The organism is Stenotrophomonas sp. 78350_Sma (assembly GCF_056482105.1).
The window spans coordinates 3968409-4024428 of sequence record NZ_CM151182.1; the positions used below are offsets into that span (position 1 = coordinate 3968409).

General features: G+C 66.8%; 52 protein-coding genes (2 of these 52 only partly in view). 13 read left to right on the forward strand and 39 right to left on the reverse strand.

Features of this window, described 5'->3' with window-relative positions:
• Nucleotides 1-93: the 3' portion of a pteridine reductase gene (locus ACZK4H_RS18280; RefSeq protein ID WP_088479658.1), read on the forward strand. 645 nt of this gene lie to the left of the window's left edge; 93 of the gene's 738 nt are visible here — the last part of the coding sequence; the start codon falls outside the window, past its left edge; it ends in the stop codon at nt 91-93.
• Nucleotides 94-124: 31 nt separating this feature from the next.
• On the opposite strand, the gene folK is transcribed toward ACZK4H_RS18280, so the two are convergent.
• Nucleotides 125-610, reverse strand: a complete 486-nt coding sequence (gene folK / locus ACZK4H_RS18285; protein ID WP_099551105.1) for a 2-amino-4-hydroxy-6-hydroxymethyldihydropteridine diphosphokinase — start codon at nt 608-610, stop codon at nt 125-127.
• Nucleotides 611-699: 89 nt separating this feature from the next.
• Here folK and ACZK4H_RS18290 point away from each other — a divergent pair, with 89 nt between their 5' ends.
• Nucleotides 700-1443 carry a proteasome-type protease gene (locus tag ACZK4H_RS18290; protein ID WP_099551104.1) on the forward strand — a complete coding sequence of 248 codons (744 nt, stop codon included), beginning with the start codon at nt 700-702 and terminating at the stop codon, nt 1441-1443.
• A 75-nt stretch (nt 1444-1518) separates the two neighbouring features.
• Here ACZK4H_RS18290 and ACZK4H_RS18295 read toward each other — a convergent pair whose 3' ends face one another.
• The 4 genes from ACZK4H_RS18295 to ACZK4H_RS18310 all read right to left on the reverse strand — a co-directional run bounded on the left by ACZK4H_RS18295 (nt 1519) and on the right by ACZK4H_RS18310 (nt 5906).
• Entirely contained in the window at nt 1519-3030 is a 1512-nt protein-coding gene (locus ACZK4H_RS18295) for a hybrid sensor histidine kinase/response regulator (RefSeq protein WP_099551103.1), read from the reverse strand.
• 4 nt (nt 3031-3034) lie between these two features.
• Nucleotides 3035-3475 carry a response regulator gene (locus ACZK4H_RS18300; RefSeq protein ID WP_005411057.1) on the reverse strand — a complete coding sequence of 147 codons (441 nt, stop codon included), beginning with the start codon at nt 3473-3475 and terminating at the stop codon, nt 3035-3037.
• Nucleotides 3472-5289 (reverse strand): sensor histidine kinase, encoded by a 1818-nt coding sequence (locus ACZK4H_RS18305; RefSeq protein WP_099551102.1) that lies wholly within the window; start codon nt 5287-5289, stop codon nt 3472-3474. The genes ACZK4H_RS18300 and ACZK4H_RS18305 overlap by 4 nt, the downstream gene beginning before the upstream one ends.
• Before the next feature lie 233 nt (nt 5290-5522).
• On the reverse strand, nt 5523-5906 hold the full coding sequence (locus tag ACZK4H_RS18310; protein ID WP_049429380.1) for a BON domain-containing protein: 384 nt from the start codon (nt 5904-5906) through the stop codon (nt 5523-5525).
• A gap of 170 nt (nt 5907-6076) precedes the next feature.
• On the opposite strand from ACZK4H_RS18310, the gene ACZK4H_RS18315 reads away from it, so the two are divergent.
• Nucleotides 6077-7120: an oxidoreductase gene (locus tag ACZK4H_RS18315; protein WP_099551101.1), complete on the forward strand. Its 1044-nt coding sequence runs from the start codon at nt 6077-6079 to the stop codon at nt 7118-7120.
• A 155-nt stretch (nt 7121-7275) separates the two neighbouring features.
• Here the strand turns inward: ACZK4H_RS18315 and gnd are convergent, their stop codons facing one another.
• From gnd to ACZK4H_RS18350, 7 genes are all read right to left on the reverse strand, one after another.
• A complete protein-coding gene (gene gnd / locus ACZK4H_RS18320; RefSeq protein ID WP_014648435.1) occupies nt 7276-8181 on the reverse strand; it encodes a phosphogluconate dehydrogenase (NAD(+)-dependent, decarboxylating) in 906 nt (301 codons plus the stop codon).
• Between the two features lie 10 nt (nt 8182-8191).
• Entirely contained in the window at nt 8192-9427 is a 1236-nt protein-coding gene (locus ACZK4H_RS18325) for a hypothetical protein (protein ID WP_099551100.1), read from the reverse strand.
• Nucleotides 9428-9444: 17 nt separating this feature from the next.
• Complete coding sequence (locus tag ACZK4H_RS18330) at nt 9445-10035, reverse strand: DUF2242 domain-containing protein (RefSeq protein ID WP_099551099.1); 591 nt, start codon at nt 10033-10035, stop codon at nt 9445-9447.
• 241 nt (nt 10036-10276) lie between these two features.
• Nucleotides 10277-12454 (reverse strand): carboxy terminal-processing peptidase, encoded by a 2178-nt coding sequence (locus tag ACZK4H_RS18335; RefSeq protein ID WP_099551098.1) that lies wholly within the window; start codon nt 12452-12454, stop codon nt 10277-10279.
• Between the two features lie 234 nt (nt 12455-12688).
• Complete coding sequence (gene lipA, locus ACZK4H_RS18340) at nt 12689-13699, reverse strand: lipoyl synthase (RefSeq protein ID WP_478473000.1); 1011 nt, start codon at nt 13697-13699, stop codon at nt 12689-12691.
• Nucleotides 13700-13717: 18 nt separating this feature from the next.
• Nucleotides 13718-14428, reverse strand: a complete 711-nt coding sequence (gene lipB / locus ACZK4H_RS18345) for a lipoyl(octanoyl) transferase LipB (RefSeq protein ID WP_099551096.1) — start codon at nt 14426-14428, stop codon at nt 13718-13720.
• A complete protein-coding gene (locus ACZK4H_RS18350) occupies nt 14416-14694 on the reverse strand; it encodes a YbeD family protein (RefSeq protein ID WP_005411067.1) in 279 nt (92 codons plus the stop codon). Before ACZK4H_RS18350 ends, lipB begins: the two co-directional genes overlap by 13 nt.
• A 262-nt stretch (nt 14695-14956) precedes the next feature.
• Between ACZK4H_RS18350 and ACZK4H_RS18355 the strand changes: the two genes are divergently transcribed.
• Nucleotides 14957-16030 (forward strand): lipid A deacylase LpxR family protein, encoded by a 1074-nt coding sequence (locus ACZK4H_RS18355; RefSeq protein ID WP_099551095.1) that lies wholly within the window; start codon nt 14957-14959, stop codon nt 16028-16030.
• A gap of 171 nt (nt 16031-16201) precedes the next feature.
• Here the strand turns inward: ACZK4H_RS18355 and ACZK4H_RS18360 are convergent, their stop codons facing one another.
• The 9 genes from ACZK4H_RS18360 to ACZK4H_RS18400 all read right to left on the reverse strand — a co-directional run bounded on the left by ACZK4H_RS18360 (nt 16202) and on the right by ACZK4H_RS18400 (nt 28243).
• Nucleotides 16202-17422 (reverse strand): D-alanyl-D-alanine carboxypeptidase family protein, encoded by a 1221-nt coding sequence (locus ACZK4H_RS18360; protein ID WP_099551094.1) that lies wholly within the window; start codon nt 17420-17422, stop codon nt 16202-16204.
• A 100-nt stretch (nt 17423-17522) separates the two neighbouring features.
• Entirely contained in the window at nt 17523-18800 is a 1278-nt protein-coding gene (locus ACZK4H_RS18365) for a septal ring lytic transglycosylase RlpA family protein (RefSeq protein ID WP_099551093.1), read from the reverse strand.
• Nucleotides 18797-19942, reverse strand: coding sequence for a lytic murein transglycosylase B (gene mltB / locus ACZK4H_RS18370; RefSeq protein WP_099551092.1), 1146 nt, complete (start codon nt 19940-19942; stop codon nt 18797-18799). The genes ACZK4H_RS18365 and mltB overlap by 4 nt, the downstream gene beginning before the upstream one ends.
• 1139 nt (nt 19943-21081) lie before the next feature.
• Nucleotides 21082-22161, reverse strand: coding sequence for a rod shape-determining protein RodA (gene rodA, locus ACZK4H_RS18375; RefSeq protein WP_185959222.1), 1080 nt, complete (start codon nt 22159-22161; stop codon nt 21082-21084).
• A gap of 137 nt (nt 22162-22298) precedes the next feature.
• Nucleotides 22299-23411 (reverse strand): rod shape-determining protein RodA, encoded by a 1113-nt coding sequence (gene rodA, locus ACZK4H_RS18380; RefSeq protein ID WP_099551168.1) that lies wholly within the window; start codon nt 23409-23411, stop codon nt 22299-22301.
• Nucleotides 23408-25489, reverse strand: coding sequence for a penicillin-binding protein 2 (gene mrdA, locus ACZK4H_RS18385; RefSeq protein ID WP_099551167.1), 2082 nt, complete (start codon nt 25487-25489; stop codon nt 23408-23410). Before mrdA ends, rodA (ACZK4H_RS18380) begins: the two co-directional genes overlap by 4 nt.
• A gap of 3 nt (nt 25490-25492) precedes the next feature.
• Nucleotides 25493-25978, reverse strand: a complete 486-nt coding sequence (gene mreD, locus ACZK4H_RS18390; protein ID WP_099551166.1) for a rod shape-determining protein MreD — start codon at nt 25976-25978, stop codon at nt 25493-25495.
• Nucleotides 25975-27075, reverse strand: a complete 1101-nt coding sequence (mreC, locus tag ACZK4H_RS18395; protein ID WP_197577834.1) for a rod shape-determining protein MreC — start codon at nt 27073-27075, stop codon at nt 25975-25977. Before mreC ends, mreD begins: the two co-directional genes overlap by 4 nt.
• 121 nt (nt 27076-27196) lie before the next feature.
• Nucleotides 27197-28243 (reverse strand): rod shape-determining protein, encoded by a 1047-nt coding sequence (locus ACZK4H_RS18400; RefSeq protein ID WP_005419402.1) that lies wholly within the window; start codon nt 28241-28243, stop codon nt 27197-27199.
• 284 nt (nt 28244-28527) lie between these two features.
• Between ACZK4H_RS18400 and ACZK4H_RS18405 the strand changes: the two genes are divergently transcribed.
• The gene (locus ACZK4H_RS18405; protein WP_005411078.1) at nt 28528-29466 is read left to right on the forward strand and encodes a carbohydrate kinase family protein; all 939 of its coding nucleotides are present in this window, start codon (nt 28528-28530) and stop codon (nt 29464-29466) included.
• A gap of 144 nt (nt 29467-29610) precedes the next feature.
• On the opposite strand, the gene ACZK4H_RS18410 is transcribed toward ACZK4H_RS18405, so the two are convergent.
• The 4 genes from ACZK4H_RS18410 to ubiE all read right to left on the reverse strand — a co-directional run bounded on the left by ACZK4H_RS18410 (nt 29611) and on the right by ubiE (nt 34030).
• Nucleotides 29611-30234, reverse strand: a complete 624-nt coding sequence (locus ACZK4H_RS18410; protein WP_099551171.1) for an HAD family hydrolase — start codon at nt 30232-30234, stop codon at nt 29611-29613.
• Entirely contained in the window at nt 30234-30965 is a 732-nt protein-coding gene (locus ACZK4H_RS18415) for a hypothetical protein (RefSeq protein ID WP_099551164.1), read from the reverse strand. Before ACZK4H_RS18415 ends, ACZK4H_RS18410 begins: the two co-directional genes overlap by 1 nt.
• A gap of 126 nt (nt 30966-31091) precedes the next feature.
• Nucleotides 31092-33020, reverse strand: coding sequence for a M1 family metallopeptidase (locus ACZK4H_RS18420; RefSeq protein WP_099551163.1), 1929 nt, complete (start codon nt 33018-33020; stop codon nt 31092-31094).
• Nucleotides 33021-33268: 248 nt separating this feature from the next.
• Nucleotides 33269-34030: a bifunctional demethylmenaquinone methyltransferase/2-methoxy-6-polyprenyl-1,4-benzoquinol methylase UbiE gene (ubiE, locus tag ACZK4H_RS18425; protein WP_006471026.1), complete on the reverse strand. Its 762-nt coding sequence runs from the start codon at nt 34028-34030 to the stop codon at nt 33269-33271.
• Between the two features lie 80 nt (nt 34031-34110).
• On the opposite strand from ubiE, the gene ACZK4H_RS18430 reads away from it, so the two are divergent.
• The 4 genes from ACZK4H_RS18430 to ACZK4H_RS18445 all read left to right on the forward strand — a co-directional run bounded on the left by ACZK4H_RS18430 (nt 34111) and on the right by ACZK4H_RS18445 (nt 35911).
• Nucleotides 34111-34563 (forward strand): nucleoside deaminase, encoded by a 453-nt coding sequence (locus ACZK4H_RS18430; RefSeq protein WP_093818037.1) that lies wholly within the window; start codon nt 34111-34113, stop codon nt 34561-34563.
• Nucleotides 34564-34761: 198 nt separating this feature from the next.
• Entirely contained in the window at nt 34762-35022 is a 261-nt protein-coding gene (locus ACZK4H_RS18435; protein ID WP_099551162.1) for a hypothetical protein, read from the forward strand.
• Nucleotides 35023-35097: 75 nt separating this feature from the next.
• Nucleotides 35098-35424 carry a hypothetical protein gene (locus tag ACZK4H_RS18440; RefSeq protein ID WP_014038526.1) on the forward strand — a complete coding sequence of 109 codons (327 nt, stop codon included), beginning with the start codon at nt 35098-35100 and terminating at the stop codon, nt 35422-35424.
• A 64-nt stretch (nt 35425-35488) separates the two neighbouring features.
• Nucleotides 35489-35911 (forward strand): low affinity iron permease family protein, encoded by a 423-nt coding sequence (locus ACZK4H_RS18445; RefSeq protein ID WP_032129005.1) that lies wholly within the window; start codon nt 35489-35491, stop codon nt 35909-35911.
• A gap of 83 nt (nt 35912-35994) precedes the next feature.
• Here the strand turns inward: ACZK4H_RS18445 and smeF are convergent, their stop codons facing one another.
• From smeF to smeD, 3 genes are read right to left on the reverse strand one after another with little or no spacing between them, the layout of a single operon-like run.
• Nucleotides 35995-37395, reverse strand: coding sequence for a multidrug efflux RND transporter outer membrane subunit SmeF (smeF, locus tag ACZK4H_RS18450; protein ID WP_143567560.1), 1401 nt, complete (start codon nt 37393-37395; stop codon nt 35995-35997).
• Between the two features lie 57 nt (nt 37396-37452).
• Nucleotides 37453-40575 carry a multidrug efflux RND transporter permease subunit SmeE gene (gene smeE / locus ACZK4H_RS18455; protein WP_099551160.1) on the reverse strand — a complete coding sequence of 1041 codons (3123 nt, stop codon included), beginning with the start codon at nt 40573-40575 and terminating at the stop codon, nt 37453-37455.
• A gap of 12 nt (nt 40576-40587) precedes the next feature.
• Nucleotides 40588-41772, reverse strand: coding sequence for a multidrug efflux RND transporter periplasmic adaptor subunit SmeD (gene smeD / locus ACZK4H_RS18460; RefSeq protein ID WP_099551159.1), 1185 nt, complete (start codon nt 41770-41772; stop codon nt 40588-40590).
• A gap of 226 nt (nt 41773-41998) precedes the next feature.
• On the opposite strand from smeD, the gene smeT reads away from it, so the two are divergent.
• Both smeT and ACZK4H_RS18470 read left to right on the forward strand, forming a co-directional pair.
• The gene (gene smeT, locus ACZK4H_RS18465; protein ID WP_005411090.1) at nt 41999-42658 is read left to right on the forward strand and encodes an efflux transporter SmeDEF transcriptional repressor SmeT; all 660 of its coding nucleotides are present in this window, start codon (nt 41999-42001) and stop codon (nt 42656-42658) included.
• Nucleotides 42659-42703: 45 nt separating this feature from the next.
• Entirely contained in the window at nt 42704-43696 is a 993-nt protein-coding gene (locus ACZK4H_RS18470) for a Gfo/Idh/MocA family protein (protein ID WP_099551158.1), read from the forward strand.
• Nucleotides 43697-43748: 52 nt separating this feature from the next.
• On the opposite strand, the gene hslU is transcribed toward ACZK4H_RS18470, so the two are convergent.
• From hslU to ACZK4H_RS18515, 9 genes are all read right to left on the reverse strand, one after another.
• Nucleotides 43749-45122, reverse strand: a complete 1374-nt coding sequence (gene hslU, locus ACZK4H_RS18475) for an ATP-dependent protease ATPase subunit HslU (protein ID WP_071305873.1) — start codon at nt 45120-45122, stop codon at nt 43749-43751.
• Between the two features lie 103 nt (nt 45123-45225).
• Nucleotides 45226-45777, reverse strand: a complete 552-nt coding sequence (gene hslV, locus ACZK4H_RS18480) for an ATP-dependent protease subunit HslV (RefSeq protein ID WP_005411093.1) — start codon at nt 45775-45777, stop codon at nt 45226-45228.
• Between the two features lie 74 nt (nt 45778-45851).
• The gene (locus ACZK4H_RS18485) at nt 45852-46052 is read right to left on the reverse strand and encodes a DUF3079 domain-containing protein (RefSeq protein WP_049456730.1); all 201 of its coding nucleotides are present in this window, start codon (nt 46050-46052) and stop codon (nt 45852-45854) included.
• A gap of 77 nt (nt 46053-46129) precedes the next feature.
• Nucleotides 46130-47020 carry a tyrosine recombinase XerC gene (gene xerC, locus ACZK4H_RS18490; RefSeq protein ID WP_099551157.1) on the reverse strand — a complete coding sequence of 297 codons (891 nt, stop codon included), beginning with the start codon at nt 47018-47020 and terminating at the stop codon, nt 46130-46132.
• 16 nt (nt 47021-47036) lie between these two features.
• Nucleotides 47037-47711, reverse strand: coding sequence for a DUF484 family protein (locus tag ACZK4H_RS18495; protein ID WP_099551156.1), 675 nt, complete (start codon nt 47709-47711; stop codon nt 47037-47039).
• Entirely contained in the window at nt 47708-48559 is an 852-nt protein-coding gene (gene dapF / locus ACZK4H_RS18500; RefSeq protein WP_099551155.1) for a diaminopimelate epimerase, read from the reverse strand. The genes ACZK4H_RS18495 and dapF overlap by 4 nt, the downstream gene beginning before the upstream one ends.
• Nucleotides 48552-48824, reverse strand: coding sequence for an LPS translocon maturation chaperone LptM (gene lptM / locus ACZK4H_RS18505; RefSeq protein ID WP_099551154.1), 273 nt, complete (start codon nt 48822-48824; stop codon nt 48552-48554). The genes dapF and lptM overlap by 8 nt, the downstream gene beginning before the upstream one ends.
• An 82-nt stretch (nt 48825-48906) precedes the next feature.
• Complete coding sequence (locus ACZK4H_RS18510; RefSeq protein ID WP_099551153.1) at nt 48907-49332, reverse strand: YbaN family protein; 426 nt, start codon at nt 49330-49332, stop codon at nt 48907-48909.
• A gap of 54 nt (nt 49333-49386) precedes the next feature.
• Complete coding sequence (locus tag ACZK4H_RS18515; RefSeq protein WP_099551152.1) at nt 49387-51498, reverse strand: S9 family peptidase; 2112 nt, start codon at nt 51496-51498, stop codon at nt 49387-49389.
• Between the two features lie 168 nt (nt 51499-51666).
• On the opposite strand from ACZK4H_RS18515, the gene ACZK4H_RS18520 reads away from it, so the two are divergent.
• Nucleotides 51667-52860, forward strand: a complete 1194-nt coding sequence (locus tag ACZK4H_RS18520) for a pyridoxal phosphate-dependent aminotransferase (RefSeq protein ID WP_099551151.1) — start codon at nt 51667-51669, stop codon at nt 52858-52860.
• 118 nt (nt 52861-52978) lie between these two features.
• Here ACZK4H_RS18520 and ACZK4H_RS18525 read toward each other — a convergent pair whose 3' ends face one another.
• Both ACZK4H_RS18525 and ACZK4H_RS18530 read right to left on the reverse strand, forming a co-directional pair.
• Nucleotides 52979-55075 carry a prolyl oligopeptidase family serine peptidase gene (locus tag ACZK4H_RS18525; RefSeq protein WP_099603833.1) on the reverse strand — a complete coding sequence of 699 codons (2097 nt, stop codon included), beginning with the start codon at nt 55073-55075 and terminating at the stop codon, nt 52979-52981.
• 69 nt (nt 55076-55144) lie between these two features.
• Nucleotides 55145-55471: a hypothetical protein gene (locus ACZK4H_RS18530; protein ID WP_099551149.1), complete on the reverse strand. Its 327-nt coding sequence runs from the start codon at nt 55469-55471 to the stop codon at nt 55145-55147.
• A 127-nt stretch (nt 55472-55598) separates the two neighbouring features.
• Here ACZK4H_RS18530 and ACZK4H_RS18535 point away from each other — a divergent pair, with 127 nt between their 5' ends.
• Nucleotides 55599-56020, forward strand: the 5' portion of a protein-coding gene (locus tag ACZK4H_RS18535; protein ID WP_099551148.1) for a lipocalin family protein. The gene runs 181 nt beyond the window's last position; only the first 422 of its 603 coding nucleotides appear in the window; its start codon is at nt 55599-55601; its stop codon lies beyond the right edge, outside the window.

The window sequence follows — 56020 nt, forward strand, 5'->3', positions numbered from 1 at the left end:
GAAATCGCCGAAGCGGTGTATTGGCTGGTGGCCGAGGCCAGCTTCGTCACCGGCCACACATTGCGCGTGGATGGTGGACGCACGGTAAGTTGAGGTAGTGCCGGCCGCTGGCCGGCAACCTCCCTCATGCCAGGTCCACCACCTCGAACGCCTCGCCAAACTGCTTGTGCGCGCGCCACAGCGTGGCCAGGTCCTGCCCACTGACCGGGTCGATGAAGTCCGGCGCGATGTCGGCCAGCGGCTTCAGCACGAAGGCATGCTTCAGTTCCGGGCGCGGGATGCGCAGGTGGCCGGGACCTTCCACCACCAGGTCGCCGTAGAACACCACGTCGATGTCCAGGGTCCGGTCGGAAAAGCGCGGCCCGCTGCGGTCGCGGCCGTGCGCGTCTTCCAGCGCATGCAGCCAGTCGTCCAGCTCCTGCAGCGGCAGGTCGGTCTCGATCGCTACCGCATTGTTGAGGAAGGCCGGGCCATCGAAGCCGACCGCGGCGGTACGGTAGGCGGGCGACACCTGCAGCGCGCCGAAGCGCTCGCGCAGGGCCGTCACCGCGGCGTGGAGGTAGCGGCGGGGCTGGACATTGCTGCCCAGGCTCAGGAGCACGGTCGTCATGCGGTTCAGGTGGCAGCGATGGGGGCGTGGACATGCCGTCGTCACGGCGGCCTGCCTACAATCCGGGACGCACATGATAGGGCACCGACATGACCTATTGCGTTGGAATCGAGGTGGACGAAGGCCTGGTCTTCGCTGCCGACACCCGGACCAATGCCTCGCTGGACGATGTGCGCGTGCACCGCAAGCTGCACGTGTTCGAGTACCCCGGCCAGGCAGCCTACGTGCTGATGGCGGCCGGCAACCTGGCCACCACCCAGCTGCTGGTGTCACGCCTGGGGCGCGACGCCGGTGAACGGCGCACGCCCAACCTGCGCGACATGACCCACCTGTTCGAGGCCGCCGAGTATGTCGGCCAGCTGCTGGTGGACAGCCAGGTGCACAGCAGCCACAGCGAGCACGGCCATGACGGGGTCAACACCCAGGCCACGCTGATCTTCGGCGGGCAGATCGCCGGCGAGCGGCCGGGTCTGTACATGGTCTATCCACTCGGCAACGCCATCGCTGCTTCGCCGGAGACGCCCTATCTGCAGATCGGTGAGTCCAAGTACGGCAAGCCGATCCTCGACCGCATCCTCAGCCCGGCCACACGCCTGGAGGACGCGGCGCGGACGGCAATCGTGTCGCTGGATTCGACCATCCGCTCCAACCTGTCGGTAGGCCTGCCGATCGACCTGGCGCTGCTGCGCGATGGTGAACTGCGCATCGGCCAGCAGCTGCGGCTGGGTGCGGATTCAGCGCTGTATGCCGACATCCACCAGAACTGGTCGCGGCGGCTGGAACAGGCGGTGGACGCCCTGCCGCGGTTCCCCTGGGAAACCTTGGACCGGTAGTGCCGGCCGCTGGCCGGCAACCGCGTTGATTCCACCACACATGAATGCCGGCCAGCGGCCGGCACTACCGGAACGTCAGCCCAGCGCTTCGGCCACCGCACGGAACACCTGCTGCATCTGCAGTGGCTTGTGCAGCACATGCACCTCCACGCCGTCCGGGAATGCATCGGCCGCAACCGGCACTGCCGGATCCTCCAGCACCAGTGCCGGGCCGCGATAGCCCAGCGTGGCCATCTCGCCCAGCAGCTGGCTGGCCGGCAGCAGCTTGGAGCCTGCATCGGCGATCACCAGCGCAGGCATCGCCTCCTGCTGCATCCAGCGCAGCGCGGCCGGGCCGTCGGACGCCAGCTGCAGCTGGTAGCCCTGGCTGGACAGCGCATTGCCCAGCAGCGACAGGCGCGTGGCTTCGCCATCGACCACCAGGATCGACTGGCCGCTGCCCAAGGCCACCAGCTGTTCGATCGGCTCGCTGCCATCGATGGCGTCGTGCATCGGCAGGCGCAGTTCGAAGCAGGTGCCCTGCCCCGGCTGGCTGCTGACGTGGATGCTGCCGCCGGCGCCTTCAACGATGCGCTTGCAGGAAATCAGCCCCAGGCCAGTGCCATCTGCCTTGGTGGTGAAGAACGGATTGAACAGATGCGACAACGTATCCGCATCCATGCCGATGCCTTCGTCGGCCACGCGGATATGCATCCAGTCCACGCCATCGCGCTGGCCGGCATGGCTGGCGGTGAGGCTCAAGCGGCCGCCATTGGGCATCGCCTGGATCGCATTGAGCGCCAGGTTCAGCATCACCTGCTGGAGTTCGGTGTAGTTGGCATCGACCACCAGGCCTTCGTCCTGCACCTGCAGTTCCAGGCGCACGGCGTCGGGCACGTTGCTGCGCAACAGCAGCGCCACGGCATCGAACAGGCCATCGATCTCGATGCGCTCGCTCGGCTTGCGCGAACCGCGCACGAACGACAGCATCGATTCGGCCATCTCATGGCCACGGCGGCCGCACTCGGCGATGACATCGGCCAGATGATGCAGCTGCGGATCGTCGGTGCGCGCCTTCAGCAGGTCCGGCATGATCAGCAGCGGCTGCAGGATGTTGCGCAGGTCGTGGCTGAGGCCGGCAGCGAGCAGCGACAGGCTTTCCAGGCGCTGCGCGCGCATCAGTTCGGTTTCCACCCGTGCGCGCTCGATCGCGCTGCGTGCATCGCGGATCGCACGTGCCACCGCCGACGGCAGGCGCGCCGGCAGGTGCTTGATGATGTAATCGTTGGCGCCCTTCTGCAGCGCCGCCACCGCGTTCTCCTCACCCATGGTGCCGGAGACGAAGATGAAGGGCACCTCCGGTGAGGTCTCACGCACGATGCGCAGCGCGTCGTCACCGGAGAATCCCGGCATGCTCAGGTCGGACAGCACGATGTCCGGCTGGAACGCGACCAGTGCCTGGCGCAGTTCGGCCTCGCTTTCGACGCGCTCGAAACGGGCCTCCAGGCCCGCATCGAGCATCTGTTCGGACATCAGCTCGGCATCTTCCGGTGAGTCCTCCACCAGCAGGATGCGCAGCGCCCCCAGGGCGGGACCGGTCAGGGGCATGGGCTCACTCGAGTTCCGGTGCCTGGTTGATCAACGCCCAGAACTTGCCCAGGGTCTGCACCGCGCCGAAGAACTGGTCCACGTCCACCGGCTTGACCACATAGGCGTTCACGCCCATGTCCCAGCTGCGGGCCAGGTCGCTTTCCTCCCGCGAGGACGACAGGATCACCACCGGCAGGCGCTTGAGCTCTTCGTGCTCGCGGATCTGCCGCAGTACTTCCAGGCCATCCATGCGCGGCATCTTGATGTCCAGCAGCAGCACGGCCGGCAGGCCTTCCTCGCGGTTGGCGAAGGCACCACGGCGCAACAGGTAGTCCATCACTTCCACGCCATCCTCGACGTGCACGATGGGGTTGGCCAGACGCGCCTCTTCCAGGGCGTCGATCGCCATTTCGGCATCCGCCGGGCTGTCTTCGGCGAGAAGAATGGTGCGCAGAGTGGTCATGCAGAAGGCCCTTGTTTGTCCGCATCGATCGCGGGAGGCAGGTAGAAGTGGAAGGTGGCGCCAACGTCCGGTTCGGCCTCGGCCCAGATACGGCCGCCATGGCGGGTCAGCACGCGGCGCACGCTGGCCAGGCCGATGCCGGTCCCCGGGTAGTCGCTGGCCTTGTGCAGGCGCTGGAACACACCGAACAGCTTGCCGGCGTAGGCCATGTCAAAGCCTGCACCATTGTCGCTGACCGTGAACTGATGACCGCCGTCAGGCTGTGGCTGGTAGTCCACGCGGATCTTCGCCGGCTCGCGGTTGCCCGAATACTTCACCGCATTGCCGAGCAGGTTCAGCCAGACCTGGCGGATCATGTTCTCGTCGCCGACCACGATCGGCAGCGGGGCGATGTTCCACTCCACCTGGTGCAGATGGCCGCTGTTCTCGGCCTCGGCCTGCAGGTTGGAATCGAGCATGGCGCGGGTATCAGCCACAAGTGACTGCATGTCCACCGCCTGCTGGCGCATCGCCACCCGGCCCAGCCGCGAGTAGACCAGCAGGTCGTCGATCAATGCCGCCATGCGCCGCGCTGAGCTGGAGATCACCTCCAGGTAATGGCGGCTCTTGTCATCGGCGGCGTCGCCCAGATGGCGCGACAGCTTGTCGGAGAATCCGGCCACGTGGCGCAGCGGCGCGCGCAGATCATGCGAGACCGAATAGCTGAAGGCTTCCAGTTCCCTGTTGACCTCGGATACCTGCGCGACCTTGCCCTCCAACTGGCGGTTCAGCTCTTCCACGCGCATCTGCACGGCACGCTGCACCGTGACATCGCTGATGGTCAGAAGCACGACTTCGTCATCGGTATCCGGCAACGGCATGCGCCGCGCATTGAGCAGCATGTAACGCGCCATGCCATCGGCGGTGCGCTGTTCGTGCTCGAAATCCCACAGCTCGCGGCCACGCAGCAGCACGTCGGACAGGCGCTGGCGCACTACGGCGTCGTTCCAGGCGCCGTCGCCGACTGTTTCCAGCAGCAGGCCATCGGCACGTTCGTCCTGCAGCCCGTACAGCTCGGCGAAGGCCGGGTTGTGCAGCTGCACGCGCAGGTCGCGGTCGAGCAGCACGATGGGCTCGCGCACGGTCTGCAGCACCGAGGCCGCACGTGCGGCCGAACGCAGCGATTGTCGTTCGGCATGCAGGCGGCGGCCGATCTGTCGCTGCAGCAGCCACAGCACCAGGCCAAGCAGCGCCAGCTGCACCACCAGCGAACTCCACGACACCAGCTCGGTCTGCCTGCGCTGGCGCGCAGCCTGGTCGGCTCGCAATGTCAGCAGTTTCTGCTCGCTGGCCTGCAGTTCTTCCACCAGGCCACGGATCGGATAGCGCGTGCTCAGATCCTGCACCAGCTCGCGCTGATCACTGTTGGGCTCGGATTTCGCGAGCTCACGGGCAAGTGCCATGCGGCCTTCCAGCATCGACTCGATACGACCGATGCGGATCAGCTGGTCAGGATTGTCGCGGGTCATCCGGCCCAGTTCGGCCAGGCGTCCAGGGATGTCGTTGGCCTTGGCCATGCGCTCGCGCAGCCCCGGCGCATCCACACCCTTGGACAGCGTCAGCGCCGCCGACTCGACATCGCGTACGTCGGCCTGCAGCTGTTGCAGGGCCACACCCACGGCCTGGGTATGGTTGACCCAGGCCATCGCCTGTTCGTTGTCCTGCTGCAGTTTGCGCAGAGTCAACCACGGCACCACGATGATCGCGGCAGCGGCCAGCGCCAGGGCCGGCAACCGCCAACGGTCCCAGATGTCGTCACTGAAAACCAGCGCCATAGTTCCTCGTCAGCACGGCCGCGTAGCGTTGTCCGGGACGAGCCCGGCTGCGGCGGAACCGGCAATATAGCGCAGGCGGTCACAAGTCTGGGGTTTCCAGACTGGTTGGCTGAACGGGTTACGGAAACCCCACTGCAGAGCCGAGCCCACGCTCGGCTGTTACCCAAAGTCAGCCGAGCATGCGCTCGGCTCTACACGGCAGCGGGCGCCCCATGCCGGGGCGCCCACCGGGTTCAGCGCTTGGCCGCAGCGCTGACCTTCAATGCGGCAGCATCGACGCGGGTCACGCCCTTGATGCCCTTGGCGGTGGTGACCGCCTTGTCCTTCTCGGCCTGGGTGGCCACGGCACCGCTCAGGCTGACCACGCCGTTCACGGTTTCCACCTTGATCTCGGTACCCGGAACGTTGCTGCTGGCGAGCAGGTCGGCCTTCACCTTGGTGGTGATCCAGGTATCGGTCACCGGCTCGTTGGAATCGTGGCGATCAGCATGGGTCGCCGGATGCGCACTCGTCGGCGGGCTCTTTGCAGCCGGATCCTTGGCGAATGCGGCCGAGGAGGACAGCGCCAGGCCCAGCGTGAGGGCGGAGGCAATCAGCGTGCGGGTCGTATTGCTCATCGTGTCGTACTCCTTCGGAATGTGCTGCCAGTCTGGACAGACCGACGTAGAGCAGGCGTGGCGTTGCGGTCATGCCGCTGTGAATCGGGGCATCTGCAACGACAACCGTTCAGCTTTGGCTCGTGACCCCGCGTCGTTTACCCTGCCCTTCCCACTGCCGGAGCTCTGTCATGCGCCCCGACCTGCAACTGGCCCTGATCGGCTACGGCCTCGCCGGCCGTGTCTTCCACGCACCGCTGATCCAGCACACACCCGGCCTGGCGCTGCACAGCATCGTCAGTTCGCAGCGCGACACGTTGCTGCGCGCGTTCAGCGACGTGCACGCGCGTGCCACGCCGCAGGAGGTGTTCGACGATCCGGCCGTGGATGCCGTAGTAATCGCCACGCCGAATGAACAGCATGCGCCGCTGGCAATCGCGGCACTGGCTGCGGGCAAGCATGTGCTGGTCGACAAGCCGTTCGCGCTGGACGTGGCCGAAGCGGAAACGGTATTGGCTGCGGCACGCGATGCCGGACGCATCGCCACCGTGTTCCAGAACCGGCGCTTCGATGCCGACTTCCTTACACTGCAGGCGCTGCTTGCGGACGCGACGCTGGGCGACATTGCCGAGTGCCATGCGCACTTCGATCGCTACCGTCCACAGGTGCGCGACCGCTGGCGCGAACAGGACGGTCCCGGCAGTGGCCTGTGGTACGACCTCGGCCCGCACCTGCTGGACCAGATGCTGGTGCTGTTCGGCTGGCCCGAGGCGATCGATGCCGATCTGGCCGTGCAGCGCGATGGCGGCAGCGGCATCGACTACTTCCACGCCGTGCTGCACTACCCACGGCATCGCGCGATCGTGCATTCCGGTTCCCTGGTGGCAGCGCCCACACCGCACTTCAGCGTGCATGGCAGCAAGGCCAGCTGGATCAAACATGGCCTGGATGTGCAGGAAGCGCAGCTGCGCCGTGGTGCTGCACCCGGTGCGCCCGGCTGGGGCATCGACCCGCGGCATGGCGAGCTGGTGCGCTGTGATGCCGAGGACAACGTGCAGCGCAGCACCGTCGACAATCTGCCCGGTGACTACCGGCGGTTGTATGCGCAGTTCGCAGCGGCCATGCATGGCGACGGCGAAGCCACGGTCAGTCCGGTGCAGGCATTGCAGCTGATGCGGCTGCTGCAGGCAGGCATGGACAGTGCCCGCGAGGGGCGGCGAGTGCAGTTGGGTTGACCGGCAGGGCTGCGCCCTGCCCCCCGGTAGTGCCGGCCGCTGGCCGGCAACAGCAACAGCCGGCTATCCGCGGGATGGCAGAGTGGGTCCTGGTGGGTGTCGACCTTGGTCGACACGTAGATCCACGCCATGCGTGGATCTACGCCAATCGGTGCTTACGACTTCTTGATCGCGTGGCCGCCGAACTCGTTGCGCATCGCCGACAGCAGGCGGTCGGTGAACGAATTCGATTCGCGCGAACGCAGGCGTTCCAGCAGCGACAGGGTGATCACCGGCGCCGGTACGTCCAGTGCGATCGCTTCGGCCACGGTCCAGCGGCCTTCGCCGGAATCCTCCACGTACGGGGCGATGCCATCCAGCGACGGATTGCGCTTGAGCGCTTCGGTGCTCAGGTCCAGCAGCCACGAACGCACCACACTGCCGTGGCGCCAGACTTCGGCCACCTGGGCCAGGTCCAGTTCCATTTCCTGCTTGCGCTCCATCAGCGCGAAGCCTTCGGCGTAGGCCTGCATCATTCCGTACTCGATGCCGTTGTGGACCATCTTGGTGAAGTGGCCAGCGCCGGACGGGCCGACACGCCCCCAGCCACGGTCTTCGGCCGGTGCCAGCGTGCGCAGCAGCGGTGCGATCTGCTCCACCACCGATGCTTCGCCACCGACCATCAGGCTGTAGCCTTCCTGCAGGCCCCACACGCCACCGCTGGTGCCGCAGTCGACGTAGCCCAGGTCATCCTCGGCCAGCGCCTTGGCGCGGCGGATCGAATCCTGGTAGTTGGAGTTGCCGCCGTCGATGACGATGTCACCTTCGGCCAGGTGCGGGGTCAGCTGGCCCAGGGTCTGGTCGACGGTTTCGCCGGCCGGCACCATCAGCCACACCACGCGCGGCACCGGCAGCGCGGCAACTGCGGCGGCCAGCGAATCCACCACCTCCAGGCCGGCCTCGGCGGCGCGCTGGCGGGCACCTTCGCCCGGGTCGTAGCCGACCACGCGGTGGCCACCGCGATGCAGGCGCTGGGCCATGTTGGCGCCCATGCGGCCGAGGCCGATCATTGCAATATCCATTGTTTCACCTTCAGTTGGGGTCTAGGGTCAGGCTGCCTGGCCTGCCGGTAGCCGCGCAGTGGCGCAGCTGCGCCTCGCGCCAACGCCGGTAGAGCGTGGTATGCAGATTGTGCACTGCCAGGTCGATCGAAAACGGGGTTCGCGGGTTGCGGTCGAGCAGGCGGGCGATGTGGTAGCCGATGGGACGTATACCGCGCGGGTGCACATAGATCACGAACTGCTGGTAGAACGGATCGTCCAGCAGCTGGTCCATGCGTGCCAGCGTGGCGTGGTAGCGCGGTTCCAGCCGCGCGCGCAGGTACGGGTCGCGTTCGAACAGCAGGCGCTCGAAGTAGCGCTGGCCAACACGCGGGATGTCCCGCGCAAGTTTCCACAACTCGGCATTGCGCTGGTCATACCAGGCCAGGCCGCCGTGCAGCGCCAGGGCCTGCGCAGCGTCTCCGCCCACTGAAACCACGACGAAGTTCTCGGCCTGGTTGCTCAGATCATCCAGCGTGCTCTTGTCATACACGTGCTCGATGAAGCCGGGCGCGCCGACGAAGGCCTGGCGCCCCATCGCCGACGTGCGCACTGCCTTGCCATCGGCAAGGAAATCACCTGCATGCGCGCCGAGCAGGATGCTGTCGGTAACGTGCAACGCAAGGAAGGTGCCGATCGACAGTTCGCCTGCGGCAAATTCAGCATCGAATGCCGTGTCGCCATACAGTTCGCGCTGGGTGGCCAATTGAGCGACCTGACGACCGACTCCGCATTCGGCGCGCACATTGCCGCTGTAGAACGCCTGCAGCGCCTGGCTGTTGCCCGCAGTGGGCACGAAACCGCGGCCGAAGCTTCGCGTGCGCTGCCAGCCTTGCGCCTGTGCGCCGTGCAGGCCGAAGCCGATCCAACCGAGCTGCAGGCCAGAGAAACGGAATCCTGGGTTGCCCTGCAGTGCAGTAGCGGCACGTTGCGTGGCTGCACCCAGCTCGAAGGCGTAGGCGCAGACGGTTGCCGGATCGTCCAGCACCTGCTGCAGCAACGCCTTGCGCGCTGCAGCCGGCATGTCCGCTGGCCATTGCACGCGCAGATCGCCCGCCGCGTGCGCCCCGGCCAGCGACGCGCGCGTGCATACCGGGCCACCGTGCACCTGCGGTGCACCCATCGCACGCACTTCGAAGCGCCATCCCAACCGCTGCAGCAGGCCTTCCGTACAGTCCAGCGGCGCGGCAGTCACGCCCAGCGCGGGCAGCAGCAGGGCCACGCCCATCCATCTGCCGCGCACGATCAACCCTGGTCCGTGCTGGCCGGTGCCGGCTCCGGGGGTGTGGCCGCGGGCGGCACGTGCTTGCCTGCCTCCGCCGGAAGGTACTGTTGCAGGCGCTGGAAGAAGCGACGATAGAACTCGGCATCGGTGACCGTGCTGCTGGCCACCTTCACCAGCGAGTCGTCATTGCTGCCGAACGGCAGCGATACAGATCCGAGCGCGCCGACACCGACACTGGCCGAGGTCGGACTCTTTTTCAACGCATAGCGATCCTGCACGGCACTGACGAACACCAGTGTCTGGTTCCCCCGCGGTGCGCAGGAAATACGCAGCACCAGCTGCTCGTGATCGTCTTCACGCGGCTGGAAATTCTTGCTGCCTTCCACCTGCGCCGCGTCGGAACGGGCGATGGCATAGCCCTGGCTGAGCAGGGTGCGCCGCGCAGCCTCGCACGCATCCCCCGGGCGACCATCGACGGTGCGCGAGAAGGTATCGCCGGAATCGAAGGATTCGCGCAGCAGGGTACTGTCGGCGGCACGGCCACCACAGGCCGACAGGATCAGGGCGCCGGAGAGCGCCACGGCAACGCTGGAAAGACGGGAGGCCCGCATGGGTACTCCTGCGAGGACGGTACCGGCAAGGGTAGTCCCGCAATCGTGTGCGGCAGGTCGAAACCGGCATGACCGGGCCACCCCGTTGCTGCCGGTTCATGCACGTAAAAGGGGACGGAGGGGATTAAGTCGTTTGTGGCACTTCGCTCGCCGGGCATGGCCCGGCGCTACCGTGAACGAGGTCCCCAAACAGAAAGGGGCCGGCAATGCCGGCCCCTCCATTGCACATGCGCTTGCCGGCTCAGTCCGCCCAGCGACCGGCGCCGGTCGACTGCGGCAGCACCTGCGCCGACAGCGGGCGGTCATTGGCCAGCAGGTTCACCGCATCGGCCAGGATCGAGGCCGACTCGCGCAGCAGCGGGTCAGGACGCTTCTCGGCAGCCTTCTCGCGGGCGGCATCCTTGACGATGTCGCGCTCGTTGCCGGTCAGGCCGTCGTCGTTGCTGTCATCGGCCAGCGGGTCCAGGGCCAGGCCAAGTTCCTTGCGCATCGCCTGGCGCTCCTTGCGCTGGGTGTCCTGGCGCTCACGCTCGGCGCGGCGGGTGGCCTCGTTCAGCGAGATGTACTTCTTCGCGGCCTCGGTGCGGAACTGCTCCACGTCCTCGTTCCACCACTGGAATTCCTTGTCGGCGGCAATGCGCGCGTCATGGCGGGTTTCCAGCTTCGGCAGCAGCGGCGCGAAGTTGCCGTACTGGGTGTGCGGTACGGCGGCGATGCGGGTCCACGGCAGTGCGTTGTCGTAGGTGCTTTCACCGAATTCGGTGGCATCGACGCTGGCCGGGAAGGCCAGGTCCGGCACCACGCCCTTGTGCTGGGTGCTGCTGCCGCTGATGCGGAAGAACTGGGCGATGGTCAGCTTGACCTGGCCGAAGCGCTGGGTCTCGCCGCTCGGCCAGCGGTCCAGATCGACGATGTTCTGCACGGTGCCCTTGCCGAAGCTGGTCTCACCGATCACCAGGCCACGACCGTAGTCCTGGATGGCACCGGCGAAGATCTCCGAAGCCGAAGCCGAACCGCGGTTGATCAGCACCGCCAGCGGGCCATCCCATGCCACGCCCTGGTTGCGGTCGCTGTTGACGGTGACGCGGCCACCGGACTCGCGCACCTGCACCACCGGGCCCTGCTCGATGAACAGGCCGGTCAATTCAATGGCTTCATCCAGCGAACCACCGCCGTTGTTGCGCAGATCCAGCACCACGCCGTCCAGCTTGTCGTTCTTGAAGCCAGCCAGCAGCTTGGCCACGTCGCGGGTGGCCGAAGCGTAGTCGGCCGCATTGCGGCGACGGCCTTCGAAGTCCTGGTAGAAGGTCGGCAGCTTGATCACGCCGACCTTGCGTGCCGACTCGCCGTTGGCGGCCGGAATGGTCATGGTCTCGCCCTTGGCGGCCTGCTCGGCCAGGCGCACCTTCTGGCGGGTCAGCACCAGGGTGTGGTGCTTGCCGTCGGCACCTTCGGCGGCCGGAATGAATTCCAGCTTGACCTGGGTGTCCTTGGCGCCACGGATCTTGGCCACGACATCGTCGATGCGCCAGCCGATCACGTCCTCTACCAGGCCGGACTTGCCCTGGCCAACGCCAACGATGCGGTCACCCGGCTTCAGCGTGCCATCCACCGCGGCCGGACCACCGGCGATGATCTCGCGGATCACCACCACGTCGTCCTGGCGCTGCAGCTGCGCGCCGATGCCTTCCAGCGACAGCGACATCGCCTGGTTGAAGTTCTCGGCGGTGCGCGGGGTGAAGTAGTCCGTGTGCGGATCGACGGCACTGGTGTACGAATTCATGAAGAACTGGAAGACGTCTTCGCCCTTCAGTTCATTGACCGACTTCTCCAGCGTCGCGTAGCGCTTGTCCAGCGTCTTGCGGATGTCGTCCGGCTTTTTGCCAGCCAGCTTCAGGCGCAGCCAGTCGTTCTTCACCGACTTGCGCCACAGCTCATCCAGTTCGGCGCTGCTGGCCGCCCACGGCACCTTCTTGCGGTCGTATTCGAAGCGCTCGTCGGTGGTGAAGTCCGGCTCCTGCTTGAGCAGCTTGCGCGCATAGGCCACACGTTCGCCAACACGCTGCTTGTAGACGGCGAACACCTGGAACGCCGGCTCCAGCTCGCCGCCACGGATGGCCGAGGAGATGTTGGCTTCGAACGGCGCGAAGCGCGCCACGTCGGCCTGGGTGAAGTACTGCTTGCCGCCGTCCAGCGTCTCCAGGTAGCGCTTGAACACGTCCTTGGAGGTGGCCTCGTCCAACGCGCGCGGGCGGTAGGCGTAGCGGCTGTCGGACAGCAGGCCGTAGACCAGCTTGGAGGTGGTCACCTGATCGGCGGTTGCCGCGGCGGGCAATGCCAGCGAGTCGGCCTTGGCCGCCAGCGCCAGCGGCGCGACCAGCGCCAGGGCCATCAGGAATGCGGGGGCTTTGAATTTCATTGACGTGCTCGAAGGCGCCTTGCCAAGGGGGAGACTGCGGGGTGTTAAGACACCACGACAGTGCCGAAAGTTGCCGGGTTTGTCACCCGGCCGCGCTCGGTGGAAAACCAGCCTAGCCGGGCCGGTGTAGCAAATTGTGAATGCAGGCGAAGGCGTGCGGACCAACGGTCCGCACCCACCATGCTGGTGGTGGCACCCATTGGCAGCGCCGGGCCGTGGCCCGGCGGCAACCGCTTACCGGACGCCGGCGCCCTTGGCCTGCACGTCGGCGTGGTACGACGAGCGCACCATCGGGCCGGAGGCCACGTGGCTGAAGCCCAGCTCGTAGCCGTAGTCTTCCAGCGCCTTGTAGTCCTCGGGGGTCCAGTACTTCAGTACCGGGTGGTGGTGCGCGGTCGGCTGCAGGTACTGGCCGATGGTGATCATGTCCACGTCGTGCGCGCGCAGGTCGCGCATGGTGGCCTTGATCTGTTCGAACTCTTCGCCCAGGCCCAGCATGATGCCGCTCTTGGTCGGCACGTCCGGGTGCTGTGCCTTGAAGTTCTTCAGCAGGTTCAGCGACCACTGGTAGTCCGCACCCGGGCGCACATTGCGATACAGGTCCGGCACGGTCTCGATGTTGTGGTTGAACACATCCGGCGGGTTCTGGGCCAGGATCTCCAGCGCGCGCTCCATGCGGCCCTTGCCACGGAAGTCCGGGGTCAGCACCTCGATGCGGGTGCCCGGCGATTTCTCGCGGATGGCAGTGATGCAGTCGACGAAGTGCTGGGCACCACCGTCGCGCAGGTCATCGCGGTCGACGCTGGTCACCACCACGTACTTCAGGCCCATGTCGGCCACGGTCTGGCCGAGGCTGGCCGGCTCGTTGGCATCCGGGGGCTTCGGGCGGCCGTGGGCCACGTCGCAGAACGAGCAGCGGCGGGTGCAGACCTCGCCCAGGATCATGAAGGTGGCGGTGCCGTGGCCGAAGCACTCGTGGATGTTCGGGCAGCTGGCTTCCTCGCACACGGTCACCAGGCGGTTTTCGCGCAGCTTGGCCTTCAGGTTCTGCACGGCATTGCCCGAAGGAATGCGCACGCGGATCCAGGACGGCTTGCGCAGCACCGGCCCGTCGGCGAACTGCACCGGCGAGCGGTTGATCTTGTCACCGCCCAGCTGCTTGACCCCGGCCTGCAAGGGCGCGGCGGACGGGGAGTCGCCCTGCACGATCTGCAGGGGAATGGAACGGGCGGTGGTTTCAGTCATGGCAGTTCCGGGGGGCGGTCAGGCGGCCGCAGAAAGATCGGGCAGTTCGGGGGTGTGCTGCAGCAGCAGGCCGAACTGACGGGCCAGGTGGTCCAGCAGCACCGGCTTGACGGCCTCCATCCCGGAGGGGCCACCCAAGTCTACCACCGAGGTCACCTGCAACCCCTGGTAGCCACAGGGGTTGATGCGGTGGAAGGGCTCCAGGTCCATGGCCACATTGAAGGCCAGGCCATGGAAGGTGCAGCCGCGACGCACGCGGATGCCGAGTGCAGCGATCTTGGCGCCACCGACGTAGACGCCCGGGGCGCCCTCGCGGCGTTCGGCGCCGATGTTCCACTCGCCCAGCGTATCGATGATGGCCTGTTCGATGCGGCACACGTAGTCGCGCACGCCGATGCCCAGCCGCGGCAGGCGCAGCAACGGGTAGACCACGATCTGGCCGGGACCGTGATAGGTCACCTGGCCGCCACGGTCCACATGCAGCACCGGGATATCGCCCGGCGCCAGCACATGCTCGTCCTTGCCGGCCTGGCCCAGGGTGAACACCGGGTCGTGCTCGACCACCCACAGTTCGTCGGCATCGGTGTCGCTGCGCTGGTCGGTGAAGCGCTGCATGGCGCGCCACACCGGCTCGTACGCCTGGCGGCCGAGGTCACGGACCACCGCCGGACGCGGGGCACGGTCTTCCGGGGCGGCGTCGGCCGGGCAGCTGTCGGCTACAGCGTCCACTTCACTTCCGGGTGGTCGCGCAGCGCCTGATGCGCCAGGTCGTACTGTTCGCGGCTCTCGGCCTTGAACACGATGCGGACGGACACGTACTTGCCGTTGGAGGAATGCTTCCAGCTGATGCGTTCATTGACGACATCGATGCCGGCAGCCAGCAGCAGGCGGGGGAGCTCATGTTCCAGGCCGCGGTTGGCCGGGCCCATGGCGCTGAGCTCGAACTGGCCGGGGAACTGGAAGCCGTGGTCGGGGTTGTCGGACTTGATTTCCATGGACCCATTATCGGGCCGCAGGGCAACAAACCCAAGAGTATTCATCAACGTCAAACAGTGCACCGGTGAGTCGCTGCGTTGCAGCTGAACGACCGTTCAGCATTGGCCGTTACCCCATGGGGCGCCGCAGGACAGTGCAGGATTGTCTTCACGAGACAATGTCGTTTTCGGAACAGACAAGTGATTCGAACGCGCTCGTTCCATCACGTTCGCGCGAGTACCGTGTCGCAGCATATAACGACAGACAGAAAAAACTTCTCCCATGAGCCCCCCCTCCCAACGCCGCCTTGCAGCCCTCGGGCTGTCCGGCCTGCTGGCTGCTGCCCTCCCCCTCGCCGTCCAGGCGGCCGAACAATGTGGCCCGGACGCGATGCGCGACCACCCGCCGCAGGTCAATTTCCGCGTCGACAATGACCTGTTCGGCGGCCGCCACCAGGACCAGGGCTACACCAATGGTGCACTGTTGACCCTGGTCTCGCCCAATCTGGTCGATTACACCGACGACCCCTGCCTGCCACGCATGGCGCGCTGGGTGAACCAGTACCTGGAAGGGCTGCATCCGGGCAAGTTCGAACAGCAGAACATGATCTTCAGCATCGGCCAGGGCATCTTCACCCCGACCGATTTCAGCCGCAGGGACCTGATCGAGGACGATCGTCCTTACGCCGGCGTACTGATCGCAAACTTCGGTTTCAATGCGCGCAGCGGCGACCGCCTGCAGACCACCCAGCTGACGCTGGGCGTGGTTGGCCCGTGGGCACAGGGCAAGCAGGTGCAGAATGCCGTGCACGAAGTGCTGGGCGACGAGAAATTCAAGGGCTGGGACAACCAGCTGCACAACGAGCCCCTGTTCATGCTGACCCATGAGCGCATGCGCCGCTGGCCGGGCGATGCCAGCGTCAATGCCGATGGTTGGGGTTGGGACGCGATCAGCCACTACGGTGGATCGATCGGCAACCTGGAAACCAAGGCCAACCTCGGCGGTGAAGTGCGCTTCGGCTGGAAGCTGCCGGACGACTTCGGCAGCACGCCGTTGCGCCCGGCCGGCGAGAACACTGCGCCGACCCGCGGCGGCCGTCCCAATGGCTGGTCCTGGCACCTGTTCGCGACCTCGGACGCTGCCTGGGTGATCCGCGACATCACGCTGGATGGCAACACGTTCCGCAACAGCCACAGCGTGGACAAGCGCCATGTGGTGGCCTACGGCGGCTACGGCGTGGCCGTGATGTACGGACGCTGGAAGTTCGCCGCGGCGCGTTACCACAGCACGCGCGAGTTCAACGGCCAGCGCGAAGCACCGGTGTTCGGCAGCTTCACCATCAGCCGATCGCTGTAAGCGAGGGGGTGATGGGTAGTGCCGGCCGCTGGCCGGCTGCAGGCACATCCGTATGGGTCGATGGGGAGCCGGCCAGCGGTCGGCACTACCCGCATCCGCACGGAGCCAGCATCCAGAAACGAAAAAGGCCGGCATGCGCCGGCCTTTTCGTTCACCACGCGGGGGCGTGGATCATTCCGATTCCCACCACATCCAGAAGCTGTCCCACAGGCGCTTGAAGAAGCCGGCCTGTTCAACGGCAGCCACCGCCACCAGCGGTGCCTCGGCGATGACCTTGCCATCCAGGGTGACCTTCACGGTGCCGATCTGCTGGCCAGCGGTGAACGGTGCTTCCAGGGTCTTGGGCACGTCGATGCTCGGCTTCAGGTCGTTGTAGCGGCCGCGCGGCACGCTCACCAGCATCGGCTGCGCCACGCCCAGCTGCACCTTGTCGGTGGTGCCCTTCCAGACCTTGTGCTCGGCCACGGCCTTGCCCGGCTCGTACAGGCGGTGGGTCTCGAAGAAGCGGAAGCCCCAGTTCAGCAGGGCCAGGCTGTCATCGGCACGCTGCTTTTCCGACTGGCCGCCCAGCACCACGGCCACCAGACGCTGGTCACCACGCTGGGCCGAGCTCATCAGGCAGTAACCGGCTTCCGAGGTGTGACCGGTCTTGATGCCGTCCACGCTGCCATCGCGCCACAGCAGCAGGTTGCGGTTCGGCTGCTTGATGTTGCCGACCTGGAATTCCTTGATCTTGTTGTACGCGTAGGTTTCCGGGTAATCGCGCACCATCGCGCGGCCCAGCAGTGCCAGATCGTAGGCGCTGCTGTGGTGACCCGGAGCGGTCAGGCCATGGGCGTTCACGAAGTGCGAATTCTTCATGCCGATCTTGGCGGCATAGCTGTTCATCAGCGAAGCAAAGGCTTCCTCGCTGCCAGCCACGTGTTCGGCCAGGGCGATCGCGGCGTCATTGCCGGACTGGATCGCCATGCCCTTTTCCATGTCTTCCAGGCGCGCGGTCTGGTTGACCGGGAAGCCGCTGTAGCTGCCATCGGTACCCGCGCCGCCTTCGCGCCAGGCGCGCTCGCTCATCATCACCTGGTCATCCGCACGGACCTTGCCGTTCTTGACCTCGGCGGCGATCACGTAGGACGTCATCACCTTGGTGATGCTGGCCGGAGCCAGCTGTTCGTTGATGTTTTCACCGGCCAGCACCTGGCCGGTGGCGTAATCCATCAGCACCCAGGCCTTGGACACGCTCGGCGCCGGGGCCGGCGGAGTGGCGACGGTGGCCGGGGCGGCAGCGGCGGCGGCGGGCGCCGGCGTGGCCGGAGTCGGCAGCGGCGTCTGGGCGGAAGCCAGGCCCACCACCAGGGTGGCGGCCAGGGCGGTGGCGGCGGAACGGAAATTCATTGGACAGCAGGCTCCAGGGGACGGCCGGGAATGGAGGGTGGAACGTAACGGCCATTGTAAGGCCGGGGGAGCATGGGCCGGCAGCACCGGCCCGGGCGGATCAATCCTTGACGATCTGCGGCGAACCCAGGCCAAGACCGGCGATGCGACCGACAAGTTCCGCAGCACTGGCATGGTCGCTGGCAGGAACGCGCAGGCGGAACAGGGTACGGCCACCGGCGGCGATGTCACTGATGGTCGCGCCGACGATGCCGGCGGCACTGAGCTGGCCCATCGCGCGGTTGGCGTTGTCGCGGTTGGAGAAGCTGGCGACCTGCACCATCACCGCGCCCACCACCTGCTGCGACAGGCTGGGTGCGGCTGGCGTGGTCGATGCGCTGCGCACCGGTGCCGGCGCCACCGCGCGCGGAGTGGTGCTGGCCACGACAACCGGAGCGGGCACCGTGCTGCGTGCCAGCGGCGCGCTCGGTGGCAGGCTGCTGACCGCCACGTCCGGCAGCGTGCTGGCCACGCCCTGGGTGGTGGCCGGCTGGCCACGCGCAGGCATGCTGTCGCCCGGCAGGCGCTTGACCAGGCGATCGATGTCGCTGTCGGCGGTGGCGCGTGCGGCTGGCGTCGGGCGCGCACTGGCCACGGCTGCTGCGGCTGCTGCTTCGGCGGCACGACGCTCGCGGCGCGACGGCTTCTGCGCCAGCAGGTTGCCCTCACCCGGCTGCAGCGCGCGTACTTCCACGTTGCCGGTGCCACGCTGGGTGATGCCCAGGCGCACAGCGGCGGCATAGCTGAGATCGACCACGCGGCCATCATGGAACGGACCGCGATCGTTGACGCGCACGATCACCGACTCGCCGTTGTCCAGGTTGGTCACGCGGGCGAAGCTGGGCAGCGGCAGCGTCTTGTGCGCAGCGGTGAACTGATACATGTCGTAGACCTCGCGGTTGGAGGTCAGGCGGCCATGGAACTTGGCGCCGTAGTACGACGCGGTGCCGCGCTCGACATAGTTGCGGGTGTCGTCAAGCACTTTGTACGACTTGCCCAGCACCACGTACGGCGTCTTGTTGCCGATCGCCGAGCGTTCTTCGGCGGTCACTTCCGGTTCGGGGATGCAGGCCACGTTCGGAATGTAGTCTGGCGTGCTGTCACGCACGCCCGGCTTGTACAGGCCACCGGCGGTGTAGTTGCCGCGGGTACTCAGGTCTTCCTTGGCCGCCGCGTAGGGCGAGCCTTCCGGACAGTGTGCCGGCCGCGAGCCGCGCCCCTGCACCAGGGTGCCGCCCGACTTGCCACCATGGCCGGCCGTGGCCGGCTTCTTCGGCGCGCTGCTGCAGGCAGCCAGCGCGAGGACGATCAAGCCTGGGACCAGCCATCTGATGTTCATGCCGGGGGCAGCTCCTGTCCGGCGATGGCCTGGGACAACTGGAACACGGCCATCGCGTACATCTTCGAGAGGTTGTAGCGGGTGATCGCGTAGTAGTTCTGGAAGCCCAGCCAGTACTGCTTGCCGGTGCTGCCTTCAAGCGTGATCGGCGTAGCCGTGGCGCCCGGCTGCACTGCAGCGCTGGGCTGGTAGCCGCGCTGCGCCAGGTCGGCCAGCGACCAGGTCGGCATCCATTCGGTCGGATTGAATTCCTCGCGCCCCGGCGCCAGCGTGGCCGGCACCGCCACCTGTCCGCCGCGCACCCAGCCGCCCTTCTTCACGAAGTAGTTGGCGATGGACGAGAACACATCGTCGTAGCTGGTGAACAGGTCGCGACGGCCATCGCCGTTGCCGTCCACCGCGTAATCAAGATAGCTGGACGGCATGAACTGGCCCATGCCCATCGCACCGGCATAACTGCCCTTGAGCGTGGTGATGTCCAGGTTTTCTTCGCGGCCCAGCTCGAACAGCTTGGCCAGTTCGTCGCGGAAGAACAGCTCGCGGCGCACTTCGCGTTCCAGCTTGGCCGGGTCGCCGCTGCGCGGGTAGTAGAACGCCAGCGTGTACAGCGCATCGAGCACGCGATGGCTGCCGGCATTCTTTCCGTAGCTGGTTTCCACGCCGATGATCGCCACGATCACTTCGGCCGGCACGCCGGTGCGCTGCTGCACGCGATCCAGTTCGGCGCGATGCTGGGCCAGGAACGCGCGGCCGCCATCGATGCGGGCCTTGCTGATGAACATCGGCCGGTATTCGTTCCACGGCTTGACCCGTTCGGCCGGGCGCGACATCGCGGCGATGATCGGCTGGCGCACCTGCGCCTGGTCGAGCACGCTGCTGATCTGCTCCGGCTTCAGGCCATAGCGCTTGGCGGTATCGGCAATGAAGCGGGCCCGCGCGACCTCGAACGGCACCGGTGTGAGATCGACCGGCGGTGCGGTGGCAGCGGCGGCTTCGGGCGCGGCCTCGGCCGGGCCATGGGCCTTGGCGGCGGGCTGGCGCGGCGTACTGCTGGCCTGGGGCGAAGACGGTGGGGACTTCGGCTGGGTCGCGCAGGCGACCAGGCCGAGGGTGAGCATGCAGGCCAGAGTGCGTCGAATCATCGTCGCAGGTTAGCAGGTCATGGATGAATTAAAACCCCTAACACCATGAATCACAACGATTTGCCCGCGTTCAGCGGGAAATGTGAAGACGTCGTGATCGCACTTCCCCATTCAGATAGAGGTTGCCGGTTGCGTCCCCATCCCCGCAGACGCAACCGGCGACCGGATCCGGTCGGTACCCGCGCGGCTGCCGCTCCCCAGTGGCAGTGCTCCGCGCTCCCTGTACCCGTTGGATCAGTACTGCTTCCCGCCCGACGCCCCTCGCGCTGCAACGATTGACGGCGCGCCGTGCCGAACGGGCCGCCATTGTGCAGGCCGATTACGACAAGTCCATTGATCAGGATCAACGCGCTGTAAAAGTGTGAACCAGCTAACGCTTTTTCCGGACTTTGGTCAGCGGGTGTGCTGTCGTGCATCGTTGTGAGAACGCTTCCACAACGGGCGTTGCGCAGAGTCAGGAAGTTTCCAGCCAACGGCGCAGCCCCTCGTGGGTCGCCGCGAAAAGCAGTTCACGGGTGAGGCCAGGTAGATGCGCTGCGCAGGGGCCGCTGCAAGTACGTCCATGTAAGCTCGGTCGCCGCATCCATGCGGCTCACGCCCCTGCGCAGCCCATCTACCCGGCCACGGACAGGTTCCGTGCGCGTCTACCCACGGAGAAGAAAGAGAAGATCAAAAGCAAAAACGGCTTGGCGGGTCGCTTCATTGCCTTGTGTGGAGCCGAAGGCAGCGGCAGGAGCCGCTGCCAACGTCGACCATGGCGACGGCCCGAAGGGTGCCGGTCAGGACGACCGGCATAGCCATGCTCGGCTCACGAGCAAGCGCAGCGCCGCGACCCGCTTTTGATCTTCTCTTTCTTCTCTGTGGGTGGCAGACCGCCAAAATCTGTCAGAGGTCGGTCGGGTTGGGTTCGCGGGGGTGTCAGCCGCATGGGCCCGAGGCATGCCTCGGGCGGGTTGGGCAGGACGCCCAACCCTGGCCTTGCCGCGCGTGCAGGACTGCGCGCACGAGCAAGCGGCTGCCAAGCCCCCATGGATGGGTTCACGGCGTCCCCGCACTGCCCACCCACCCGGCCAGCCCCCAGCAATCCGGCTTTCAGCGACCGACACCACCCACGAGGGGCTGCGCCGTTGGCTGGAAACCTATCCCCCGTGCACGGGCCGGTGCCCTCGTACCGCCATCACCAGTCCGATGCCGGCCAACAGCGAGACCGCCGATGTCCCGCCATAACTGATCAAGGGCATCGGAATGCCCACCACCGGCAGCAGGCCGGAAATCATTCCGCCATTGACCAGCACGTAGACGCAGAACGCCAACCCCAGACTGCCGGCCAGCAACCGCGCGTGCGTGTCCCGCGCATGCACCGCGATCCACAGGCAGCGCCCGACCACGAACAGGTACAGCGCGAACACGCTGGCCACGCCGATCCAGCCGAACTCCTCAGCCAGCACTGAAAACGCGAAGTCCGTGGTGTACTCGGGCAGGAAATCCAGCGTGGCCTGCGTCCCCTGCCCCCAGCCACGCCCGTCCCAGCCACCGGAGCCGATCGCGATGCGCGACTGCAGGATGTTCCAACCGGTGCCGAGCGGATCCGCCGCCGGGTCGAGGAAGGTCAGCACGCGATCCTTCTGGTACTGCCGCAACAGGCCGAGCCAGGCCAGCGGCGCGGCCACTGCCAGGCCCGTCGCGCCGGTCGCCACCCAGCCCCAGTGCAGCCCGGCCAACAGCAGCGCGAACACGCCGCTGGCGGTGACCAGCGTGGCGGTACCGAGGTTGGGCTGCATCAGGATCAGCACCGCCGGTACGCCGATCAGCACGGCGGCGGTCAGTACGGTGCGCGGCGACGGTGGCAGCGGTTGCCGATGCAGGTACCAGGCCATCATCAGCGGCAGGCTGAGCTTGAGCAGCTCGGACGGCTGCAGGTAGAACACGCCGAGATTGAGCCAGCGCTGCCCGTACTTGCCGGTGCCGATCACGTACACCGCCATCAGCGGCAGCATCGACAGCGCGTAGATCGCAGGGGTCCACGCGCGCAGTCGCAGCAGCGAAACGCGCGACAGCAGCCACATCGCCACCAGGCCACAGGCAAAACGCGCCGCCTGCCCGGCCACCGGGCCGGACACGCTGTGCAGCACCGCCAGGCCCGCGCCCATCAGGATCAACAACGCGACGAGCAACGGCAGGTCGATCGTGCGCACCGCCTCACGGCAGCGGCCAAGCATTCGTTTCCATTCCACGCGCGCCACGGTAGCAACGGGCGCTTGCGTGAAGCTGTCAGGGTGCTTCTGCTCTCCGTAGCCGAGCTGTGGGGTCAGATCCTTTTTCCTGTGGGAAAAGGGATCTGACCCCACAGCCGGACTCACCCGTAGCCGCCGTGCACCGGGTTGTGACTGCGCACCGCCATCACCAGGCCGAAGCCGGCCAGCAGCGATACGGCCGAAGTGCCGCCGTAGCTGATCAGCGGCATGGGCACGCCCACCACCGGCAGCAGGCCGGAAATCATCCCGCCGTTCACCAGCACGTAGACGAAGAACGCCAGGCCGGTGGCGCCGGCCAGCAGGCGCGAGTACGAATCACGCGACTGGCTGGCGATCCACAGGCAACGCCCGATCACCACCAGGTACAGCGCCAGCACGGTGGCCACGCCGATCCAGCCGAATTCCTCGCTCAGCACCGAGAAGGCGAAGTCGGTGGTCTGCTCGGGAATGAAGTTCAGGTGGGACTGCGAGCCCTCGCCCCAGCCCTTGCCATCGAAGCCGCCGGAACCGATCGCGATCTTCGACTGGATGATGTTCCAGCCGGCCCCCAGCGCATCCATCTCCGGGTCCAGGAACATCATGATGCGGTCCTTCTGGTACGGCCGCAGCAGCCAGAACCAGGCCACCGGCGCAACCGCGGCCACGCCGCCCACGCCCAGGCCGACCCACCACCACGGCAGGCCCGCCAGCAGCAGCACGAACACGCCGCTGGCGGCGATCAGCACGCCGGTACCGAAGTCCGGCTGCAGCATCACCAGGCCGGTCGGCACGCCGATGATGATCAAGGCCACCAGCACGGTGTTGAAGCGCGGCGGCAGCGGCATCTTGTGCAGGTACCAGGCCACCATCATCGGCAGGCTGACCTTCAACAACTCGGCCGGCTGCAGGTAGAAGAACTTCAGGTCCAGCCATTGCCGGCCATATTTGCCGGTGCCGAGCACGAACACCGCCAGCAGCGGGATCATCGAGATCGCATAGATCATCGGCGTGGCCGAGCGGATGCGCAGGATGGGCACGCGCGAGATGCCCCACAGTGCGGCCATGCCCACCGCGAAACGCGCGCCCTGGGCCATCACCAGGCCATCGCCACCGGCACTCTTCAAGGTGGCCAGGCCAATCACCATCAGCGCGCCCAGGGCCAGGCACAGCACCCAGTCCAGCGTGCTGAAGAAGCGGCGCAGCATGTCGCCGGCCCAACGCAGGAACACTCTCATCGTGCGGGCTCCGCGGTGGTCGGACGCGGCGTAGCCGGCAACGCGGCCGCAGCCGGCGTCCCCGGCTGTGGTGCGGGTGCAGGTGCCGGTTCCGGTGCGGGCACGCCGACCAGCACCGGGTGTTCGCCCAACTGTGCCGCAGCAAGATCACCGGCCTGGCGTGCGCCCACATCTTCATTGTCGAATGCGGTCGCACCGATCGCGGTGGTACCGCGCTCGCTGTCCAGCGGCTGCATGCCTTCAGGCATCTTGCCCAGCAGATAGGCGTCGAACACCTTGCGTGCGATCGGCGCGGCCGCCGCACCGCCGTAGCCGCCGCCCTCCACCGCGATCGCCAGCGCGATCACCGGCTGGTCGACCGGCGCGAAACCGACGAACAGCGCGCGGTGGCGCAGGTGCATCGGCAGGCTCTTCGGATTCACCGCAGCGGTGCCCTTGCGGCTGATGACCTGCGCGGTACCGGTCTTGCCGGCCATCGTGTACGGCGCGCCGGCCGCCATGCGTGCCGCACTGCCGCCAGGCAACATGGTGGCCATCATGCCTTCGCGCACCGCCTGCAGGTTGTTCGGGTTCGGACTGACCGGTTTGCTCTCACCCGGGTCGGTCGCCATCCAGTCATGGTCGAACCCCGCGCGCTGCTGGATCACCAGATGGGGCGTGCGCAGCTGCCCGTTGGCCAGCCCACTGACACCCCGTGCCAGCTGCAGCGGGGTGACCTTCCAGTCACCCTGGCCGATGCTGATGTTGACTGTATCGCCCGGGTACCAGGCTTCCTTGCGGGTCTTCCGCTTGTAGGCCGGCGACGGCAGGATGCCGCCGATCTCGCCGGTCAGGTCGATACCGGTCGGCTGACCAAAGCCGTAGTACTCCATGTAGTGGTCGAAGCGCTCGATGCCCAGGTCCAGCGCCAGCTTGTAGTAGTAGGTGTTGACCGACTGCGCGATGGATTTGCGCAGGTCGGTCCAGCCATGGCCGCCGCGGTGCGAGTCACCCCAGCCACGCGAGGTGCCGGGCAGGTAGAACATGCCGGTGGACAACACCTTGTCTTCCGGGCGGCGCACGCCGGAATCCAGGCCGGCCAGGCCGATCAGCGGCTTCAACGTGGAACCGGGCGCGACGCCACCGAGTACCAGGCGGTTGAACTGTGGCCGCGACGGGTTGTCGTTCAGTGCCTTGAAGTCGGCATGGGAAATGCCGTTGACGAACAGGTTGGGGTCGTAGGACGGCAGGCTGACCATCGCCAGCACTTCGCCGGTGCGCGGGTCCATCGCCACCGCCGAACCTTCCTGGTCACCGAAAGCGGCCACCATCGCGCGCTGCAGGTCGGCGTCGATCGACAGCCGCAGATCGGCGCCGGACTGCGCGGCGACGCGGCCGATGGTGCGGATCGCACGGCCCTGCACGTTGGTCTCGACCTGTTCGTAGCCGACCTTGCCGCGCAGCTGCTGCTCGTAATAGCGCTCCAGGCCGGACTTGCCGATGTGGGTCAGCGCGGCATTGCCCTCGCCCAGGATCTCCAGATCCTTGTCATCGACGCGGCCGACGTAGCCGATGATGTGCGCGAACAGGTCGCCGTACGGATAACGCCGGGTCAGGTAAGGCTCCAGCTCGACGCCGGGGAAGCGCCAACGGTCGACGGCGAAGCGCGCCATCTCCTCGTCGCTCATGCGCAGCTTCAGCGTGACCGGCAGGAACTTGCGGCGCGCCTTGCGCGACTTGTTGAACGCTTCCAGCTCTTCCGGGCTGATGCTGATGATCTTCGCCAGCCCTTCCAGGGTGGCGTCCATGTCCTTGACCTTGTCCGGGGTCACATCCAGGCGGAAGGCTGGCACGTTCTCTGCCAGCAGGCGACCGTTGCGGTCGTAGATCATGCCGCGCCCGGGCACCACCGGCCGCGGCTTGATACGGTTGGCTTCCGAACGCGTGGCGTAGACGTCGTGGTCCAGCACCTGCAGCTTGAAGTACCAGCCGCCCAGGCCCAGCAGGCAGACCAGCACGCCCAGGAAACCCAGCGCCGCACGGCGGCGGAACTGTTCGGCTTCGGCGTGCGGATTCTTGACCTGGCGGCGCGGGATCATGGCTCAGCGCCCGCGCTTGCCGAAGCGCACCGCGTCCAGCAGCACGAACACCAGCGGCCACAGGCCCATGCCCAGCAGCGGCGCCCACCAGTACGACCACGGCAGGGTCGGCTCGCCCACCAGCATGTGCACCAGCGCGCTGACGATGCGGTCGTTGAACAGCAGGCCGCCGATGGCCAGCATCTGCTGTGACATCGGGAAGAAGCGGATGCGCGCACGGAAGCGTTGCAGGATGAAGGCCAGCATCACCAGCCGCAGCGCCTGTTCGCCGAGCACGCCGCCGTACAGCAGGTCGGCGACCACGCCGCTGGCGAAAGCGATGCCCAGGCCGACGCGCTCGGGTGCTTCGATGACCCAGTACGCCAGTACCAGCGCCAGCCAATACGGTCGCAGCGGCTGCAGCAGCGCCGGCAACGGCAGCAGGCCCAGCAGCAGGGCCACCACCAGGCTGGCCGGCAATACCCACGGGTTGTCGCGCAGGCGGCTCATCGCTGGGCCTCCGGCGTGGTCGGTTGCCGGCCAGCGGCCGGCACTACCGTAGCCGACCCAGCATCGGGTGGAGAGCCCCCCTCTTGTTGAGGGGGGCGCGCTGAAGGCGCGGGGGTAAGGGAGGATGCGCGGGCCGGTTGCGCCGAAGGTGCAGTCGGCTGAGGGGGGCGCGCCAACGGCGCGGGGGTAAGGGAGGGTGCGCGGGCCGGTTGCGCCGAAGGTGCAGTCGGCTGCAATTCGCTGGCCGCAGGCAAGCGAATTGCTGCACCCGGGCGCAGCAGCAGCACGTCGCGACCACGGTCCAGCTGGGCCGCCGGCTTCAGTTCGCCGACCAGGAAGGCATGGGTATCGTCCGGGCGCAGGCCGGTGATGCTGCCGACCGGGAAGCCGGCCGGGAAGCGGCCACCGAGGCCGGAGGTGACGATCTCATCGCCCACTTCCACGCCGGCGCTGAGCGGGATGTCGCGCAGTTCCAGCTTGTCGCCGCGACCGTAGACGATCAGCCGCACGCCGTTGCGGGCCACAGTCACCGGCACGGCATGGTCGGGGTCGGTCAGCAGCAGCACGGTGGAGGTACCGCCAGTGACGCTGATCACCTGGCCCATCAGGCCGCCGGCATCGATCACCGCCTGGCCGACATGCACGCCTTCGCGGCTGCCGGCGTCGAGCACCAGGCGCTGCTTCACCGGATCCAGGTCGATGTCCAGGATCGGCGCCAGCTGCACGTCCAGACCACTGCGCTCGGCCACGTTCAGCAGTTCGCGCAGCTGAGCGTTGTCCAGCGCGGCGGTCTGCAGGCGGGTCAGGCGCGCGTTGGCCAGCAGCAGCTGGTTGCGCAGTTCACGGTTCTCGTTGACCAGCTGGCCGTGGCTGGCCGCCGAGTCCTTGACCTGGTTGCCGAGCTTGCCCGGCAGGCCCGCCAGTGCCCATACCGGCTGCACCAGGCTGTTGGCCTGCCCGCGCAGCTGCGCGAGCCAGCCGGCCTGGTCGTCAAGCACGATCAGGGTGATGGCCAGTGCGAGATAAGCCAGCAGACGCAGCGGGCTGGCGGCATCACCGGATCGGGAAGCAACGGGAGGTCCGGCGTAGGGCGGCACGGCAACGATTCAACTGGCAGAAGGCGGAAGGGAAACACGCGGGCGCCCCGCCGGTGCCGGCCCGCCATCGCGGCGGGCCGCACCCCGGAAGGGCGCGGCGGGCAGGAACGGCCGGGACGGCTTATTCCGGCGCAAAGAACTCGTTGCCGTGCATGTCGACCAGCTCCAGCGCACGGCCACCGCCGCGGGCCACGCAGGTCAGCGGATCGTCCGCCACCTGCACGTGCAGGCCGGTTTCCTCGGAAATCAGGCGGTCCAGGTCACGCAGCAGGGCGCCACCACCGGTCAGCACGATGCCGCGCTCGGCGACGTCGGCGCAGAGTTCCGGCGGGGTCTGCTCCAGCGCCAGCTTGACCGCGCTGACGATGCCCGACAGCGGCTCATGCAGGGCTTCAAGCACCTCGTTGGAGCTGATCTTGATCATCTTCGGCACACCCTCGGCGAGGTTGCGGCCGGAGATTTCCATCTCGATCACTTCCGCCTGCGGGTAGGCGCAGCCCAGCTCGACCTTGATGCGCTCGGCGGTGGCTTCACCGATCAGCATGCCGTGGTTGCGGCGCACGTAGTTGGTGATCGACTCGTCGAAGCGGTCGCCACCGATGCGGACCGACGCCGAGTAGACGATACCGTTGAGCGAGATCACCGCCACTTCGGTGGTGCCGCCGCCGATGTCGATGACCATCGAACCACGCGCTTCGGTGACCGGCATGCCAGCGCCGATCGCGGCCGCCATCGGCTCTTCGATCAGGAACACGTCACGGGCACCGGCTTCCTCGGCCGATTCCTTGATCGCGCGGCGCTCGACCTGGGTCGAACCGGCCGGCACGCAGACCAGCACGCGCGGGCTCGGGCGCAGCACGCGCGACTTGTGCACCTTCTTGATGAAGTGCTTGAGCATCGCCTCGGTATAGGTGAAGTCGGCGATGACGCCGTCCTTCATCGGGCGGATGGTGGTGATGTGGCCCGGGGTACGGCCAAGCATCTGCTTGGCTTCGGCGCCTACGGCTGCCACCGAGCGGGTGCCACCGATGGCACGATCCTGGCGCACGGCCACGACCGATGGCTCGTTCAGCACGATCCCCTGCCCGCGCACGTAGATGAGGGTGTTGGCCGTGCCCAGGTCGATGGACAGGTCGTTGGAGAACATGCCACGGAGTTTCTTGAACATCTGAGGAAGGAGTCCTGAGGGGTGTCGTGCCCGCCGCGGGATGGCGAAAAAATGGGCAGAAATCGAGGCCGACAAGCCTAGCAACCCGCCTGCCGCCGAGCAAGGAAAAAACTAGCTGAACCCGCGTCTTCACAGGCTTTCGGCCTGATCGGGTCTCACCCGGTTCTGGCCCTGAGCGGCACCAGCGGGTAACCTTTGCGCCGTCGGGCGCCCAAGGGCGCCGTTTGCTTGCCCGCCGAACCGGGCCGGCCCATCCCAAAAATTCACCGCATAGGCTTACATCGATGTCCGCTCTGATCTGTGGTTCTCTTGCCTTCGACACCATCATGGTGTTCCCGGACCAGTTCAAGAATCACATCCTGCCGGACAAGGTGCACATCCTGAACGTGTCGTTCCTGGTCCCCCGCATGCGCCGCGAGTTCGGCGGCTGTGCCGGCAACATCGCCTACAACCTGCACCTGCTGGGCGGCCAGCCGATCCCGATGGGCACCGTGGGTTCGGACTTCGGCCCGTACCGCGAGTACTTCGAAGGCCTGGGCATCGACCTGTCGCGCGTGCGCGTGATCGACGAGCTGTTCACCCCGCAGGCGTTCATCACCACCGACCACGACAACAACCAGATCACCGCCTTCCACCCGGGCGCGATGATGCGTTCCTACGAGAACCACGTGCGTGGCGTACCGGGCGTGACCCTGGGCCTGGTCGGCCCGGACGGCCGCGAAGGCATGATCCAGAACGCGCAGGAATTCCACGAAGACGGCATTCCGTTCATCTTCGACCCGGGCCAGGCCATGCCGCTGTTCAACGGCCCGGAGCTGCGCGCCTTCATCGATCAGGCCGATTACGTGGTGGTCAACGACTACGAGTCGAACCTGCTGCAGGAGCGCACCGGCTGGGACGAGAAGGAGATCGTCAGCCGGGTCAAGGCCTACATCACCACCCGCGGCCCCAAGGGCGCGGTCATCCACACCCCGGAAAAGAGCTACGACATCCCGCCGGCGCACGAGCGCCGCGTGGTCGACCCGACCGGCTGTGGCGACGCCTTCCGCGCCGGCCTGATCTACGGCATCCAGAAGGGCTACGACTGGCTGACCATCGGCCGCATGGGCAACCTGATGGGCGCGCTGAAGGTCGAGCACCCGGGCACGCAGAACCAGCGCTTCACCTTCGATGAGTTCAACGAGCAGTTCAAGCAGCAGTTCGGTTACGCGCTGGGCGCGTAAACCGAACTGCCCGCGCATTCCACCTTATCCCCGCGCCTTCGGCGCGCCCCCTTGAACACCAAGGGGGCTTTCCACCCGATGCGCTGCTGGGAATGCTGTTGGTAGGTGTCGACCTTGGTCGACACTGCCGGCCAGCGGCCGGCACTACCCCTTCTGCTGCCAGGCCGCCAGCAACGCTCGGCAATCGGCGAAATGCCAGTCGGCGCTGCCGGGCCACGGGTTCTCCGGCAGGCTGACCAGCACGGTGTGCGTGCCCGCAGCGCGGCCGCACTCCAGGTCGTAGGCGTGGTCACCCACCATCACCATGTCCGCGGCCGCCACGCCCCAGCGCCGCTGGTGCTGCTGCAGGCCATCCGGTGACGGCTTGGGCACCGCTTCATCGCGGCCGATGATGTCGGCATCGTCGAACAACTCGCCGACCCCGATCGCCTCCAGCGTCAGCTTCGCCAGCGCGTGGTCGTTGCGGGTCAGGATGCCCAGCCGGCAGCCAGCCGCCGCCAGCGCGCGCAGCAGCTTCACCGCGCCCGGCGCCGGCAGCGCGTCCTCGGCCAGCGCGCGCTCGTGATCCAGCAGCCACGCGCGCTTGGCCTGCGCCGGTGCCTCCGGCAGCGCCGCGATATGGTCGAGGATGTCTTCCTCGGCGGCGATCTGCAGCGCGCGGCGGATCGCGGCGAAATCATGCACGGCTACCGTCAGCGTGCCGTCCATGTCGAACACCCAGTGCCGGATCGCGGACAACGCGTGCACTGCGCTGCCCGTCGCGATCATCACTGCCACCACTGCGGCATGCGGCTGGCGTCGACACCGCCGGTTTCGAACACGGCCGTGCGCGTGCCGCCGGCCTTGACCGGGAACTCGATGCTGATCGACTTGCCCTTGCGCGCCAGCTTCCACAGCGCCTTCTGGTCGGTGATGAACATCGCAATGGCTTCATCGGTCTTCGGGCGCCAGGCCGCCATCGACACGGGCTTGCCGTCGTCCACGGTCACCTTCACCGTGCATTGCGGACAGCGGAAATCACCGGCCTGCAGCACCAGGTAGGCGTGCCGCTTCCACTCAGGGTGATCGCGGAACACCAGCTGCACCGGCTTGGCACCACTGCCGTCCACATCCACCCGTTCCTTGCTGTAGATCGACGCCGAGACCTGGTTGCCCTTGCTGCCGACCGGAATCTGGTTGTACTGCCACAGCCCCTGCATGCGGCGCAGGTCGCGCGCGGCGTCGCCCTTAGCCTTTACTTCATCGAAACCGGCCGCGATGCGCTCAGCGGCGGCGGTGTCCTTGTACTGGTCCAGCAGCGAGGCACCATGCAGGCGCGCGCGCTCCCAGTCCTGCGCAGCTACGGCCATGTCGTACTGCTTGGCCACGTCGTCGGCCTTGGCCTCCTTCTGCGCCTGCACGGCCGCCGCGGCGGCTTCCTGCGCCTTGCGCTCCTCCTCGGGATTGCTGCAGGCGGCCAGGGCCAGGGTACAGGCGGTGAGCAGGATCAGTCGTTTCATGGCAGAGGTCCTATGCGAGTGCATCCCGATTCTATCGGCAGCGAAAAGCGGATACAGCAACGGCGGGTTTCCCCGCCGTTGCTGGTGAAGCCGTGACCGGTTGCCGGCCAGCGGCCGCACTACCGCTTACTTGGCTTCAGCCTTGGCCAGCATGTCCTGCACCGAGGCGGTGGTGATCGGGTGGTAGCCCGGCTTGGCCTTTTCGAAGGCCTGCTTGGCCAGCTCCAGCCCCTTCGGGGTCTTCACCAGTTCGGCGTAGATCGGCAGGATCAGCTTGCGACGGCCGACACGCTCGATGAACGCAGCGGCACCTTCATTGGCCTGCTCGTAGCCGCTGCGGATCGCCAGCGGGTACCAGCGCATGGCGATCTCGCCATTCGGGGTGCCGGTGAAGTGGAAGGCCTTGTCCAGCGTGGCCAGCTTGTCCAGCGGCTGGGTCGCGCCCAGGCCGTCGATGAAGCGCACCCATTCCTGCGTGCTCCAGTCGGTGATGACCTGGCTGCTGGGCACGGTGCCGGCGCTGGCGAAGGCAATGCGCGCGGTATCGACGCTGCTGAAGTTGCGCGACTGCGCCTTGGCCGCGAACGCCGGGATGCCCGGCTCGTCCAGCCACGCCTTCAGTTCGGCCTCGGTCACGGCCGACGGATTCTTCGGCAGCAGGTTCTTCTTCAGGTACTCGACGAACTGGTCGGTGTTCGCGCTCTGGAAGGCATGGTCATCGAACCAGCCACGCAGGAACGGATCGAAGGTCTCGCGGCCGAAGCGCTGTTCCAGGAACTCCAGGAACCACGAACCCTTGACGTAGGCGACCTGACTGAGGGCTTCGTCGGGGTCGCGCTCGTTCAGCGGCGGCAGCGCCAGTGCCTGATCGGCCGGGCTCATGTCCTTCACTTCGGCCAGCAGGTCGGTCTGGTCGATCTGCTTCTCCATCTCGGCCATCTCCTTACCGTACAGGGCTTCGGTGATGCGGCCCTGGACGTAGGTGGTGAAGCCTTCGTTGAGCCAGATGTCCTTCCAGCTGGCATTGGTCACCAGGTTGCCCGACCAGCTGTGCGCCAGTTCGTGGGCAACCAGCGAGACCAGCGACTTGTCGCCGACGATCACGGTCGGGGTGGCGAAGGTCAGGCGCGGGTTTTCCATGCCGCCGAACGGGAACGACGGCGGCAGCACCAGCATGTCGTAGCGGCCCCAGCGGTATTCGCCGTACAGCTTCTCGGCGGCACCGATCATCTTCTCGGTGTCTTCGAATTCCTTGGCGGCCTTGTTGACCATGGTCGGCTCGGCCCAGACGCCGGAGCGGCCGGAGATCGGCTCGAACACCAGGTCGCCGGCGGCGATGGCCAGCAGGTAGGACGGAATCGGCTGCGGCATCTTGAAGGTGTAGTCACCGTCACGCGCGGCCTTCGGATCGTTGTCGGCGCTCATCAGCACCATCACGTCCGGGCGCGAGACCACGTGCGCGCTGTAGGTGAAGCGCACGCTCGGGGTGTCCTGCAGCGGCACCCAGGAACGGGCATGGATGGCCTGCGACTGGCTGAACATGAAGGGCAGCTTCTTGCCCTCGGTCATCGACGGTGCCAGCCACTGCAGGCCCGAGGCGGTCGGCGCGGTGTGGTAGGTCACTTCCACCTTGGCCGGCTGTTCCGGGGCCTCGATGGTCAGCTTGCTGCCGAACACCTTGTCAGCGGCGGCCAGCTCGAACTTCAGCGGGCTGCGCGCGCCATCGGCGGCAACGGCCTCTACCTTGGACACGCTCAGCTCGCGGGTGTCGAGCACCAGCTGCTTGGCGTCCTTCTGCTTCCATTCCAGGGTGTAGGTGGCGGTACCGCCGATCTGCTTCTGGTCGAAGTCCAGCTTCAGATCCAGCGCGATGTCCTTGATGACGACCTTGTCCGGCTCGGCGTATGAGCTTTCGTCGTGGCTGCGGTTCTCGGCGTTCACGGGAGCGGCAGGGGCCTTTTCGGCAGTCGGGGCGGCGGCGGGCGCGGCCGCCTCCTGGGAGCAGCCGGCGGCCAGGGCCACGGCCAGCGGAAGGAGCATCAGCGGATTACGCATGAATCGGGACCGTTACGGGGATCAAACCCCAATGGTACCTCCCTCCGGCCCGGCAGGCGTTGCGCGGTGCGGGGTAATGGCGGGCAAGGCCGATCCTGCGGCGGCACCCTGGGTAGGTGCCAACCTTGGTTGGCAAGGATCTTTCATCGCTCGCGGCCTGCGCTGTGCCAACCAAGGTTGGCACCTACCAGAGCAGATACCCGCAGCGGGCGAGTGCCAACCAAGGTTGGCACCCACCAGAGCAGGGCTTACAGCTTGTAGCCGGAGTGGATCGAAACGATGCCGCCGGTCAGGTTCTTGTAGTGGCAGCGCTCGAAGCCGGCCTGCCCCATCATCGCCTTCAGTTCATCCTGCGGCGGGTGCTTGCGGATGCTCTCGGCCAGGTACTGGTAGCTGTCCGAATCGTTGGCGAACAGCTTGCCCAGCTTGGGCAGGATCCTGAACGAGTGGAAGTCGTAGATCGGCTTGAACCAGTCCGCGGTGACTTCGGAGAACTCCAGCACGCGGGCCTGGCCGCCCACTTTCAGCACGCGGTACATCTCGCGCAGGCCAGCGTCCTTGTCGGTGACGTTGCGCAGGCCGAAGGCGATGGTGACCAGGTCGAAGCTGTTGTCCGGGAACGGCAGGGCCTCGGCGTTGCACTGCACGTAGTCCAGGCCGAGCACCAGGCCGCGGTTGGTCAGGCGGTCACGGCCGACCGACAGCATGCCGGCGTTGATGTCGCCCAGCACCACCGAGCCCTCGGCGCCGACGCGCTCCTTCAGCAGGGCGGCGATGTCGCCGGTGCCGCCTGCCAGATCGAGCACGCGGTCGCCCGGCTTCACCTGCGCGGTAGCCACGTAGTAGCGCTTCCACGCCCGGTGCACGCCCAGGCTCATCAGGTCGTTCATCAGGTCGTAGTTGCGCGCGACCGAGGTGAACACCTGGCCGACCAGCTTCTGCTTGTCCTTGGCGGCGACGTCGCGGAACCCGAAATGGGTGGTACCGGCTTTGTAGGGGGATTCGCTCATGGCCCCGATTATCGCACCGCCGGGGGCCAGCGGCACCCCCTGCCCGTATCATGGCGGGCCACGACTTACCGGAGCCCCGCATGATCACCACGCCCGACTACCAGGCCCTGCTGCAGACCGCCATTGCCGAAGCCCGCCAGGGGCTGGCCGAAGGCGGCGTGCCGATCGGCGCGGCGCTGTACCACAACGACGGCCGCCTGCTCGGCTGCGGCCACAACCGCCGCGTGCAGGAAGGCGATCCGTCGGTGCACGGCGAAACCGATGCGTTCCGCAAGGCCGGTCGCCAGCGCCGTTACCAGGACACCATCATGGTCACCACCCTGGCCCCGTGCTGGTACTGCTCGGGGCTGGTGCGCCAGTTCAACATCGGCACCGTGGTGGTGGGCGAATCGCGCACCTTCCAGGGCGGCATCGACTGGTTGCGCGAGAGCGGCGTCAACGTGATCGACCTGGACAACCAGGAATGCGTGGACCTGCTGGGCGGTTTCATTGCGCAGCATCCGGAGATCTGGAACGAAGACATCGGTGAATGAGCACCGTGCAGTGTCCTGTTGAACCCGTTTAATGAACGCTTCAGTGCCGGCACGCCCTAGTGCCGGCAGCGTTTGCGGCCATTGCCGTGAACCCGTGCACAGTCAGCTGCGCAACGTGCACACGCTGCGGTAACACCCCACCCGGCCGCCGCGCCTAGGGTGGGGTTACCGGGACTCCTTTCCCCGGCGGAGCCAGCCATGTGCGCGCACGCCGTACGCCCCACGCCCGACCCGATCCTCGACGCCATCCGCAAGCGCCTGCAGCAGCAGTACGCGCTGCACCAGCGTAGCGCGCTGTTCTGGACCGCCTACCAGAGCCTGCAGCTGGAACTGGTACGCGGCCACCCGCTCGACCATGAGCGCCTGTGCAATGCGATGGCCGACATGGCCGAAGACCTCGGCGCGGTCGAGCACGCGCAACTGGTAGGCAATCGCAACGCCAGCTGCACATCGCGCTGACGCGGCATCCACTGCCTTATCGGCCACACTCGGATGAACCCCCACTCCCTTTCCACTCAACCGAACTGGATTGTCATGCACGCCGAAGTCCCCACCATTCCCCCGGTCATCAACGTTGACGCCGAGCTTGACCACTGGCGCCGCCAGCATGCCGACGGCGCACTACCGCACAACTCGTTCGGCTCCTACGTACCGTGGATCAAGTTCGCCTGTGATTCGCTGATCACCCAGCCGCGCGCCAGCAATGCGCAGCGCGACGAGATGTTCCAGACCCAGTACGCCCTGCAGATCATGCCGCGCCTGAGCGAAGCCCAGGCCCGCGAATTCGTTGATCGTTGCTGGCAGCACGTCTACCAGACCAGCCCGGTGCGCCTGCAGGACGCGCCACGCCTGCGCGCCTGACGGCTGCACGGCCCCTGCACGAGCCACTGCCGATCATCCTCGTCACCTGAGTGGGACGACGACGATGAAAGCACGCAACCTGTTCAATACGATCGCCAAGAAGGCCGCGGCCGCCACCGGCTCGCCGTGGACCTTCCTGGCCGCCGTAGCGATCGTGGTGATCTGGGGCATCAGTGGCCCGGTGTTCGGTTTCAACGACACCTGGCAGCTGGTGATCAACACCGGCACCACCATCATCACCTTCCTGATGGTGTTCCTGATCCAGCACACGCAGAACGCGGATACCGCCGCCATGCAGATCAAGCTGGACGAGCTGATCCGGGCGACGGCCGAAGCCAACAACGAATTGTTGGATCTGGAAGAACTGGACGAGGAGCGGCTGGAAGAGATCCGTCGCGAGTACGAGCAGATGGCGCGCGAAGCCGGCGACGCGCTGGCGCGGGTGCGCGCCTGCCATGCAGCGCGGCGCGACGATGAAGCGGTGTAGCAGATCCTGAAATGACAATGCCGGCCAGCGGCCGGCACTACCATCGATCATCAAGGTAGAGCCGGCCGCTGGCCGGCTGTCCTTCAGCTGCGCTCGTGCCAGCCGCCGCCCAGCACCTTGTACAGGGTGATGCGGTTGGACTGCTGGGCCAGTTCGGCCTGCAGGCGGGTCTGCTGCGCGTTGTAGGCGGTACGCCGCGCATCGAGCAGGGTGACGAAGCTGTCCAGCCCCGCGTCGTAGCGGGCCTGCGACAGGCGGTTGGCCTGTTCGGCCGCGTCCACCAGGCGCTGCTGTGAACTCACCTGCTCAGCCAGGCTGACATTCAATGCCAGCGCATCGGCGGTTTCGCGGAAACCCACCTGGATCGACTTCTCATACTGCGCCAGCGCGATATCGCGATCCGCATTGGCGATGGCGAGGTTGGCGCGCAGCTTGCCGCCCTGGAAGATCGGCAGGGTGATCTTCGGCAGGAAACTCCACACACGCGTTCCGCTGTCGAACAGGTTGGACAGTTCGCTCGAGCCACTGCCGATGCTGCCAGTCAGCGAGATGCTCGGGAAGAACGCTGCGCGTGCCGCACCGATGTTGGCGTTGGCGGCCAGCAGCTGGTGTTCGGCGGCCATGATGTCCGGGCGCTGCAGCAGCACGTCGCTGGGCAGACCGGCCGGCGGCGGTGCCAGTGCAAGCAATTGCGGTGCGATGCTGTCCGGGAGCAGTGCCGGATCCAGCTGGCCACCGGCCAGCAGCGCCAGCGCATTACGGTCCTGGGCCAGCTGGCCACGCAGGCGTGCAGCGTCCGTGCGTGCGGTCTCGACCAGGGTACGGGTCTGGGTCAGCTCCAGCGCCGAACTGCCACCACGTTCGTGGCGGGCTTCGGCCAGGCGCAGCGAATCCTCATAGGTTTTCAGCGTGGCATCGGCGATCTTCAGCCGCTGCGCATCAGCACCGTAGGTCAACCATGCGGTGGCCGTCTCGGCCACCAGGCTCAACTGCGCGTTGCGGCGGTTGGCGGCCACGGCGAAGTACTGCTGCAGCGCCGCTTCGCTGAGGTTGCGCACGCGGCCGAACAGGTCCAGCTCGAACTCGGCCACGCCGACACCAGCGGTGAACTGCTCGGTGACGCCGGCGTCGGTGCCACGGCGATCCATCTGGCCGGTGACGGCCACGCCGGGCACGCGGTCGGCGCGCTGTACGCGGTACTGGCCGCGCGCGCGTTCAACGTTGAGTACAGCCACGCGCAGGTCGCGGTTGTTCTGCAGCGACTGCTCGATCACCTGCTGCAGGCGCGCATCGGTGAAGAAGTCGCGCCAGCCGACGGCGGCGACATCGGCCACCTCGCCCTGCGCGGCCTCGGCCGGCCACTGCGCCGGAATCGCCGGAGCAACAGCGGTGTTCTTCGGCACCAGGGTGGAGCAGCCAGCCAGCGCGAGCGCGGCGGCAATGGAAAGGAACAGGGATGCACTTTTCATGGGAATGACTTCCATCGGTACTGCCAGATGGCAGGAGGCAATGCCGGCCAGCGGCCGGCACTACCGTTTCGCTTACGTGGAGGATTTGCGCTTGAACACGCGCTGCACCACCACGAAGAACAGCGGCACGAAGAACACGCCGAGCACGGTGCCGACGATCATGCCGCCGAGCACGCCGGTGCCGATCGCCTGCTTGGCGCCGGAGCCGGCGCCGGTGGAGATCGCCAGCGGTACCACGCCCATGCCGAAGGCCAGCGAGGTCATCACGATCGGACGCAGGCGATCGCGCACGGCATGCATGATCGATTCGATCAGGCCTGCGCCCTTCTCCAGGTTCTCCTTGGCGAACTCGACGATCAGGATCGCGTTCTTGCTGGTCAGGCCCACCGTGGTCAGCATCGCCACCTGGAAGTAGATGTCGCGCTCCAGGCCCTTGAAGGTGTTGGCCAGCACCGCGCCGAGGATGCCCAGCGGGGCCGCCAGCAGCACTGCGGTCGGCACGCTCCAGCTTTCGTACATCGCGGCCAGGCACAGGAACACGATCATCAGCGACAGCGTGTACAGCAGCGGCGTCTGCGAGCCGGCCTGGCGTTCCTGGTAGGACATCGCCGTCCACTCGATGCCGAAGCCCTGCGGCAGCTGCTTGGCCAGCTGTTCGATCTCGGCCATGGCATCACCGGAGGCGACACCCGGGGCCGGCTCGCCCTGGATTTCCATTGCCGACACGCCGTTGTAGCGCTCAAGACGCGGCGAACCGTAGTCCCAGTGCTTGGTGGCGAACGCGCTGAACGGCACCATCTCGCCCTTGTCGTTCTTCACGGACCAGAGATCGAAGTCCTCCGGGACCATGCGGAACGGCTGGTCGGCCTGCACGAACACACGCTTGACGCGGCCACGATCGACGAAGTCGTCGATGTACGAGCTGCCCCATGCTGCAGCCAGCGTTCCGTTGATCTGGTCGATCGACAGCCCCAGCGAGGTCGCCTTGGCCGCGTCGATGTCGATGCGGAACTGCGGCGTGTCCTCCTGGCCGTTGGGGCGCACGTTGGCCAGCTTCTTGCTGCCCGCAGCGAGGCCCAGCAGCTGGTTGCGCGCGGCCACCAGTGCCTCGTGGCCCTGGCCGCTGTTGTCCTTCAGGAAGAAGGTGTAACCCGAGGCAGTACCCAGCTCCGGAATGGCCGGCGGCGGGAAGGCGAAGATGAAGGCATCCTTGATCTGGCCCAGGGCTGCCATCGCGCGCCCGGTGATCGGCATCACGCCGTTGTCGGCATCACGCTCGCTCCAGTCCTTCAGCTTGACGAATGCCATGCCGGCGTTCTGGCCCATGCCGGCGAAGCTGAAGCCCTGCACCGAGAACACCGAGTCCACCGCATCCTTTTCGTTCTGCAGGAAGTGGTTTTCCAGTGCCGCGATCGATTCCAGCGTGCGTTCCTGGGTGGCACCCACCGGCGCCTGCACCAGCGCCATCAGCACGCCCTGGTCTTCGTTGGGCAGGAACGAGCTGGGCAGGCGCACGAACAGCACGCCCATCAGCACGAACAGCGCCGCGACGATGCCCATGAAACGCCACGGACGGTGGATGATGCCGCGCACGCCGCGCTGGTAGCTTTCGCTGGTGCGGTCGAAGCCACGGTTGAAACCATTGAAGAAACGACCGGCCCAGCCCTTGTGTGCGACGTGGTGCTCACCCTTCTTCAGCGGCTTGAGCATGGTCGCGCACAGCGCCGGGGTCAGCACGATCGCGACCAGCACCGACAGCGCCATCGCCGAAACGATCGTGGCCGAGAACTGGCGGTAGATAACGCCGGTGGAGCCGCTCATGAAGGCCATCGGCACGAACACCGCCGACAGCACCAGGCCGATGCCCACCAGCGCGCCGGTGATCTGGCCCATCGACTTGCGGGTCGCTTCAAGCGGTGACAGTCCTTCCTCGGACATGATGCGCTCGACGTTCTCCACCACCACGATGGCATCGTCCACCAGCAGGCCGATGGCCAGCACCATCGCGAACATGGTCAGCATGTTCACCGAGAAGCCCAGCATCGCCAGCACACCGAAGGTACCCAGCAACACCACCGGCACCGCGATGGTCGGGATCAGGGTGGCGCGGAAGTTCTGCAGGAACAGGTACATCACCACGAACACCAGCACGATCGCTTCGATCAGGGTCTGCACCACGCCCTTGATCGACACGCGCACGAACGGGGTCGTGTCGTACGGGATCTCGGCCTTCAGGCCGGCCGGGAAGAAGCTCTTCATGTCCTCCAGCGCGGCATCGACGCCGGCGGCGGTATCCAGCGCGTTGGCGCCGGTGGCCAGGGTGACCGCCAGGCCGCTGGCCGGCTGGCCGTTGTAGCGGGTGACGAAGTCGTACGATTCCGCACCCAGCTCGACGCGGGCGACATCACCCAGGCGCAGCTCGGCACCGTCCTGCGCACCGCGCACGATGATGTTGCGGAACTGTTCCGGGGTCTGCAGGCGCGACTGCGCGTTGATGGTGGCGTTGAGCTGCTGGCCCTTGATCGACGGCGCACCGCCGAGCTGGCCGATGGCCACCTGGGCGTTCTGTGCCTTGATTGCCGCGGTCACTTCCGCGACCGACAGGCCATAGGTATGCAGCTTGTTGGGGTCCAGCCAGATACGCATGGCGTACTTGCCACCAAACACCTGGATGTTGCCCACGCCCGGCACGCGGCTCAGACGGTCGACGACATTGGAACCGACATAGTCGGCGATGTCGTTGGCGTCCATGCTGCCGTTCTCGGACACGAACGCGATGACGTTCAGGAAGCCCGAGCTGGACTTGGCCACGTTGATGCCCTGCCGCTGCACTTCCTGCGGCAGCAGCGGCATGGCCAGCTGCAGCTTGTTCTGCACCTGCACCTGGGCGATATCCGGGTTGGTGCCGCTCTCGAAGGTCAGGGTGATGGTGGCCTGGCCGTTGGACGAGCTGTTGGAGGAGAAGTAGATCAGGCCATCAAGGCCCTTCATGTTCTGCTCGATGATCTGCGTCACCGAGTCCTCGACCACCTTGGCCGATGCACCCGGGTAGGTGGCGCTGATTTCCACCGCCGGCGGTGCGACGTTGGGGTACATCGAGACCGGCAGCTTGAACAGGGCCAGGCCGCCGGCGAGCATGATGATGATGGCGATGACCCATGCAAAGATGGGTCGATCGATGAAAAAGCGTGCCATGGGGTTCTCCGCTTACTTCGCGTCGCCGGCCGGCGCGGCAGGCTGGGCGGCCGCTGCCGGCTTGGCCGGAGCAGCGCCCTTCTCGGTGGCCTTGACCGGCATGCCGGGGCCGATCTTCTGCAGGCCTTCGACGATGACCTTGTCGCCGGCCTTCAGGCCGTCCTCGACCAGCCACTTGTCGCCAACCGTGCGGCTGACCTTGACCGGGCGCACTTCGACCTTGTTGTCCTTGTCGACCACCATCGCGGTGGTATCACCCTTCGGATCGCGGGCGATGCCGGCCATCGGCACAAGCACCGCATCGCTGCGCACGCCGCCACCGATCACCGCGCGCACATAGCTGCCCGGCATCAGCAGGCCGTCCGGGTTGTCCACCTTCACGCGCAGGCCGAAGCTGCCGGTAGCCGGATCGACGCTGACTTCGGAGAACTCCAGCGTGCCCTTGTGCTCGAAGGTGCTGCCGTCTTCCATGAGGATGCTGACCGGCAGCGACTGGTTGTCCTGCAGGCGGCCAGCGGCCAGTTCACGACGCAGCTGCAGCAGCTCGGCCGAAGACTGGGTCAGGTCCACATAGATCGGGTCCAGCTGCTGCACGGTGGCCAGGGCATTGGCCTGCCCGGCGCTGACCAGCGCACCCTGGGTGACGCTGGACTTGCCGATGCGGCCGCTGATCGGCGCGACGATGCGGGCATAGCCCAGGGTGACGTTGGCCGCGTCCAGCGAGGCCTTGGCAGCACCGACATCAGCCTCGGCCTGCTTCTGCGCGGCCACGGCGTTTTCCAGATCCTGCTGGCTTACCGCATCAACCTTGGCCAGCTCGGTGATGCGCTTGGCGCTCAGGCGTGCAGCGTTGGCCGTGGCTTCGGCACGGGCCAGCTGGGCGCGGGCGCTGTTGGCCTGGGCGCGGTAGCTGGCGTCTTCGATCTGGTACAGCGGCTCGCCGGCCTTGACCATGCCGCCTTCGGTGAACAGGCGCTTGGCGACGATGCCGTTGACCTGCGGACGCACTTCAGCAACCAGGAAGGCATTGGTACGGCCCGGCAGTTCGCGGGTCAGGCCCACGGTCTCGGACTTCAGCGTGACTACGGTGACGTCACCCGGGCCCTGCTCGGGGGCCTGGGGTTGGCCGCCGCAGGCAGCCACGGTCGCGGCGATTGCCAGCGACAGTGCAAAGGGTCGGATTCGGCTCAGCAACATGACGGAAAGGCTCTTGGAGGAAAGGATCTCAGCCAGCGCTGATACGGCGGACCCTCCACCAGCAAAGGTGAAGACCGTGCGAACAGCGCCCACCCGGGTGGAGTGGGAGCCGGACGGGCCTGCCACGCACACGACGGGAATGATGGGAACGAAATATACATACATGCTTGTTTGTTTGTAAACCGGTACAATTCAGCCACGTTTCACCCGCACTCGTACCCTACCCATGGCCCGCAAGACCAAAGAGGACACCCAGGCAACCCGGGAAGGCATCCTTGACGCCGCCGAAGCCTGCTTCCATGAACACGGCGTGGCCCGTACCACGCTGGAGATGATCGGCGCCCGCGCCGGCTATACCCGTGGCGCGGTGTACTGGCACTTCAAGAACAAGAGCGAGGTGCTGGCCGCGATCGTCGAACGGGTGCACCTGCCCTTCATGCAGGAACTGGAACGCACCTCCACCGACCAGCGCGACACGCCGGTGCACGACCTGCGCGCGGTGATGATCCACTCGTTCATCGAGCTGTCCGAGGACGAACGCCTGCGCAAGACCATGGAGATCATGCTGCGCAGCGATGCCTCGGCCGACACCAGGGTGCTGACCGAAATGCAGCAGGCCGGATTCCGCGATGCGCTGGACCGGATGGAGCGTGCCCTGCGCCGCGCCCGCGATCTGGGCCAGCTGCGCGAAGGCGCCGACCCCAAGATCGCCGCCCGCATGCTGCATGCCACCGTGCTGGGCGTGCTGCACGGGGCGATGGTCGAACCGGACCTGATGGATCTCAAGCGCGACGGCATGCTCGCACTGGACATGACCCTGGCCGCCTACGTGAAGGACGGCGTGTTCGTGCCCGGAACGGTGCCCGAGCCGTTGCCGGAAGCGTGAGTGGCGCTGCTGCCGCCACCACCACACCCATCTGAGGACAGACCCATGATCCTGGACAACGTGGTGTGGGGCTTCATCGGCTGCGGCAGTGTCACCGAGAAGAAGAGCGGCCCCGCCCTGGCCAGCACACCCGGCTCACGGGTGGCAGCGGTCATGCGCCGCAATGCGGCGTTGGCCGAGGATTACGCGCGGCGCCATGCCATTCCCCGCTGGTACGCGGACGCCGATGCGCTCATCGCCGATCCGGAAGTGAACGCGGTGTACGTCGCCACGCCACCCTCGACGCACAAGCAGTACGCGCTGCAGGCGATAGCCGCAGGCAAGCCGGTCTACATCGAAAAGCCGATGGCCATGGACCACGGCGAGTGCCAGCGCATCATTGAAGCCAGCGCCAGCAGCGGCGTGCCGGTGTTCGTGGCCTATTACCGCCGCGCCCTGCCCCGCTTCGCGCAGGTGAAGCAGCTGCTGGACAACGGCACGATCGGCACACCGCGCAGCGTGCGCGCCACCCTGCATCGGCCGCATTCGGCGAACGCCGCATCGCCGGACTTCTGGCGGACCAACCCGGCGATCGCCGGCGGCGGCCTGTTCGTCGATCTGGGCTCGCATACCCTGGACCTGCTCGACCATCTGCTGGGGCCACTGAGCGAAGTGCGTGGCCTGGCCAGTTCGTTGACCGGCGCCTACCCCGCCGAGGACAGCGTCTCGATGTGCTTCCGCACCGGGGCGGGCGCGCACGGCATCGCGCAATGGAGTTTCTGCGCCTTCCGCCGCCAGGATGAGATCGAGATCACCGGCGACCACGGGCAGCTGCGCTTTGCCACGTTCGAGGACGTTCCGGTGGTTCTGGAGACCGAAGCGGGCGTGCAGGCATTCGATATCCCGAACCCGCCATCGGTCCAGCAGCCATTGATCGCCACCCTCGTGGACGAGCTGCGCGGCAAAGGGCGCTCACCGTCGACCGGCATCAGCGCCGCGCGCACCAGCGCGGTGATCGACCAGGTGCTGCAGGTCTACCGCGCCCTACACCCGCACTGACCGCCAACAAAAAGGCCGCCTTTCGGCGGCCTCATGCTTTGCAGCGTCGGCACTACAGGATGTAGCGGCTCAGGTCCGGGTCCTGCACCAGCTCGCCCAGGTGCGCATCGACATAAGCACTGTCGATGGCCAGGGTCTCGCCATCGCGGTCCGGTGCCTCGTAGCTGAGCGAATCCAGCAGGCGCTCCAGCACCGTATGCAGGCGACGGGCACCGATGTTCTCCTGCCGCTCGTTCACCTGGAAGGCGATCTCGGCCAGGCGCTCGATGGCGTCGGCGGTGAAGCTGACCTTGACGCCTTCGGTAGCCAGCAGCGCTTCGTACTGCTTGGTCAGCGCGGCCTTCGGCTCGGTCAGGATGCGCACGAAGTCGCCCTTGCTCAGCGCGCCCAGCTCGACGCGGATCGGGAAGCGGCCCTGCAGCTCCGGGATCAGATCGCTGGGCTTGGCCAGGTGGAACGCACCAGAGGCGATGAACAGGATGTGGTCGGTCTTGATCGTGCCGTACTTGGTGGACACGTTGGAGCCTTCCACCAGCGGCAGCAGGTCGCGCTGCACGCCTTCGCGGGAGACGTCGCCTCCGCCCACGTTATCGCCGCGCTTGGCGACCTTGTCGATCTCGTCGATGAAGACGATGCCGTGCTGCTCGCAGGCTTCGATGGCCGCGGTGCGGATATCGTCTTCGTTGACCAGCTTGCCGGCCTCTTCTTCCACCAGCAGCGGACGCGCAGCCTTGATGGTCAGCGTGCGCTTGTGCGCCTTGGCACCACCGCCGAGGTTGGCGAACATCGACTTCAGCTGCTGGCCCATTTCCTCCATGCCCGGCGGGGTCATGATGTCCATGCTGACGTTGGCGGCCAGGTCGAGCTCGATCTCGCGCTCGTCCAGCTCACCGTTGCGCAGCATCTTGCGGAACTTGATGCGGGTCTCGTTGTCCTGTGCCGACGGTTCATTGCGGGCGACTTCCGGATCGAAACCGATGCCACCGCTGCGGCGCGGCAGCAGCGCATCGAGGATGCGGTCTTCGGCACGCTCTTCGGCCTGGGTGCGCACGCGCACCTTGGCCTGCTCGCGGTACAACTTCACTGCGGTATCGGCCAGGTCACGGATGATCTGCTCGACATCCTTGCCGACGTAGCCGACTTCGGTGAAACGGGTCGCTTCGACCTTCACGAACGGCGCGTTGGCCAGCGTGGCCAGGCGGCGCGCGATCTCGGTCTTGCCGACGCCGGTGGGGCCGATCATCAGGATGTTCTTCGGCATCACTTCATTGCGCAGCTCCGGCACCAGCTGCATGCGGCGCCAGCGGTTGCGCAGGGCAATGGCCACCGCGCGCTTGGCGTCGTGCTGGCCCACGATATGCCGGTCCAGTTCCTGCACGATCTCGCGCGGGGTCATGGTGGCGGAGGAAACTTCGATCTTCGACATGGATGTGCTCACGGATTCAGTGTCGGTAGTGCCGGCCGCTGGCCGGCAACCAGGCACGCGTGCGGGGGATCATGAGGTTGCCGGCCAGCAGCCGGCACGACCCTCACAGCTCCTCGACCACCACGTTGCGGTTGGTGTAGATGCAGATATCGCCGGCAATGCCGATCGCTTCGCTGGCGATGGTGCGCGCATCCAGTTCGGTGTGCGCCATCAACGCACGTGCGGCCGACAGCGCATAGGAACCACCCGAGCCGATGGCGATGATGCCGTCCTCCGGTTCGATCACATCGCCGGTGCCGCTGATGATCAGCGAGGTTTCCTTGTCGGCCACTGCCAGCAGGGCCTCGAGCTTGCCCAGGCGGCGCTCGGTGCGCCAATCCTTGGCCAGCTCGACCGCAGCGCGCTGCAGCTGGCCGTGCTTTTCCAGCTTGGCCTCGAACAGCTCGAACAGGGTGAACGCGTCGGCGGCGGCACCGGCGAAGCCGGCCAGCACCTGGCCATCACGGCCAAGGCGGCGCACCTTGCGCGCATTACCCTTCATCACGGTGTGGCCCAGCGTGACCTGGCCGTCGCCGGCAATGGCCACGTGCTCGCCGCGACGGACGCAGACGATGGTGGTGGCGTGGAAAACATTGGGATTCTGACTGGGGTCCATGCGGCCTCCGATAGCTGTTCACGGGACATGGGGACAGCGCCGGGTGCGATCAAGCCTGTGCGGATGGCTGCCGTTCAGCGCTTGGCGTGCGATGGCCGATCCGGATTCGGCTCGATCCCCCAGGCGAGGTACCAGTCTTCGCCCTGCGTCTCGATCGGGTGCTGGGTGCGGCCGGAGCCGTTGCCGCAGGCCAGTGCGTCAGCGGCGCAGTAGCGGTCGCAGCCCCAGCAGATGCGCTCGGGATGCTTGGGATGCAGGGGAATGGGCTTTGCCATGGTCGGCAGCTCCTCGTGGCCTGCGGCCACGATGCGCTGGTGCGCCCTGCCCCGCCCTGATCCAGGTCAAGGGCGGTCTATTCAGCCTTGTCGTCCCTGCTGCGGCGCTTCGCGCGCGGATGCGCGGCGTCGTAGACCTTGGCCAGGTGCTGGAAATCGAGGTGGGTGTAGATCTGGGTGGTGGCGATGTCGGCATGGCCCAGCAGCTCCTGCACGCCACGCAGATCGCCGGACGATTCCAGGATATGGCTGGCGAAGCTGTGCCGCAGCATGTGCGGATGCACGTGCTTGAACAGGCCCTGGCGCTGCGCCAGCTGGCGGATGCGGATCTGCACCGCGCGTTGGCTGATCGGCCCGTTGCGGCCGGGAAACACCGGCGAGGCCGGTCCACCGCCACTTTCGGTGCGCCACGCCTGCAGTGCTTCGCGCGCTGGCCGGCCGAACGGCACGCGGCGCTGGCGATTGCCCTTGCCCAGCACGTTGACCAGGCCGCTGTCGAAATCCAGATCACGCCAGGTCAGCGCGCAGACTTCGCTCAGGCGCAGGCCGGAGGAATAGAACAGTTCCAGCAGCGCGCGGTCACGGCGGCCGAGCTCGCCTTCCGGCTCCAGCTCGACCAGCTGCACGGCTTCGTCGGCATCAAGCACCTGCGGCAACCGGCGCGGCGCACGCGGCGCCTTCAGCGTCGCCGCCGGACTGACCTCGATGCGCCCGTGCTTGAGCAGCCAGGCATAGAAGCTGCGGCAGGCGGACAAGCGGCGCTGCAGGCTCTTGGCCGACAGGCCACGGCGGTGCTCATCGGCGACGAACTGGCGCAACGCGTCGGCATCAAGCGCCTCCACCGCCACGCCACGCGGCTCCGCCCAGGCCGACAGCGCGTCCAGGTCGCGACGGTAGGCGTCGAGCGTATGCGCCGACATCCGCCGCTCCACCTGCAGATGCTGCAGGAAGGCCTGTACCGCGCTCATCGTCGTGGCGTCCTGCTCAGCCCGCGAAGCGCTTCAGGCCGGTGACCAGAGCGTCGCCCATCATGCGCAGGAACAGCGTGCCCATGCCCGGATAGAAGCGGTTCGGGTCGTGGCTGCCGACCGCGATCAGGCCCACGCCCGGCAGCGGCAGCAGTGCGGTGGTCTGCACTTCTTCGCTGCGCACGCCATACAGCACGGCATTCTTCTCCGGCTGCAGGCGGCCGCAGATCGGCTCGCCGTCCTTAAGGCAGTCGCGGAACGGGCCCAGCTGCGCATCATCGGCAGCGATCACCTGCAGCCAGTCGGCCTGTTCCAGCCCGGCCACCGGTGCATGCACCACCAGTCGCACCAGATCGCCGGCAAAGTCTTCCTGCAGCGAGGCAGCCATCGCACGCAGGGTATCGGCCGCGTTGTCCTGCTTCATCAGCGCCAGGGTCAGCTGGTGCGTGCGCACTGCCAGGCGTTCATTGACCTGGGCGGTGGCGCCCAGATCGGCCAACCGTCGCGCCAGCTCGCGGTTCTTCTCGCGCAGCACTTCCAGCTGGTAGCTGGCCAGCGACGCGGTCGGGCCGTCGTCGCGCGGTACCACCAGGGTCAGGGCCAGGTCCGGGAACTGCTTGAGGAAGCCGGGATGTCGCCGCAACCAGGCAGCGACTTCATGGGCTCCGAGCTTGTCGACGGTTTCGGTCATGCGATCCACTCCCCTTCGAAGACAAATGCGGTCGGGCCGGCCATCACCACCGGTTGGCCATCGCCCGGCCACTGGATGCGCAGGTCACCCCCGGGCAGGCTGATGCGCGCATCGCGCTGCAGGCGACCGCGCTGCATCAGGGTCACTGCTGCGGCACAGGCGCCGCTGCCGCAGGCCAGGGTTTCGCCGACGCCACGTTCATTCACACGCAGACGTGCGTGCGCCGGGCCCATCACCTGGGCGAAGCCCACGTTCACCGAGCGCGGGAACGACGCATGCTGCTGCAGCAGCGCACCGACGCGCTCGACCGGAGCCGCATCGATCAGGCCCACTTCGATCACCGCGTGCGGATTGCCCATCGACACCGCGGCGAAGCGTACGCTCTCGCCCTGCAGCGGCAGCAGGTACTCCTCGCGCGCATGGGCAAAGCCCATCAGCGGCACGTTGGCCGGCTCGAACGCAGGCACGCCCATGGTCACCGCGAATTGACCATCGCCAAGCACCTTCACCTCATGGCTGGCCAGCGGGCTGTCGATGACGAACTGATCACCCTGCGCACTGCCTTCGCGCACCAGCCAGGCCGCGATGCAGCGCGCGCCGTTGCCGCACTGCTCGGAGTTGGAACCGTCGGCATTCCAGATGCGGTACGACGCCACCGAGCCTTCCGCGCGCGGTGCCTCGATGGTCAGGATCTGATCGCAGCCGACGCCGGTGTGGCGGTCGGCCAGGCGCGCGGCCAGTTCAGGCGTGGGCGGCGCGGTGCCGTCACGCAGGTCGATCACTACGAAATCATTGCCTGCGCCATGCATCTTGCTGAAGCGCAGCGCCTTGGAACCGGCCTTACTCATTCCCGCCGCCCACCTTCTTCGCAGGCACAGGCGCCGGCTGGGTGGTCGGTGCAGCCGGGTCCACGGTCGTGGCCGGGGTGCCGCTGCCCTGGGTCTCCACCGGGGTCGCTTCGGTAGCGGGCTCGGCAACCGGTTCGACGGTTTCTTCCACCGGCACCGGCTTCTGCGGCAGCACCAGCGGGCCCTTGTTGCCGCAGGCGGCGAGGAACAGCAGCGAAGCCGCTGCCAGCGGAATCAGGATGGCGTTTCGATGGGGGATCTTCATGCCCCGAGTATAGCCATTGGCGGCTGAGCGGTTGGTGCAGGGGATCGGGTTGCCAGCCAGCGGCCGGCACCACCGCAGGCGGTCAATCCGCAGGCGGCGGCAGCGGCCGGGTCCACAGCCAGATCGCCACCACGGTCATGCTGCCGATCGAGAACCACTTCACCCAGGCAATCGGCACGCACCACAGCATGATGCCGGCGCATACCGCCATGGTGATCGTGGCCATCCACTTGCCGTAGCGGCTGACTGCACCATGCGCCTGCCAGTTGGCGATGGCCGGGCCGAAGCGCGGATGCTGCAGCAGCCAGGTGTGCAGGCGTTCGGATCCGCGCGAGGCGGCCCACGCCGAGATCAGGATGAATACGGTGGTAGGAAGGCCCGGCACGAAGATGCCGACAATGCCGGTGCCCAGACTGACGTAGGCCAGCAGCCACCACGCCCAGCGGAAGCGCACCACGCGCGGTGGCGTGGCGGTATCGCGGGGCGCAGGGGGTTCGGGCTGGCTCATGGCCGCAAGGATACCGGTTCGGGGTGCCCGGCAACGCCCGGCACCCCTGCGTCATTACGGCTGGACGATGCCCAGCTGCTGCAGCACGAACGCGTACGACTCGGACAGCTCGCGGTAGCGCTGGAAGCGCCCCGACTTGCCACCGTGGCCGGCTTCCATGTTGGTGCGGAACAGGATCGGGTAGTGGCCGGTGTTGTCGTCACGCAGCTTGGCCACCCACTTGGCCGGTTCCCAGTACTGCACCTGCGAATCCCACAGGCCGGTACCCACGAACAGCGCCGGGTACGCCTGCTGCTTCACGTTGTCGTAGGGCGAGTAGGACAGCATGTAGTCGTAATACTGCTTCTGCTCGGGGTTGCCCCACTCGTCGTACTCGTTGGTGGTCAGCGGAATGGTCGGGTCGAGCATGGTGGTGACCACGTCGACGAACGGCACCTGCGCCACCATCACGCGGTAATCCTGCGGGGCCTGGTTGGCCACCGCGCCCATCAGCAGGCCACCGGCGCTGCCACCGGACGCGGCGACGCGATCCTTCGCCGCCCAGCCCTGCGCCACCAGTCCACGGGTGACGTCGATGAAGTCGTTGAAGGTGTTCTGCTTGTGCAGCAGCTTGCCGTTCTCGTACCAGTCGCGGCCCATTTCCTGGCCACCGCGGATGTGGGCGATGGCATACACCACGCCGCGGTCGAGCAGGCTCACCGCGGTCTGGTTGAAATACGGGTCCATCGACATGCCGTAGCTGCCATAGGCGTACTGGAACAGCGCGCCCTTGCCATCCTTCTGGTAGCCCTTGCGGTAGACCAGCGACACCGGCACCTTCACGCCATCGCGCGCGGTGATCCAGACACGGTCGGTTTCGTACTTCGACGCGTCATAGCCGATCACCGGCTGCACCTTCAGCTGCCGCCGCTCGCCGGTGGCGGTATTCAGTTCGAACACCGTGGTCGGGGTGGTCATCGAGGTGTAGACGTAGCGCAGCCACGGCGTGTCGGCCTCGGTGTTGTCGCCCAGGCCCATGGAATACGCCGGTTCGTCGGCCTTCACGTAATCGCTGCGGCCGTCCTTGAACAGCAGGCGGATGCGTTCCAGGCCCTCGGAGCGTTCGGCGATGGCGGTGTAGCTGTCGAACAGTTCGAAGCCTTCGATGAACACGGCATCGTCATGCGCGATCCAGTCCTTCCACTGCGCGCGCGAGGTGGCATCGGTCGGTGCGGTGACCAGCTTGAAGTTCTTCGCACCGTCATTGGTGCGGATCACCCAGCGGCCATCGTAGTGGTCGGCGTCGTACTCGACGTCGCGCTGGCGCGGCGCCAGCACGGTGAAGGTGGTCGGGTCGCTGGCCGGCGCGTAGCGCTCTTCCGAAGACACCGTGCTGTGCACGCCGATGGTGATGAAGCGATCGTCGCGGGTGCGGCCGATGCCCATGTAGAAGCTGTCGTCCTTCTCTTCGTAGACGACGGTATCGGCGCTGGCCGGGGTGCCCAGCACGTGCTTCTTCACGCGCACGGTCAGCAGGGTTTCCGGATCGTTCTCGACATACAGCACGGTGCGGTTGTCGTCGGCCCAGACCAGGTCGCCGGAGCTGCCGGTGATCACATCGGGCAGCACCTTCCCGGTGGCCAGGTCCTTGAAGCGGATCGTGTACTGGCGGCGGCCGACGTCATCATCGGCCCAGGCCAGCAGCTGGTTGTCCTGGCTGACCTCCATCGAGCCGACACTGAAGTAGCCCTTGCCGGCCGCCATCGTGTTGACGTCCAGCAGGACTTCCTCGGCGGCATCCATGCTGCCCTTGCGGCGCGCATGGATCGGGTAGTCCTGGCCGGTCTCGAAGCGGCTGTAGTACCAGTAGCCGCGCTCACGCGCCGGCACGCTGGAATCGTCCTGCTTGATGCGGCCGACGATCTCCTTGTACAGGGTGTCCTCCAGCGGCTTCAGCGGCGCCAGCAGCTGGTCGGCATAGGCATTCTCGGCCTGCAGGTAGGCCAGCATGTCCTTGTTCTCGCGCTTGTCGTCGCGCAGCCAGTAGTAGTCATCGTTGCGGGTGGCGCCAAAGGGCGCCTTGACCACATGCGGGTGCTTGGCGGCATCCGGCGGAACGGGCGGCGTGGCGGCGGTAGCGGTGGTGGTCATCAGGCTGGCAAGCAACAGGCAGAGTGTGGACTTCATGAGATAAGGCTCCTGGCGCATCAATGCAATGGTCTCCGACGGGGTCGGATCCCTTTCCCCGAAAAGGGATCTGACCCCAATCCCGGCGACCCGGCAACCCTGCGGATCGTCATGGGTCGTGCCGGCCAGCGGCCGGCACGACCTGGACGCGCGGCGTACCATGGGCGCATGAGTACCCTGCCCCACACGCCGGGCTACAGCCGGCGCAGCCATGAAATCGCCCCGTTCCACGTGATGTCCCTGCTGGCCCGCGCGCAGGCGCTGGAACAGGCCGGCCACGACGTGATCCATCTGGAGATCGGCGAACCGGACTTCACCACCGCCGAACCGATCGTGCGTGCCGGACAGGCCGCACTGGCCGCCGGCCATACCCGCTACACCGCTGCACGTGGCCTGCCGGCCCTGCGCCAGGCGATCAGCGGCTTCTATCGCAGCAACTACGGGCTGGATATCGACCCCGAGCGCATCCTGGTCACCCCCGGCGGCTCCGGCGCGCTGCTGCTGGCCAGCAGCCTGCTGGTCGACCCCGGCCGCCACTGGCTGCTGGCCGATCCCGGCTATCCGTGCAACCGCCATTTCCTGCGCCTCGTTGAAGGCGGCGCACAGCTGGTGCCGGTCGGCCCGGACACCGCCTACCAGCTCACACCGTCGCTGGTGGAACAGCATTGGAATGGCGACAGCGTCGGCGCGCTGGTCGCCTCACCGGCCAACCCGACCGGCACCGTGTTGTCCGCCGAGGAACTGGCAGCACTGTCGAAGACCCTGCATGCGCGCGGCGGCCACCTGGTGGTGGACGAGATCTACCACGGCCTCACCTACGGGTTGGATGCGCCCAGCGTGCTGCAGGTGGATGACAGCGCGTTCGTGCTGAACAGTTTCTCCAAGTACTTCGGCATGACCGGCTGGCGGTTGGGCTGGCTGGTGGCACCGCCGGCGGCGGTACCTGATCTGGAGAAGCTGGCGCAGAACCTGTACATCAGCGCGTCGAGCATCGCCCAGCATGCCGCCCTCGCCTGTTTCAGCGAGGAAGCGATGGCGATCTTCGAGCAGCGTCGCGAAGCCTTCCGCCAGCGCCGCGACTTCCTGTTGCCGGCATTGCGTGAACTGGGCTTCCGCATCGAGGTTGAACCGCAGGGCGCGTTCTACCTTTACGCCGATGTCAGCGCATTCACCGATGACGCGCAGGCGTTCTGCGCCCACTTCCTGGAAACCGAGCACGTGGCATTCACGCCGGGGCTGGATTTCGGCTTCCACCGTGCGAACCAGCACGTGCGGTTGGCCTACACGCAGGAAGTGCCGCGATTGCAGGAGGCGGTGGAGCGGATTGCGCGTGGGTTGAAGAGCTGGCAGGGATCACGTTGACGGTAGTGCCGGCCGCTGGCCGGCAACCTGGGAATCCATGAATGATGCGGTTGCCGGCCAGCGGCCGGCACTACCCGATAATGAAAAACGCCGCCCGAGGGCGGCGTTTTTCATTCCATCACTTGCCGCCCAGGCGCTCCCACAGGAAGCTGTAGGCCAGCGCCGACATGTGTGCGGCCTGCGCGTTGTTGGCTGCGCCGCCGTGGCCACCTTCGATGTTCTCGTAGTAGGTCACATCCTTGCCGGCATCGATCATCTTCGCCGCCATCTTGCGGGCATGGCCCGGGTGCACGCGGTCATCGCGGGTGGAGGTGGTGAACAGCACCGGCGGGTAGCTCTTCTTCGCATCGAACAGGTGGTACGGCGAGAAGGTCTTGATGAACTCCCAGTCGCTGGTGTCCGGGTTGCCATACTCGGCCATCCACGACGCACCGGCCAGCAGGTGGCTGTAGCGCTTCATATCCAGCAGCGGCACCTGCACCACCACCGCACCGAACAGCTCCGGGTACTGGGTCAGCATGTTGCCGGTCAGCAGGCCACCGTTGCTGCCGCCCTGCACGCCCAGGTGCTTGGCGCTGGTGATCTTGCGCTTGACCAGATCGCGTGCCACGGCGGCCATGTCTTCATAGGCCTTGTGGCGGTTCTGCTTCAGCGCCGCCTGGTGCCAGCGCGGTCCGTACTCGCCGCCGCCACGGATGTTGGCAACCACGTACACGCCGCCCTTCTCCAGCCAGGCGCGGCCCATGCCGCCGGAGTAGCCCGGGGTCAGCGAGATCTCGAAACCACCGTAGCCGTACAGCAGGGTCGGGTTGGAGCCGTCCAGCTTCATGGCCTTGTCGTGCACCACGAAGTACGGCACGCGGGTGCCGTCCTTGCTGGTGGCGAAGTGCTGCTCGATCACCTTGCCCTTGGCATCGAAGAAGGCCGGCATGGTCTTCAGCGTTTCCGGGGCCTGCCCGATCTCGGCCAGCGCCAGGGTGGTCGGGGTCAGGTAGTCGGTGGCGGTCAGCCACACCGCGTCGCTGTCGTTGCTGTCGACCGCGCCCACGCCCAGCGTGCCGAAGGCCGGCGCGCCGACGAAGCGGCTGGTCTGCCAGCCATTGGCGCCCGGAGTCAGCACCGACAGGCGGTTCTTGACGTCATCCAGCACGTTCAGCACCAGATGGCTCTTGGTCCAGGTGGCTCCGGCCAGCGAGGTGGTCGCGGTCGGGGTGAACAGCACGTCGAATTCGCGCTTGCCGGCCAGGAAGTCATCCAGCCGGGTCGCCAGCAGCGAACCGGACGCATAGGTCTTGCCACCCACGGTCCACGGATCCCGCAGTTCCAGGGTCAGCCACTGCTTGTGCAGGCCCTTCTCGGCCGAGTTCGGCGCGTCGATCTTGGTCAGCGTGCCATCGTCGCCACGCAGGTAGATCTCGTTGTTGTAGAACGCCAGCGTGCGGCTGACCAGGTTGCGTTCGAAGCCCGGGGTGTCATCGTGCATCGCCGCGATGTACATGTCTTCCGGCTTGCCTTCATACACCACGCTGGCGGAGGCCATCGGCGTACCACGCTTCCACAGTTTGGCCACGCGCGGGTAGCCGGAGGTGGTCATCGAGCCGGCACCGAAGTCGGTGTAGACGAACACGGTATCGCGATCGATCCAGTTCAGGCCGCCCTTCGACTCGGGACGGAAGAAGCCGTCCTTGATCCAGCTCTTGCTGGACAGATCGAATTCGCGGGTGACGTCGGCATCGGCACCGCCGCGCGACAGCGCGATCAGGCAGCGGCTGTAGTCCGGGCGCAGGCAGTCGGCACCGTGCCAGACCCAGTTCTCGCCCTCGGCCTTGTTCAGCGCATCCAGGTCGAGCACGGTTTCCCACTGCGGCGAGGCCTTGCGGTACTCGGCCAGCGTAGTGCGCCGCCACAGGCCGCGTTCGTGCTGCTGGTCCTTCCAGAAGTTGTAGTAGTAGTCGCCGATCTTCTGCACGGCGGGAATCTTGGCGTCGGAGTCGAGCACCTCGCGGATGCTGGTCTCCATCTGCTTGAAGGCCGGGGTCTGCGCAAGGCGCGCTTCGGACTTGGCGTTCTGTTCCTTGACCCAGGACAGCGGCTTGTCGCCGGTGACGTCCTCCAGCCAGGCGTAGCGATCGGTGTCTTCAGCAGCCACGGCGGTCCCCACCGAGGCAGCGGTCATCATGCCGGCCAACAGGCAGGCGGAAGCGAGTCGAGACATTGCAGCTCCAGGCAGTCATAAGCCGTGGAACGCTAGCATGGATCGCTGCAGCCGCCCCCGTGTCGAAGGTCAGGCCGTGGCCGCAGCGCCACGACGGCGACGGGGTGTCCCGCCGGCGCGACGACGGGCCTGTCCACCGGTACGCCGGGCCAGCCGCAGCCACGACAGTCCCGGCAGCGGGAAGCGCAGCAGCGCCCACCAGGCCACCAGCGGCATGCCCACCAGCCACATCGGCAACCAACCCAGCCAGGCGCTGCTGCCGCGCGCGGCTGGCCAGACCAGCACCAGCGCCAGGCCGGCCAGCGCCACCTGCCGCACGCTGCGCAGCAGGCGTGGATCGGCGCGTTCAATGATGACGCGTTCAGTTGCAGGGCGACGAGCGGAACGTGCGTTCATGGGGCTTCTCCGGTGGACAATGCAACACAGCTTGGGCAAGGGCCTTCTCACAGGTTGCGACACCATTGACGGATCGCGTGCACACAGTCGACCATGCGCGTGCAAGCCCACTGGAGCCCGCTCCCGCATGACTTCGATCCGCCCGCTCTGCGCCGCGCTGCTGGCCCTTTCCCTGGCCGGCCCCGCAGTGGCCGCCAGTGAGCCGCCGTCGCCCCATACCAGCACCTCTGGTGCAGCTGCCCTGGACGCACCGATCGACCTGAAGCGCTTCATGGGCACCTGGTATGTGATCGGCCGCGTGCCGAACTTCATCGAACGTGGCCATGTCGCCAGCGTCAACGAGTACGAGCTGCGCGACGCGCACAAGGTCGGCATCACCTACCGCTACCGTGATGGCTTCGGCGAACCACTGCAGGAAGTGCGCGCGCGAGCCAGCGTCGACCCGGACAGCGGCAACCACGGCTGGCGTACCTGGTTCTACCGCGTCGTGCCGACCCATTCGCGGGTACTGGAAGTGGCGCCGGATTATTCCTGGGCGCTGATCGGCTA

Bases quoted from the DNA above. Each gene is read 5' to 3' on its own strand.
- folK (WP_099551105.1), bottom strand. From the start codon at position 610: ATGACGACCGTGCTCCTGAGCCTGGGCAGCAATGTCCAGCCCCGCCGC.
- ACZK4H_RS18290 (WP_099551104.1), top strand. From the start codon at position 700: ATGACCTATTGCGTTGGAATCGAGGTGGACGAAGGCCTGGTCTTCGCT.
- ACZK4H_RS18295 (WP_099551103.1), bottom strand. From the start codon at position 3,030: ATGCCCCTGACCGGTCCCGCCCTGGGGGCGCTGCGCATCCTGCTGGTG.
- ACZK4H_RS18300 (WP_005411057.1), bottom strand. From the start codon at position 3,475: ATGACCACTCTGCGCACCATTCTTCTCGCCGAAGACAGCCCGGCGGAT.
- ACZK4H_RS18305 (WP_099551102.1), bottom strand. From the start codon at position 5,289: ATGGCGCTGGTTTTCAGTGACGACATCTGGGACCGTTGGCGGTTGCCG.
- ACZK4H_RS18310 (WP_049429380.1), bottom strand. From the start codon at position 5,906: ATGAGCAATACGACCCGCACGCTGATTGCCTCCGCCCTCACGCTGGGC.
- ACZK4H_RS18315 (WP_099551101.1), top strand. From the start codon at position 6,077: ATGCGCCCCGACCTGCAACTGGCCCTGATCGGCTACGGCCTCGCCGGC.
- gnd (WP_014648435.1), bottom strand. From the start codon at position 8,181: ATGGATATTGCAATGATCGGCCTCGGCCGCATGGGCGCCAACATGGCC.
- ACZK4H_RS18325 (WP_099551100.1), bottom strand. From the start codon at position 9,427: ATGGGCGTGGCCCTGCTGCTGCCCGCGCTGGGCGTGACTGCCGCGCCG.
- ACZK4H_RS18330 (WP_099551099.1), bottom strand. From the start codon at position 10,035: ATGCGGGCCTCCCGTCTTTCCAGCGTTGCCGTGGCGCTCTCCGGCGCC.
- ACZK4H_RS18335 (WP_099551098.1), bottom strand. From the start codon at position 12,454: ATGAAATTCAAAGCCCCCGCATTCCTGATGGCCCTGGCGCTGGTCGCG.
- lipA (WP_478473000.1), bottom strand. From the start codon at position 13,699: ATGACTGAAACCACCGCCCGTTCCATTCCCCTGCAGATCGTGCAGGGC.
- ACZK4H_RS18350 (WP_005411067.1), bottom strand. From the start codon at position 14,694: ATGGAAATCAAGTCCGACAACCCCGACCACGGCTTCCAGTTCCCCGGC.
- ACZK4H_RS18355 (WP_099551095.1), top strand. From the start codon at position 14,957: ATGAGCCCCCCCTCCCAACGCCGCCTTGCAGCCCTCGGGCTGTCCGGC.
- ACZK4H_RS18360 (WP_099551094.1), bottom strand. From the start codon at position 17,422: ATGAATTTCCGTTCCGCCGCCACCGCCCTGGCCGCCACCCTGGTGGTG.
- ACZK4H_RS18365 (WP_099551093.1), bottom strand. From the start codon at position 18,800: ATGAACATCAGATGGCTGGTCCCAGGCTTGATCGTCCTCGCGCTGGCT.
- mltB (WP_099551092.1), bottom strand. From the start codon at position 19,942: ATGATTCGACGCACTCTGGCCTGCATGCTCACCCTCGGCCTGGTCGCC.
- rodA (WP_185959222.1), bottom strand. From the start codon at position 22,161: ATGCTTGGCCGCTGCCGTGAGGCGGTGCGCACGATCGACCTGCCGTTG.
- rodA (WP_099551168.1), bottom strand. From the start codon at position 23,411: ATGAGAGTGTTCCTGCGTTGGGCCGGCGACATGCTGCGCCGCTTCTTC.
- mrdA (WP_099551167.1), bottom strand. From the start codon at position 25,489: ATGATCCCGCGCCGCCAGGTCAAGAATCCGCACGCCGAAGCCGAACAG.
- mreD (WP_099551166.1), bottom strand. From the start codon at position 25,978: ATGAGCCGCCTGCGCGACAACCCGTGGGTATTGCCGGCCAGCCTGGTG.
- ACZK4H_RS18400 (WP_005419402.1), bottom strand. From the start codon at position 28,243: ATGTTCAAGAAACTCCGTGGCATGTTCTCCAACGACCTGTCCATCGAC.
- ACZK4H_RS18405 (WP_005411078.1), top strand. From the start codon at position 28,528: ATGTCCGCTCTGATCTGTGGTTCTCTTGCCTTCGACACCATCATGGTG.
- ACZK4H_RS18410 (WP_099551171.1), bottom strand. From the start codon at position 30,234: ATGATCGCGACGGGCAGCGCAGTGCACGCGTTGTCCGCGATCCGGCAC.
- ACZK4H_RS18415 (WP_099551164.1), bottom strand. From the start codon at position 30,965: ATGAAACGACTGATCCTGCTCACCGCCTGTACCCTGGCCCTGGCCGCC.
- ACZK4H_RS18420 (WP_099551163.1), bottom strand. From the start codon at position 33,020: ATGCGTAATCCGCTGATGCTCCTTCCGCTGGCCGTGGCCCTGGCCGCC.
- ubiE (WP_006471026.1), bottom strand. From the start codon at position 34,030: ATGAGCGAATCCCCCTACAAAGCCGGTACCACCCATTTCGGGTTCCGC.
- ACZK4H_RS18430 (WP_093818037.1), top strand. From the start codon at position 34,111: ATGATCACCACGCCCGACTACCAGGCCCTGCTGCAGACCGCCATTGCC.
- ACZK4H_RS18435 (WP_099551162.1), top strand. From the start codon at position 34,762: ATGTGCGCGCACGCCGTACGCCCCACGCCCGACCCGATCCTCGACGCC.
- ACZK4H_RS18440 (WP_014038526.1), top strand. From the start codon at position 35,098: ATGCACGCCGAAGTCCCCACCATTCCCCCGGTCATCAACGTTGACGCC.
- ACZK4H_RS18445 (WP_032129005.1), top strand. From the start codon at position 35,489: ATGAAAGCACGCAACCTGTTCAATACGATCGCCAAGAAGGCCGCGGCC.
- smeF (WP_143567560.1), bottom strand. From the start codon at position 37,395: ATGGAAGTCATTCCCATGAAAAGTGCATCCCTGTTCCTTTCCATTGCC.
- smeE (WP_099551160.1), bottom strand. From the start codon at position 40,575: ATGGCACGCTTTTTCATCGATCGACCCATCTTTGCATGGGTCATCGCC.
- smeD (WP_099551159.1), bottom strand. From the start codon at position 41,772: ATGTTGCTGAGCCGAATCCGACCCTTTGCACTGTCGCTGGCAATCGCC.
- smeT (WP_005411090.1), top strand. From the start codon at position 41,999: ATGGCCCGCAAGACCAAAGAGGACACCCAGGCAACCCGGGAAGGCATC.
- ACZK4H_RS18470 (WP_099551158.1), top strand. From the start codon at position 42,704: ATGATCCTGGACAACGTGGTGTGGGGCTTCATCGGCTGCGGCAGTGTC.
- hslU (WP_071305873.1), bottom strand. From the start codon at position 45,122: ATGTCGAAGATCGAAGTTTCCTCCGCCACCATGACCCCGCGCGAGATC.
- hslV (WP_005411093.1), bottom strand. From the start codon at position 45,777: ATGGACCCCAGTCAGAATCCCAATGTTTTCCACGCCACCACCATCGTC.
- ACZK4H_RS18485 (WP_049456730.1), bottom strand. From the start codon at position 46,052: ATGGCAAAGCCCATTCCCCTGCATCCCAAGCATCCCGAGCGCATCTGC.
- xerC (WP_099551157.1), bottom strand. From the start codon at position 47,020: ATGAGCGCGGTACAGGCCTTCCTGCAGCATCTGCAGGTGGAGCGGCGG.
- ACZK4H_RS18495 (WP_099551156.1), bottom strand. From the start codon at position 47,711: ATGACCGAAACCGTCGACAAGCTCGGAGCCCATGAAGTCGCTGCCTGG.
- dapF (WP_099551155.1), bottom strand. From the start codon at position 48,559: ATGAGTAAGGCCGGTTCCAAGGCGCTGCGCTTCAGCAAGATGCATGGC.
- lptM (WP_099551154.1), bottom strand. From the start codon at position 48,824: ATGAAGATCCCCCATCGAAACGCCATCCTGATTCCGCTGGCAGCGGCT.
- ACZK4H_RS18510 (WP_099551153.1), bottom strand. From the start codon at position 49,332: ATGAGCCAGCCCGAACCCCCTGCGCCCCGCGATACCGCCACGCCACCG.
- ACZK4H_RS18515 (WP_099551152.1), bottom strand. From the start codon at position 51,498: ATGAAGTCCACACTCTGCCTGTTGCTTGCCAGCCTGATGACCACCACC.
- ACZK4H_RS18520 (WP_099551151.1), top strand. From the start codon at position 51,667: ATGAGTACCCTGCCCCACACGCCGGGCTACAGCCGGCGCAGCCATGAA.
- ACZK4H_RS18525 (WP_099603833.1), bottom strand. From the start codon at position 55,075: ATGTCTCGACTCGCTTCCGCCTGCCTGTTGGCCGGCATGATGACCGCT.
- ACZK4H_RS18530 (WP_099551149.1), bottom strand. From the start codon at position 55,471: ATGAACGCACGTTCCGCTCGTCGCCCTGCAACTGAACGCGTCATCATT.